Origin of the sequence: Streptomyces sp. NPDC017448 (assembly GCF_044330565.1) — a bacterium.
GTDB lineage: Bacteria > Actinomycetota > Actinomycetes > Streptomycetales > Streptomycetaceae > Streptomyces.
Genome location: NZ_JBIRLM010000012.1, coordinates 141230 through 198371 on the forward strand (window position 1 = coordinate 141230; position 57142 = coordinate 198371).

Here is a 57142-nt window from a genome sequence, read left to right on the forward strand (position 1 = left end):
AGCGGGGCTCGTGATCGTCACGCTAGGTTCGGCACACACGGTCCGCAACGCGTCACGGTGCGTCAGACGTACCCCGCGTTGGGCCGTCCGGGTCGTTCTCCTCCTCCGGGCCCCCCTGGCCACCGGGATTCCCGCCCGACGCGCCGTCGTCGGGCCCCTCGTACTCCGGCAGGGTCAACCGGGCGAGCGCCCCGCCGCCCGGGGCGGCGGCGAACTCCAGCCGGGCGCCGATGACCTCGGCCTGGCCGAGGGCGATGGTCAGACCGAGGCCGTGCCCCTTCCCCGCCCCGTCCGTACGGAACCGCTGCGGCCCGTCCTGCAGCAGATACGCCGGGAAACCCGGGCCGTGGTCCCGCACCGAGACCACCGGGCCGTCCACGTCCACCACCACGGGAGGCGCCCCGTGCCGGTGGGCGTTGGCGACCAGATTGCCGATCACCCGCTCCAGCCGCCGCCGGTCGGTCTCGACCCGGGCCCCGCCGCGCACCCGCACCTCGGTCCGGGCGCCGGACGCCCGGACCACCCGCTCCGCCACCGGCGCGAGATCGTGCACGGCGAGATCGACCCGCTCGGTACGCGCGTCGAGACGGGAGATCTCCAGCAGGTCCTCCGTCAGCGCCCGCAGCGCCTGGACCCGGTCGCGCACCAGCTCCGCCGGGCGGCTCGGCGGCAGCAGTTCGGCGGCGGCCGTCAGACCGGTCAGCGGGGTGCGCAGCTCGTGTGCCACGTCGGCGGTGAACCGCTGCTCGGCCTGGAGCTTGCGCTGGAGGGCCGAGGCCATGGCGTCGAGCGCCCCCGCCACGATCGCCACCTCGTCCTGGGCGCGGGCGGGGCGCGCCGTGCGGGGGTCGGCCACCCGGGCGTCGAGGTCGCCCGCGCCGATCCGGCGGGCCACCCGGGCGCTCTGGTGGAGTCTGCGGGTCACCCGGCCCACCGCGAACAGCCCGACGAGCAGGGTGGCGGCGATGGCCAGCAGCGAGGAGCCGATGATGGCCCGGTCGAGGCCGGCGATGGTGCGGGCGCTGTGGCGGTAGTCCGTCCAGGTCGCCAGCGCCCGCCCGTCCGCCGGACCCGCCGCCCACATCGCGGGCCCCCGCTCCCCGCCCCGGCCGCCCGGCGGACGCGGTCTCTCCGCGACGACGGTGCCCCGCTCGCCGCCCGCCGCCACCGTGCGCAGCGAACCGGGCAGGCCCGGCGGATCGATGTCGGACCCCGGGGGCAGCGGCTCCCCGGCCTCGTACGCCTCGGTGACCGCCGCCAGCTTGTCCAGCGTCTTCTCGCGGGCCTGCTCGACCACCTGCCGGGCGACCGCCGTGTGCACCAGGAAGCCGAGGAGGGCGGCGAGGGTGCAGCACATGGCGGTCAGGAAGACCGCCGACTTCCAGGTGAGGCTCGCGGTCCAGGAGGGCGCACGGAGACGGCGCCGCCTCACCGGGGCCCCCGGGAGGGAGCGGAGGTCGCGGTGGGCGTGGACGGCGGCTCCGGGGACGGCGTGCGACCCGGTCCCGGGGTCCCGCGGCGCTCGGGCGTCCGCAGGATCTCGTCCCGAGAGGGCAGCATCGCGCGCTGCCGGTCGTCCCAGGACCACGCGGTGCGGTACTCGTACCCCGGGATCACCGAGGGAGCCCGCATGATCACGTCCCGGCCCGCCAGCTCCACGCTGATCACGGCGTCGTGGGTGGCCATGATCCGGATCAGCCGGTCGCCGTCCGGCATGTAGACGCCCACGGCGAGCTGCCGGCCGGGCATCCGGATGCCGAGCACCAGTTCGTCCCGGCCGTCGCCGGTCAGGTCGCGGTAGTACGGAGGGAGGACCGGGCACGCGTCCGGCGCCGTCCGGCACGCCTCGATCCCGCGGACCGTGGCGTCCGGCAGCTCGCCCAGCCCGCTGTCCCGGTCCGTTTTCGCCCCGAGCCCCTTCTGCGCCACGGTCACCGGGTCCAGCCGCCGCACGTCGCCGCCGACCACCCGGACACCCGGGATGCGGGCCGTCTCGCCCTCGCCGTAGTCGTACGGGGCGGCGGAGGCGGGCGGCAGATCGGGCCACAGGCTCTGGGGCTCGACGGCCGACGGAGCCCGCCCCGCGCTCCTCAGCTCCCCGGCCGTGCCGCAGCCTGCCAGCAGGGCGAGCGCGGCGACGGCGCACACGGCGGTACGGCTCGCCGCCGGGACGCGGTGGGGGCGCACGGCTCGTCTCCTCGTCTCCTCTACGACGACACCGGTCTCACACCCTAAAGGGACGAAGGCGGACCATGCGGACTTCACGCCCCCCGAGGGGCGCCGGCGGCCGGGGCGGCCGTCACCGGCGGAAGGACCGCCGGGTCAGCGCTGGTACGGGTTCTGGCCGGGCGGCGTGAAGCCGGGCTGCTGCGGGGCCTGGCCGTAGGCGGTTCCGTCCTGCCCGGCCGCGGCCTGGGCGAGCAGCCGGTCGGCCTCCTCCTTCGGTATCTGCCGCTCCCCGCCGCAGAACGTGCACTGGGTGGCGTACTTCGTCGAGAACGGGAACAGCGGCACGAAGAACAGCGTGAACTTCGTGACCCGCCGGCGCAGGGTGTGCGCCGCCGGATTGCCGCACCAGCCGCACACCATCGTCAGGACGGCCAGTTGGTGGAGATAGCCCTTGGTACCGAAGATGATCATGTCGTACTCCCTTTCCCCGCCCCCCGAAGTGCCCGTCGGCACAGCGCCAGGAGCTTCTCGTCCTCATGGATGTCATGACTGCCGTACCCGCCGTCCATCGCGTTGTGACGGCGCACGGAGGCGAGTTCGCTCCGCAGGACGGGTGCCGCTGCGGCCCCTTCCGGGACCGGCCCCATCCCTACCAGGCATTCTGCCACCCGGACCCGGACATGGCGGCTGCGTTCCCAGGCGGCCAGCAGCGCCTCGACGGCCTCCCCGGCCCGGCCGGTCACCTGCCACAGGGCGACCGCCGCGTCCACCCGCAGCCACAGCTCCTCGTGCGCCAGCAGAGCGCGCAGCCGGGGCGCGACCACCGCCGCGCGCGGGCCGAGCGTTCCCAGCGCCACCGCCGCCGCCCGCCGGTCGTGCACCTGGTCCGACTGGAGGCCCTCGATCAGGACCGGCAGCACCGCCTCGGCCTCCCCGGCGATCGCCCACAGCGCCTCGGCGGCCTCCGTCGCGGACGCCGTCCCCGGGCGGCGCAGCAGCACCCGCAGCTCCGGAACGGCCTCCCGGGCGGCGGGCCCGAACGAACCCAGCGCCCGCAGCGCCGCCGTCCGCAGCCACTCGCCCCGGTACTCCGGCGCCCCGCGCAGCACCCGTAGCACCTCGGGGGCGGCCTCGCCCGCCCGCAGCCCGGTCAGCCCGGCCAGCAGCGGGCTCGCCCGGTCGTAGGCGCCCTCGTCCAGCTCCACCTCCGCCAGCCGGCGCCGCAGCGCCCCGGCGAGCGGCCGGGCCGCCGCCCCGAGGTGGACCACCGCGGCCCCCACGTCGTGCGGCACGCGCGGCAGCTCCAGCGCCGCCGTGAGCGCGGGCAGCGCACGGGCGTCGCCGAGCCGGGCCAGCGCCTTGACGGTGGAGCCGAGGCCCGGCGGGCCGCCGGCCCACGTCCGCACCCACCCCTCGGGGCCGGCGGCCAGCCGGGCGGCCAGGGCGTCGGCGGCGGGCGCGGCGAGGGAGAACAACTCCTCCAGGACATGCGACGCAGCCTCGGCCAGCCGGGGGTCGGGGTCGGCCAGCTGCTCGCCGACGAGCGCCACCAGCTCCTCGTAGGAGCCGCGCCAGGCCCGTATCAGCCCGCCGCTCATCCGGACGGCATCGATCCGCTGGCGGCGGTCGGGGCTGCGCAACTGGTCGGCGAGGAGCGCGGTGCGGTCGGCCACCCGGTCGTCCAGGCCGACGTGCAGGGTGCGCAGCAGGTCCGCGGCCCAGGGGGCGCCGCTGCCGGCGTTCTCCTGCGCGGCCAGGGCCCGTACCTGCCCCACCAGCGTCGGAGCGGCGATCTGCTCGCCCCGGTGCGTCACCGGCTCCGCCTCCGCCGCGGGGGCCTCGACCACTTCGGCGGCGACCGCGTCGGCGTCCGCCGGCTCGACGCCCGCCCCCTGCGGCGGCTCCGCGTCGACCGCCTCCGCGCCCGGAGCCCCGTCGTCCGGCGCCTCGGAGTCCTCCGCTCGCGCGCCCCGGACCCCGGCGGGAGCCGTCCCGGCGGACCCGCCCCGCCCGGCGTCCTGCCCGGCGCCGGCCTCCCGGTCCGGCGCGGCGCGCATCTCGCGCAGCAGCCCCGAGACCACCGGCACCACGTCCCCGGGCAGTCCGTCGGGCGAACAGCGCGCCAGCTGGGCCAGGGCCGCGAGCCGCAGCCCCGGCGAATCCGCCCGCTCCGCCAGCCGGCCCAGCCACCGCCCGACCCGCTCCGCCAGCGGCCGGTGCCGCAGGGCGACCCGCCCGGCCGCCTCCACGAGGGCGAGCCGTACCTCCTCGGCGGGCTCCACCGGCAGCCGTTCCCGCAGCAGCGCGAGCACCCGTACGGGATGGCGGTGCAGTGTGGCGAGCGCCAGCGGGGCCGCGAGCCGCACCCCGGGGTCCTCGTCGGCGACCAGCTCGAAGAACACGTCCGCGCCCGCGGTGACCGCGGCCGCGGCCATCGCGTAGTTCGCGGCGCCCTCGATCTCGTCCTCGTCGATCTCCGCCTCGTCGTCCTCGTCGAGGTCGAAGCCGCCGATGCTGGTGAGCAGTTCGACCACGCTGCCCCGGTCCTGCACCCCCGGGTCCACCACCAGCTCGAACAGGTACGGGATGCACGCGAGCGTGCACGCGTACACATCGCCCTGGTGGTGGACCGCGCCGTACATGCCGTCGAGCGCCGCCTCCCGTTCCGCCGGGTCGTCGGACGCCAGCCCGCGCAGCAGGTGGGGCACGTCGTCGGCAGGCCCGTAGGCATGCTCCATCGACGCCCAGTCGACCTCGTCGATTCCCGAGAACACGCCATCCCCTCCCCGCGATCACGGCAGCGCCCGGACCGGCGCGCCCCGTGGCGGCGTCCTGTCCGTCGCACCCCTCCCGGCGCCCTGGAGAAAGCGCCTGCGCAGAGTGTGCACCACCGGTCCGACAATCCACCCGCCACTTGTGGCCTTTCCTCGCGTCGTAACGAGGTCATGACCGTGTCAAGACGATGCGGCTGTGCGACCCCGGTGCGGTGGTACGGGCGGCCTCCCGGAGGGACCGGGAAGAACGGAGTGCGCCACCGGGCTGCGCGAGGGGCCCGGAGCGGGGTCCGGGCAGGCCCGGGGACGTCGTCCGGGCAGGCCCCGAGGTGTCGTCCGGGCGGGCCGGGGACGTCGTCCGCGCGGCGGGGAGCGCCACCGGGGCGGCGGACGCGCCGGTTCCGGGGCGTTCGGCGGGGCGGGCGGACCACCGGCCACCGCGGGAGCCGGTCGACGCCACGGAGAACCACGCGGTCCGCTTCCGGCGGGTCCACCGCGCCGACGGTGGCCGGATCCGGTGCCGCGAGGCCGGCGCACCGGACGAGGAAGAGGTCTCCGGGCCCTCTGCTCCGGCCCCGCCGGGCCCCCGCCCCCGGCCCGCCCCGGCATCGTCCGGTTCCCGCCCCCGGCCCGGTGACCCGCTGCCGCACGCCCCCGTACGCTACGGCCCATGAGCCAAGAGGCCCCCGTGGGACGGGTGATCGACGGCCGCTTCACCCTGGGGGAGCGGCTCGGCAGTGGTGGCATGGGCATGGTCTGGCGGGCCCGCGACGAGGCGCTCCACCGCGACGTCGCGCTCAAGGAGGTACGGCCCCCCGACCCGGCTCTCGCGGAGTACGACCCCGAGGGCGCCCGCACCCTGCGCGCCCGGGTGCTGCGCGAGGCCCGCGCCCTGGCCCGGGTCGACCACCCCAACGTGGTGACCGTCCATCACATCGTCGACCCCGGCGAGGACGGCTACCCGTGGATCGTGATGGAGCTGGTGGCCGGCGCCTCCCTGCACGACCGGCTCGCCGCCGGGCCCATGGAGCCCGCCGAGGCCGCCGACATGGGGCGCGGCATTCTCTCCGCCCTCCGTGCCGCCCACGCCTGCGGTATCCAGCACCGCGACGTCAAGCCCGCCAACGTCCTGCTCCGCCCCGACGGCCGCCCCGTCCTCACCGACTTCGGCATCGCCGCCATCCGCGAGGCGACCAGCCTCACCCTGACGGGCGCCCTCGTCGGTTCGCCCGACTACATAGCCCCCGAACGCATCCGGGGCGCCGAGGGCGACCCGGCCTCCGACCTCTGGTCGCTCGGCATGCTGCTGTACGTCGCCGTCGAGGGGCACCACCCGCTGCGCCGGGCCTCCACCCTCGCCACGCTGGCCGCCGTGCTCGACGAGGAGATCCCGCCGCCGGTACGGGCCGGGGCCCTCGCCCCGGTGCTGAACGCCCTGCTCACCCGGGACGTCCCGGCCCGCCCGGACGCCGAAGCCCTCGACCGGCTGCTGGCCGAGGCCGCCCGGGGCGGCGCGGGCACGGCCCCGACGCCCACGGAGCCCGTACGGGAGCGGCCCGCGTCCGCCGGGTCCGCGCACGGCGGTTCCGGGCACAGCGCGCCCACCCGGCCGCCCGCACCGGCGCCCCCGCCGCACCACCCCGCGTCGCCCGTGTCCGGTCCCTCCGCGTCGCCCGCGCCGGAGCCCTCCGGGCCCGACCGGGAGCCCCCGGGGCCCACCCCGCCCGGCGGGCCCGTCCGGTCGGACGGCCTGCAGGACCGCGTCGCGACTGGCCACGGCTCCCCGCCCACCGGCGCTTCGGCCCCCTTCTCCCCCCGCCCCCCGCAGCAGTCTTCCGCCCACCCCTCCGCGGCCCCGCACGCTCCCGGCCGCCGCGTCGAGCGCCGGGCGTGGAGGATCAGCGCGGCCTCGTCCGTCGTCTCGGCCGTGGTGATCGCCGGCGCGATCCTCTGGACGGCCGACCCGTTCTCCTCCCGCGGCTCCGAGGACGACAACCGCCCCCGCGACCGGGCGAGCGCCCCGCGGACATCGGCTCCCGCGCCGGCCCCGGCGGCCGGGGACGCCGGGGCCGCCGGGGACACCGGGGGCGAGGACGTGCCGGAGACCGTGGACCTGCTGACCCCCCAGGGGGCGCGGACCGCGATCAAGGCGTTGAAGCCGCTCATGGGCGGGACGAAGGTCACCGACTTCACCCTCTACGAGCACCACGCCTCCGCCCAGGCGCCGTTGAAGTCCAACGCCGCGCTGTACGACCGCTTCAGCTACCGCGACGGCCGGGCGAAGAACGACGGCATGGGCGGCACCCTGATGGCCCGGTCCACCACGATCGACCTGGACTCCGTCGACTGGGACGCGCTGCCGGCCCTGCTGAGGACGGCGGAGAAGACGCTCAACGTCGACGAACCGGAGAGCCGTTACGTGATCGTGGACCCCTCCTCGCCCTTCCACGGCGACCGCCCGGTGCTGCGCGTGCACGTCTCCGACTCGCACGGCGGCGCCTTCCTCACCGCCGGGCTGGACGGCCGGGTCATCGAGAAGAGCCCGCGCCCCCAGGGCTGAGCGCCGGCCGGATCGGGTCCGGGAGCTGCGGCAGGTCCAGATCGAACGGGCTCCGCTCGATGACGTACGTGCAACTGGTGTACGTGTAGCCCGGCTGGACCTTCGTCCCGGAGGAGTAGCTGTCCACGCGGGCGGTCGCGCCCGTGCCGTGCTTGTAGAGGAAGTGGTACTCCCCGGCGGGGAGCCGGAGCCGGGCCTTCGGATAGTTCCTGCCGCTCGCCCGGCAGGCCCGCCGCGAGCCCTCGGAGGCGCTGTACCGCTCGCAGCCGGCGCACGTCTTGAGGCTGACGGTGCCGGTGACCGGGCCGGTGTAGAGCACCTCGACCGTGTTGGGCGCGTCGTTGCTGATGACCAGCTCCATCCGGGGACCGCCGGGCCGCTTCGACGGTGGCAGCCGCTTGCCCGCGGCCGGCCGGTCGTCGGCTATCTCGGCGGCTATCGCGATGTTCCGCGCCTGCCGCACCCGCCCGTCGCCCTTGTACGTCCGCGCGAAATCGGTCAGCGTGGTGCGGGCGGCGCCGAACTCCCCGTCCTCGAACTGGTCGATCCCGCAGGCGTACACCCCGTCCACGACGCCCTTGTCGGCAGCGGCGCGCAGCTTCCTCACGCCGTCGTCGGGAAGCTGGGAAACGGTGGCGCCGAGGCCGCGCAGGACCTCGGTGGCCGCACACGGCTCGGCCCCCTTCACCGCCGCCGCCTGGGCCGTGATCCGCTCCTCGATCGCGGGCCCGACCTGCCGCGCGGAGGCGGAGTCGGGGAACGTGCGCAACAGCTCGCCCAGCTCCGTGCCGCCGCCGCCCACTCCGCCCAGGCGCGACACCCCGCACCCGTACAGCGACTCGGCGAGGGGCTCGTCGGGCCAGGAGGCCAGGTCGCCCAGCAGCTTCCGGCCCACCGAGTCCGGCAGCGTCCGCAGATGGGTCAACGGTGCGACGGCCGCGCAGTGCTGCTTCTCCGCGTACGGGGCGGAGACCGCGTCGTAGTACGCCTTCAGCCGGTCCGGCACGAGCTTCGCGGCCCGGGAACCGGGATGGTCCTGCGCGAGCGCCCGGTAGACGCCGAGCGCCCGCGCGTACTCGCCCTCAGCCGAACCGTACGGCTGCCGCGCGGCCGCGGCGACCCGCTCGTCCCCGCCCGCCAGCCTCTCCAGCAGCATCTGCTCCCGCGCCTCCTCGCGGGCGGAGCCGTACACCGCCGCCCCGCCCGCCGGCACGGCCAGCAGCACCACCCCGAGGCCGACCGCCACCACCGGCCGCCACGCCCCGCCCAGGGCCGAACGCCGGGCGATCCGGGCCCCGTCGGCGGCGGCGGCCACCAGCACCAGCAGATACCCGACGAGGACACCCCGGGGCACCCCGTCCGGATCGGCCGGCAGGGCCGCCCACACCAACAGCCCCGACGCCGCCCAGCAGACCGCGGCCCGCCCCCACCGCCCCAACAGGGCGTACCCGAGGCCGAGCCCGGTCAGGTTGAGCAGCGCGGCGGCGACCGCCCGTAACGACGCACCGGGCGGCGGCGGCCCGACCGACGGCGCGTGAGGGGGAGGCGGCGGCACGGCCGCGTCGCCCCCGTACCCCGAACCCCCGAAACGATCACCGGACTCCATCACGGTCCCCCCGCCGTCGAGCCGAAAAAGTCACCGGGAATCTGCCCGGCGGCGGGGCGCCTCACGCGCGAGGGGGCATGCGTCCTTCGCCCCCCGCCGAGCGCGGTGAACGGACCGGGGCCCGGGGCGCGGCCCCCACGCCGGTCCTTCCCGACGGGCCGGCCCGCGTACGTCTCCGCTTCCCCGCCCGGAAGGACGAAAGTCCGGCAGCCCGGCGCCGTGGCAGACCGGGGGGGGAGACCCCGCGCATCACGCACCGGCCCGGCCTCTTCACATGTTCTCCGCCCTCCCAACCGCCCTGTGTGGCACCGTGGATCGACTGGTGATCCGGGCGTCCGGACATCCGCTGAGGGGGACCTTGATGCGACTTCGTACCGCCGCGGCCTCGGCCGCACTCGTGCTGGGGGCCGTGACCGGCGCGTCGGCCTGCTCGTCCCCGCCGGCCGCCCCCGACCGTCCGGCCGCGCCCACCGCGGAGGCTCCCCCCAAGGGGGTGGAGGGGAAGATCGAGGCGGGCGAACGAGCCCCGGGCGCGCCCGAGTCGAAGGAACAGAGCGTGGCCGGCCCCGCGAAGTGCGCCACGTCCGCCGCCGAGATCCCGGCGGAATGCGCCCTCGCCCCCGCCTTCGCCGACTTCACCGAGGGGGAGCGGGCGGACGGACCGCCGTCCCGGCCCTGACCGGCCCGCCACGAGCAGGAGAAACAGGGGGCGGGCACACGACCGTGTGCCCGCCCCCTGTTTTCGTGTGTACGGCCCGCGTCACCGGAGGAAACCGGGAGCGCACCAGGCGCATCGTGAAGCACGGGCGTCACAGAAGCCCCTTCCCTCCGTCACAACGATCTCTTAGTCTCACACTCTGTTCACATTGGGTAAAAGACGATCTCGACACCGAGGTCAGGCGCGGGGGTAGTGGAGCATGCGTGGAAACCGGCGCTCGAAGTTGAGCGTTCTCGCCGGAGCGTCGGCGCTCGCCCTCTCGGCCGCCACCGCGACGCCGGCGCTCGCCCGCGACGCCGCCCGGGCCGCCGTGGAGGTGTCGATGCCCGCGGACATCGGCATCGTCGAAGGCGTCGCCACGGCGCCCGGCGCCGAACCGGGCACGGACACGCCCTTCCCGGCGGACGAGGACGAGACGGGAACGGCCGGAAAGGCGGAGGCGGTGGTGTCCGCCCAGGCCGCTCCGCCGTCGAGCACGTGCCTCGGCGGTACCGCCGCCTACGGCGCGAAGGGGTGCTTCCAGCACAACGGAGACATCGTCTGGGCCGGCGACACCCAGAAGGACGGCATGTCCGCGGCGGTCGGCGTCTACACCGACTACGGGCGCGCCGCGGAGGTCTGCGTCAACAAGCTCGGCGCGGCCACCTGGGCGACCTGCAACAAGGACTACCGCGAGAGCGGCGACATACGTCTGCGCGTCCTGCGGTACGACGGCGACACCGGCAAGTTCTACCAGCCCGAGGCGTGGTCGGGCTGGCTCCCGGTCGACGGGAAGTTCTGAGCGACCGCCCCCTGCTCGCGCAGCCGGGCCGGACCGTACTCCGCTCGCCCTCACACGGGTGCGGCCGGGGCGGGAACATGAAAAAACCGGACCAGTCTCCGCTGGTCCGGTTCTTCGATCCGGAAGTGCCCCCGGCAGGATTCGAACCTGCGCACCCGGCTCCGGAGGCCGATGCTCTATCCCCTGAGCTACGGGGGCGTATCGCGGTGTTGCTCTGCGACGGGTGAAACACTACCAGCTCCCACGGGGTGTCCGTGAACAGGTATTCCGCACGGGCCCGCGCGCCGGGTGCTCCCGGCCGGACGGCCCGGCCGGAGGGGAGGACCCGTCCGGGGCGGAAGTGGACAAAACCCGGACGCCGCCCCTTCGGCGGACCTACTCTCGAAGGGTGTCAGGGGCGTACGGCCGCGTGCTTGTTGTCGACGACAACAAGGTCATCCGGCAGCTGATCAGGGTCAACCTCGAGCTGGAGGGCTTCGAGGTCGTGACCGCGGCCGATGGTGTCGAATGCCTGGACCTGGTCGGAAGAGTCCGCCCCGACGTGATCACCCTCGACGTCGCGATGCCCCGGCTGGACGGCCTGCAGACCGCCACCCGGCTGCGTTCGGACCCCCGCACCAGCCGTCTTCCCATCGCCGTCGTCAGCGGCTGCACCCCCTACGAGGTCGACGCGGGCGTCGCGGCCGGGGTCGACGCGTTCCTGGCGAAGCCGTTCGAGCCGAGCGAGCTGGTGCGGATCGTGCGCCGGCTGGCGAACGGCGAGGAAGGGCCCTCGCCGGGCGGGCGGCGCGAGGCCGGGCGCGCGGGCAGCGCCACCGGCTGACCGGGGGCGGCGGGCCCGGTGCTCCGGTGGGCGGGCGTGCGGACGGCCCCGCCGGTGAACCCCCGCCGTGGAGCCGGGCCGCCGGGAGCCGGACGCGGTCCGGCCGACCGCATGGCGAAACCGGGTCGCGGAGTGCCCCCCTCTCTCACCTACGCTTGACCCGTGACCCCCGCCGACCTCTCCCGGACCGTGCTGCACGCCGTGCGCCGTGCGGTCGACGAGGAAGCGCTGCACGCGCCCGTGCCCGCGCACGTGCGGGTGGAACGGACCCGGCCCGGCGGGAGCGGCGACTACGCCTGCGCCGTCGCGCTCCAGCTCGCCGGCCCCGCCGCACTGCCCGCCCTGGAGGTCGCGCGCATCCTGCGGGACCGCGTCGCCGCCGAACCCGGCGTCGGGCGGGTCGAGATCACCGGCCCCGGGTTCCTGAGCTTCACCCTGGCCGCCCCCGCCGAGGGGGACCGGGCCGTGCTCGCCTCCGTACGGGAACAGGGGCCCGCGTACGGGCACGGGGACGCGCTCCGGGGCGAGGCCCCGCACCTCCGCCACGGGCGGGAGGCGCGCGCCGCCGTCACCGCCGACGCCGTGCGCCGGCTCCTCGCCGCCCAGGGCGCCCGGGTCCGGGTCAGCAGCCCGGAGCCGCCCGACCCGGACTGGCCCCGCCTCGGCGTCGCCCTCGACGCGCCGCCCGCCCCGGGCCCGGCCCGTACCGCCGACGCGCCGCCCGCCCCGGGTCCGGCCGGGCCCCTCGGCGACGAGCCGCACAGCGGGCGCGGGCCGCACCGCCCGGACCGATCGCGCACCGGCGTGCGCGCTCCGCACCCCCGGCGCCCCGTACCGGCCACCGAGATCCGCCCCGTCCCCGCCGGGGCCACCGCGGGAGAACTGCTGGAGCGGCTCGGCCCCGACGCGGCCCGCTGGGGGCTGCTGCGGGCCGCCGGGCACGACCGCGCCGCCCTCGGCCCCGAACTGCTCGTGCAGGGGGAGGCCAATCCGCTCTTCCTGGTCCGTTACGCCCACGCCAGGGCCCGCGCCCTCACCCGGGGGGCCGCCCTCCTCGGCTTCACCTCCGAGCCCGCGGGGCCCGCCGCGCCCGGCCGGGGGGCCGGACCCGCCGTGCGGAACCGGGACGCCGGTCCCGCCGCGCACCTCGTGCACGACGCCGCCGCCCGGCCCCTCCTCGACCTCATCGCCGACCACCCCGGTGTCCTGCTCGCCGGGGCCCGTCACCGCGCGCCCGACCGGGTCGCCCGGCAGCTGGAAGCCGTCGCGCACGCGTTCTTCGACTTCCACGACTCCTGCCCGCCCCTGCCCGCCGGTGACGAGAAACCCTCGGCCGCCCACCGCGCCCGGCTGGCCCTCGCCGAAGCCGCCGGGACGGTGCTGGCAGGCGGCCTGTCCCTGCTCGGCATCCGCGCGCCCGAACATCTCTGACGAGATCAGAAGAGACCCGAGAGAACACCACGATGAGCCGCTCCGCACACCCCGCAGGCCCCCGCCACGCCGACGTCCTCCCCGAGGGCCACTACTCCGCGCCCCCCGCCGACCTCAACGCCCTCGACGAGAAGGTCTGGTCGCGCACCGTCACCCGCGACGCGGACGGGGCCCTCACCGTCGGCGGGATCGCCGTCGCCCGGCTCGCGGAGGAGTTCGGCACCCCGGCCTACTTCCTCGACGAGAGCGACTTCCGCGCCCGCTGCCGGGCCTGGGTCGACGCCTTCGGGCCGGACGCCGACGTCTTCTACGCCGGGAAGGCGTTCCTCTCCCGCGCCGTCGTGCGCTGGCTCACGGAGGAGGGGCTGAACCTCGACGTCTGCTCCGGCGGCGAGCTGACCACCGCCCTCGACGCGGGCATGCCCGCCGAGCGCATCGCCTTCCACGGCAACAACAAGACCGTCGCCGAGATCGAGCGGGCCGTCGGGGCCGGCGTCGGGCGGATCGTGCTCGACTCCTTCCAGGAGATCGTGCGCGTCGCCCACATCGCCCAGCGCCACGGCATCCGCCAGCGGGTGCAGATCCGCGTCACCGTCGGCGTCGAGGCCCACACCCACGAGTTCATCGCCACCGCCCACGAGGACCAGAAGTTCGGCATCGCGCTCGCCGGCGGACAGGCCGCCGAAGCGGTGCGCCGGGCCCTCTCCCTCGACGGGCTCGACCTCATCGGCGTCCACTCGCACATCGGCTCGCAGATCTTCGACATGGCCGGCTTCGAGGTCTCCGCCCGACGTGTCGTACAGCTGCTCGCCGAGATCCGCGACGAGCACGGCGTCGAACTGCCCGAGATCGACCTCGGCGGCGGCCTCGGCATCGCGTACACCTCCGACGACGACCCTCGTGAGCCGCACGAGATCGCCAAGGCGCTCAGCGACATCGTCACCCGCGAGTGCGAGGCCGCGAAGCTGCGCACCCCGCGCATCTCCGTCGAGCCCGGCCGCGCCATCGTCGGACCCACCGCGTTCACGCTGTACGAAGTGGGCACGATCAAGCCCCTGGAGGGGCTGCGGACGTACGTCAGCGTCGACGGCGGCATGTCGGACAACATCCGTACCGCGCTGTACGACGCCGAGTACAGCGTCGCCCTCGTCTCCCGCACCTCGGACGCCGAGCCGATGCTCGTCCGGGTCGTCGGCAAGCACTGCGAGAGCGGCGACATCGTGGTCAAGGACGCGTTCCTCCCCGCCGACCTGGCCCCCGGCGACCTGATCGCCGTCCCCGCCACCGGCGCGTACTGCCGCTCCATGGCGAGCAACTACAACCACGCCCTGCGTCCGCCCGTCGTCGCGGTCCGCGACGGAGAGGCGCGCGTCATCGTCCGACGCGAGACGGAGGAGGATCTCCTGCGTCTCGATGTCGGCTGATGAAATAGTCGTCTCAGGATCCGGACGGGGGTCAGAAACCCCCGTCCGGTGAGTGAGACTGGTTCCCGATGAGCATGTATGAGAAACGAGGTCGGATGATGCGTACGCGTCCGCTGAAAGTGGCGCTGCTGGGCTGTGGTGTGGTCGGCTCAGAGGTGGCGCGCATCATGACGACGCACGCCGACGACCTCGCGGCGCGCATCGGCGCGCCCGTCGAGCTCGCCGGCGTGGCCGTCCGCCGGCCCTCGAAGGTGCGCGAGGGCATCGACCCCGACCTGATCACCACCGACGCGACCGCCCTCGTGCGGCGCGGCGACATCGACGTCGTGGTCGAGGTCATCGGCGGCATCGAGCCCGCCCGGACGCTCATCACCACGGCGTTCGAGAACGGCGCGAGCGTCGTCTCCGCCAACAAGGCGCTGCTCGCCGAGGACGGCGCCGCCCTGCACGCCGCCGCCGAGAAGTACGGCCGCGACCTCTACTACGAGGCCGCCGTCGCCGGGGCCATCCCGCTGGTGAGGCCGCTGCGCGAGTCGCTCGCCGGGGACAAGGTCAACCGGGTGCTCGGCATCGTCAACGGCACCACCAACTTCATCCTCGACAAGATGGACACCAGCGGCGCCGGCTACTCCGAGGCGCTCGACGAGGCCACCGCCCTCGGGTACGCCGAGGCCGACCCCACCGCCGACGTCGAGGGCTTCGACGCCGCCGCGAAGGCCGCGATCCTCGCCGGTATCGCCTTCCACACCCGCGTGCGGATCGGCGACGTGCACCGCGAGGGCATCACCGAGGTCACCGCCGCCGACATCGCCTCCGCCCGCCGGATGGGCTGCACCGTCAAACTGCTCGCCATCTGCGAGCGCGCCGCCGACGGGGCCTCCGTCACCGCCCGCGTCCACCCCGCGATGATCCCGCTCAGCCACCCGCTGGCCTCGGTCCGCGAGGCGTACAACGCGGTGTTCGTCGAGGCGGAGGCCGCCGGACAGCTCATGTTCTACGGCCCCGGCGCCGGCGGCTCCCCGACCGCCTCCGCCGTCCTCGGCGACCTCGTCGCGGTCTGCCGCAACAAACTGGGCGAGGCCACCGGGCCCGGCGAGTCCGCCTACACGCGCCTGCCGGTCAGCCCCATGGGCGAGGTCGTCACGCGCTACCACATCAGCCTCGACGTGGCCGACAAGCCGGGCGTGCTCGCCCAGGTCGCGACGGTCTTCGCCGAGCAGGGCGTATCCATCGATACGGTGCGCCAGCAGGGAAAGGACGGCGAGGCGTCCCTCGTCGTCGTCACCCACCGCGCGCCCGACGCCGCCCTCTCCGGGACCGTCGAAGCGCTGCGCAAGCTCGACACCGTGCGCGGTGTCGCCAGCATCATGCGTGTTGAAGGGGAGTAAAGGACCCATGACCAGCAAGGGCACCCACCAGTGGCGCGGCATCATCGAGGAGTACCGGGACCGCCTTCCGGTCACGGCGACGACGCCGGTCGTCACGCTTCGTGAGGGCGGTACGCCGCTCGTACCGGCGCAGGTCCTCTCCGAGCGCACGGGCTGCGAGGTGCACCTCAAGGTCGAGGGCGCCAACCCCACCGGTTCGTTCAAGGACCGCGGCATGACCATGGCCATCACCCGGGCCAAGGAGGAGGGGGCGAAGGCCGTCATCTGCGCCTCCACCGGCAACACCTCGGCCTCCGCCGCCGCGTACGCCGTGCGCGCGGGGATGGTCTGCGCCGTCCTCGTACCGCAGGGCAAGATCGCGCTCGGCAAGATGGGCCAGGCGCTCGTGCACGGCGCCAAGATCCTCCAGGTCGACGGCAACTTCGACGACTGCCTGACCCTGGCGCGCTCGCTCTCGGACAACTACCCGGTGGCGCTGGTCAATTCGGTCAACCCGGTCCGTATCGAGGGCCAGAAGACCGCCGCGTTCGAGATCGTCGACGCGCTGGGCGACGCCCCCGACGTCCACGTCCTGCCGGTGGGCAACGCGGGCAACATCACCGCGTACTGGAAGGGGTACACCGAGTACGCCGGCGACGGCGTGGCGACCCGCTCCCCGCGCATGTGGGGCTTCCAGGCGTCCGGTTCCGCGCCCATCGTGCGCGGCGAGATCGTCAAGGACCCGTCCACCGTCGCCACCGCGATCCGCATCGGGAACCCGGCCTCCTGGAGCTACGCGCTCGCCGCGCGCGACGAGTCGGGCGGCTTCATCGACGAGGTGACGGACCGGCAGATCCTCTCCGCGTACCGTCTGCTCGCCTCCCAGGAGGGCGTCTTCGTGGAGCCCGCGTCGGCCGCCTCCGTCGCCGGTCTGCTCAAGGCCGCGGAGGAGGGCAAGGTCGACCCCGGTCAGCGCATCGTCTGCACGGTCACCGGCAACGGCCTCAAGGACCCCGACTGGGCCGTCGCGGGCGCCCCGCAGCCGGTCACCGTCCCGGTCGACGCGGCCACCGCCGCCGAACGGCTCGGGCTCGTCTGACCCCGGCCCCCGGTAGGCCGCGGCGGGCACCGCGGCCTACCGGGGCAACCACGACAACCCGGCTCAACCGCCCTCTTTCCGGGGCGGAGAGCGCATAGGAGGCGGGCGACACGCATCGTGCGCCTCCTGTGCGCCCTATGTCGCGACAGAACCTTCCTTCGATAAGCTGTACCCCATCCGCCCGACACCCGCCCGACGGCCCGCTGCGGTACGGCAGCCGTCGTGGGCGAACACGCACCGGGCCACCGGATCCCCGTCCGCCCCGGTGCGCACGGTGCACCGCCCCCGCCCCCAGCCGATCCCGCCGCCGCAGATCCACCGCACTGCATCCCCGCCGCCTTACAAGGAGTGGTCCGACCGATGGCCGGTCCCGCGTTCCGAGCCGCCGCCGTCAGGGTGCGCGTCCCCGCCACCAGCGCCAATCTGGGCCCGGGCTTCGACGCCCTCGGCCTCTCGCTGGGTCTGTACGACGACGTCGTCGTCCGGGTCGCCGACTCCGGGCTGCACATCGACATCGCGGGCGAGGGCGGCGACACGCTGCCCCGTGACGAGAGCCACCTGCTCGTACGCTCCCTGCGCACCGCGTTCGACCTGCTCGGCGGCCAGCCCCGCGGCCTGGAGATCGTCTGCGCCAACCGGATCCCGCACGGCCGGGGCCTCGGCTCCTCCTCCGCCGCCATCTGCGCCGGGATCGTCGCGGCCCGTGCCGTGACGACCGGCGGCGACGCCCGTCTCGACGACGCGGCCCTGCTGGAGCTGGCGACCGAGATCGAGGGGCACCCCGACAACGTCGCGGCCTGTCTGCTCGGCGGATTCACCCTCGCCTGGATGGACGGCGGCGCGGCGCGGGCGATCCGGATGGAGCCCGCCGCGTCCGTCGTCCCCGTCGTCTTCGTCCCCGGACGCCCGGTGCTCACCGAGACGGCGCGCGGCCTGCTCCCGCGCACCGTCCCGCACGTCGACGCGGCCCTCAACGCCGGCCGCGCGGCCCTGCTCGTCGAGGCCCTGACCCGCCGCCCCGAGCTGCTGCTCGCGGCCACCGAGGACCGGATCCACCAGGAGTACCGGGGCCCGGCGATGCCCGACAGCGTGGAGCTGGTGCACCGGCTGCGCGCCGAGGGCGTGCCCGCGGTCATCTCCGGCGCGGGGCCCACGGTCCTCGCGCTGACCGAGGACGGCGCGGCCGACAAGGTCGCCCGGCTGGCGGGGGAGGGCTGGGCGGCCAACCGGCTGGCCCTCGACGCGACGGGCGCCGGCGTGCTGCCGCTGGCCGCGTAAACGCATGTGATTACCGGTGAGCGAGAGGGGGAATGTTTGTTGGAGCCGGTAGTGTTAACCTCAAGTCTGCAACCGACGTCTTCAAGGCGCGTTGCTTCGTGTCCCCCTCCGGGACCACCATTCTTCCGGGAGCCTCCCCAACTGCCTGAGCAGCCTGCCTGAGCAGTTTCGAGCACGCTCCGGAACCGGCACGACACCCCTCGCTCGTCCAGGAGTGGGCCGAGCAGGGGGATCTCGCGCCGGACCCCGCACGTTCATCTCTCCGCCGTACCCGGCGGACCACCGCCCCGGCACGGTCCGCGATCCAGCAAGATCGACAGACCGCAGTCGGACAGCACAACCGGTCGCCGAGCCAGAAGGCCGACGTCCGCTCCAGGGAAGGACCCTTCGTGAGCGACACCACCGATCTGATGGGCGTGACTGCCGACAAGAACGTCGACAGCGCCGCGCCCGCCGAAGGTGCTGCCTCTGGCACCACCGCACGGCGCCGCCGCTCCGGCACCGGCCTCGACGGCATGGTCCTGGCCGAGCTGCAGCAGGTCGCGTCCGGCCTCGGCATCAGGGGCACCGCGCGCATGCGCAAGAGCCAGCTGATCGAGGTCATCAAGGAGGCGCAGGCGGGTGGCGGATCCGCCGCCCCCAAGACCGCCTCCTCCAAGGCCGCCGAGGCCCCCGCCGCGGCGGAGACCAAGCCCAAGCGCCGCGCGACCTCGAAGGCGCGCACCGGGGACGAGGCGCCCGCCGCCGAGAAGGACGCGGGCCAGCAGCAGATCGACATCCCCGGTCAGCCGGCCAGCGACGACCAGCCCGCGGGCGAGCGCCGTCGCCGCCGCGCGACGGCCCAGGCGGGCAGCCCCGACACCAAGACCGACGTGAAGACCGACGTGAAGACCGAGGTCAGGACCGAGGCGGAGCCCCGGGCCGAGCAGAAGTCCGAGGAGCGCGCCGAGCCGAAGGGCGAGGCCAGGGCCGAGGCCGCCGCCGACACGGCCGAGGGCCGTCGCGGCGACCGCCAGGGCCGGGACCGCGGCGACCGCGAAGGCCGCGACCGCGGCGACCGTGAGGGCCGCCGGGAGCGTCAGCGCGACCGCCGCGGCAAGGGCGACGACCAGGGCCAGCAGGGCGGCGGCGGGCAGCGCCCGCAGCGCCAGGGCCAGGGCCAGGGTCAGAGCCAGGGCCAGGGGCAGGGCCAGCAGAACCGTGACCACGGTCCGCAGGACGACTTCGACGACGAGGCGGGCGGCCGTCGCGGCCGTCGTGGCCGCTACCGCGACCGCCGCGGCCGTCGCGGGCGCGACGACTTCGCCGGCGATGTGCAGGTGGCCGACGACGACGTCCTGATCCCCGTCGCAGGCATCCTGGACATCCTCGACAACTACGCGTTCATCCGGACCTCCGGCTACCTGCCCGGCCCGAACGACGTGTACGTCTCGCTCGCCCAGGTCCGCAAGAACGGCCTGCGCAAGGGCGACCACGTCACCGGCGCGGTGCGCCAGCCCAAGGACGGCGAGCGGCGCGAGAAGTTCAACGCGCTGGTCCGCCTCGACTCGGTCAACGGCATGGCCCCCGAGTCGGGCCGCGGCCGCCCCGAGTTCCAGAAGCTGACCCCGCTCTACCCGCAGGACCGGCTCCGTCTGGAGACCGACTCCAACATCCTGACCACGCGGATCATCGACCTGGTCGCCCCGATCGGCAAGGGGCAGCGCGGGCTCATCGTGGCCCCGCCGAAGACCGGCAAGACCATGATCCTCCAGGCCATCGCCAACGCGATCACGGTCAACAGCCCCGAGTGCCACCTGATGGTCGTCCTGGTCGACGAGCGTCCGGAAGAGGTCACCGACATGCAGCGGTCGGTGAAGGGCGAGGTCATCTCCTCGACCTTCGACCGTCCCGCCGAGGACCACACCACCGTCGCCGAGCTGGCCATCGAGCGCGCCAAGCGCCTCGTCGAGCTGGGTCACGACGTGGTCGTCCTGCTCGACTCGATCACCCGCCTGGGCCGCGCGTACAACCTCGCGGCGCCGGCCTCCGGCCGCATCCTCTCCGGTGGTGTCGACTCGACCGCGCTCTACCCCCCGAAGCGCTTCTTCGGCGCCGCGCGCAACATCGAGGACGGCGGCTCGCTGACCATCCTGGCCACCGCGCTCGTCGAGACCGGCTCGCGCATGGACGAGGTGATCTTCGAGGAGTTCAAGGGCACCGGCAACATGGAGCTCAAGCTCGACCGGAAGCTCTCGGACAAGCGCATCTTCCCGGCGGTGGACGTCGACGCGTCCTCCACCCGCAAGGAAGAGATCCTGCTCGGCACCGACGAGCTGGCGGTCGTGTGGAAGCTGCGCCGGGTGCTGCACGCACTCGACCAGCAGCAGGCGATCGAGCTCCTGCTGGACCGGATGAAGAAGACCCAGTCCAACGCGGAGTTCCTGCTCCAGATCCAGAAGACGACGCCCGGCAGCGGCAACGGCAACGACTGACCGGTCGTCGGGGCGGCCCGTTCTCCGCGCCCGCCGGCAGGCAAGGGCTCCGCCCCCTCACTTCGGTGAGGGGGCGGAGCCCTTTTCCGTCACCGGCGTTCCCTTTTCTTCTTCTTTTCCCTCCCCGCACATGTCCCTCCTGTTGTCACTCCCGTAATATCCGGTCCAGTTGAGGTGGGGGGCCATCGAGGCGGAGCAGCAGGGGCAGGAGCCCTGCGGCGATCCGCCCTGCGCTGCGGACCGTTCACGCCCCCGCCGTTTTCCGACCGGCGGGGCCCTTTCGCGCTGCCGGTTCCTACCCGAAGGATCACGCGTGCACATACGCACCACGGGGGGCCGGCACGCGCGCCGGCTCGGCCTCGCCGTTCCGGCGGCGGCCGTCACCGTCCTCGCTCTCGTCGGCACCGTGCTGACGACGTCCACCTCCCAGGCCGAGGAGCCGGCGGCCCCGTTGCCGATGGCGGCATCCGAACGGCCTGCCGCCCCGGGGGAGTCGGAGCTGCGCGAGCGGGTGGCCGACGCCGCGGCGGCGGACCGCGCGGTGCTCCCGCCGGCCGAGTTCGCCGGGGACGGCCCCGGCGCTCCCGCCCCGATGGTCATCGGCGGAACGCAGACCCCGATCTCCAACGCCCCCTGGATGGCGCAGCTCTGGTACTACGACGACCGGGGCACCCCGGCCGACGAGAGCGACGACACCGGCTTCTTCTGCGGCGGCGTCGTCATCGCGCCCACGAAGATCGCCACGGCCGCCCACTGCGTCAAGGGCCACGCCTGGAAACGGAACGGTGCGGTCGTCACCGGCAGCACCTCCACCGAGCCGAACAGCAGCGGCACCGTCTCCTGGCCCTACCGCCAGTGGCACAGCCCGGTCTACAAGGACGTGCAGGGAGCGGCCGACAACGACGTCGCGGTCCTCACCCTCAGCGAGCCGGTCGCGGCCAAGCCCCTCCCGGTGGCGGCCAAGACCGACACCGGCCTCTACGCCGCGGGCGCCCAGGCCAAGATCTACGGATGGGGCCGCACCAGCTCCACCAGCGACGAGATCTCCACCACCCTGCGCTCGGCGTCCCTCCCGATCGTCTCGGACTCGGCGTGCCGTGCCTCGTACGGCGGTTACTTCGTCGCGGGCCACATGGTCTGCGCCGGCAGGACCGGCGCGAGCGACGCGGAGACCGTCGGGGCGTGCAACGGCGACTCCGGCGGCCCGCTGGTCATCGGCGGCAAGCTGGCCGGCATCGTCTCCTGGGGTATCGAGGACTGCGTCGGGGAGGGCGCGTACAGCGTCTTCGCGAAGGTGACCACCTATGCGTCCGCCATCAACGCGCGGGCCTACGACACCAACATGACGTGGGACCACCGTGCGGACCTGATGGCCCGCCACGCCTCCAACAAGGCGATGTACCGGTTCGAGTCGACCGGCACGGGCATGACGAAGGAGGCGTACAGCAGCGGCTGGGGCGACATCGACATCCTGCTCCAGACGGACCTGAACCGGGACGACAACCAGGACCTGCTGGTGCGGGGCACGGACGGCAACCTGTACTGGAAGTGGTACAGCATCGCGGCCGAGGCGTGGCAGACCACGCGGCTGGCCACCGGCTGGGGCAGCCGCAAGCAGATCCTGGCCCCCGGCGACCTGACGAGCGACGGCCACCCGGACATCCTCTCGACCGACTCCTCCGGCGGCTTCTGGCTGTACCCGGGCAAGGGCAACGGCACCTTCGCCGCCCGGGTCAAGATCGGCGGCGGCGGCCTGAACTACACCATGGTGCGCGGCAGCGGAGACTTCACCGACGACGGCAGGGCCGACATCATCGCCCGCGGCAGCGGCGGCAAGATGTACCTCTTCAAGGGCACCGGCAAGGCGAGCGCCCCGTTCGCGCCCAAGGTCCTCGTCCGCACCTGGGACGTGGCCACGGCCCTGGCCACCACCGGTGACTTCACCGGCGACGGCCACGCGGACGTCATCGTCCGGGTGAAGAGCGGAGAGCTGTACCTCTACCCGGGCACCGGCAGGTCCGACAGCGGCGTCTTCGGCGCCCGCAAGCTGTTGGGCACCGGGGCCAACAACTACAACCTCTTCGGCTGACCTCGGCCCGCCCGAGACCTTGGCCACACCGGCCGCGGTCCCGGGCCGGTCCGCCACTTCGCTGTATCGGGCACGAAACCCCAGGTGAACGCAGTCTCACGGCCCGTACGCCCGTAAGACCCGTGGCCCCCGGCACCCGCCGGGGGCCACAGGCGCGTGTGCAACCCTTCTTGGTGCTTCGGCCGCCCTCCGGGGAAAGGCCGACCGCGCGTGGACCACCACGGCAGGGGGCGGACGGGCACAGCAGCAGTGACGAGGGAGACGCGTGAGCGAGCAGAACAGGAGCGCGGGCCGTATGCGCGGTACCGGCACCCGACGCAGGAAGCCGTCCCGCCGCCACCGCGCCAAGGTCGTCGCGGCCTGGTCGGCGGCGGGGGCCGTGGTCCTCGGCGGGGCCGGACTCGGATACGCCTACGTCGCGCTCGACGGCAACCTCTCCAGCGTCGACATCGACGCCGCGCTCGGCGCCGACCGCCCCGACGACGTGGACGACGGATCGCAGGACATCCTGGTGCTGGGCTCCGACTCGCGCTCCGGCGACAACGGGAAGTACGGCCGGGACGAGGGCGCGGCCCGCGCGGACACGGCGATGGTCGTGCACGTCGCCGAGGGCCACCGGTCCGCGAGCGTCGTCTCCATACCGCGCGACACCCTGATGGAGCGCCCCGCCTGCGAGAGCGACACCACCGGCGCCCCGGTCCCCGCCGAGCACCGGGCGATGTTCAACACCGCCTACGAGGTCGGCGGACCCGCCTGCGCGGTCAAGACCGTCGAGTCGATGTCCGGCATCCGCATGGACCACTACCTCGAAGTCGACTTCACCGGCTTCAAGAAGCTCGTCGACCAACTCGGCGGGGTCGAGATCACCACGAGGACCGCGATCGACGACGCCAAGAGCCACCTGCACCTGGAGCCCGGCGCCCACACCCTCGACGGTGAGCAGTCCCTCGGCCTCGTGCGGACCCGCAAGAGCGTCGGGGACGGCAGCGACCTGGGACGCATCCAGCTCCAACAGGCGTTCGTCAAGGCGCTGATGGACCGGACGAAGAGCGTCGGGGTGTTCTCCAGCCCCAAGAAGCTCTACGGCCTCGCGGACGCCGCCACCAAGGCCGTCACCACCGACTCCGGGCTCGGTTCGGTCAAGAAGCTCACCGGCTTCGCCAACGGCCTCGAGGGGCTGAACGCGAAGAACGTCCACATGGTGACCCTGCCCGTCGAGTACGACCCGGCCGACCCGAACCGGGTGCTGCCGCAGGAGAAGGCGGCCCGGCAGCTCTGGGCCGCGCTCAAGCGGGACCGGCCGATCCCGGCGTCCGCCACCGAGGATTCCGCGGGCGACAAGGGCGACGCGTCGAAGGTCGTCCGGTAGCCCATCCGTCACCGGGGGTGTGCGGCCGGTACCGGGAATACCTGGCGTCCGCCCCCGGTTTTGGGAGATACGGCCGGTCCTGGCAGACTGGTACGTCGGCCCCGGTTCACGCCCGCGCAATCCGCGCGGACGACCCGGCGCCCTCCCGAAACTAGGAGACACCTTGAAGCGCGACATCCACCCCGAGTACGTCGAGACGCAGGTCAGCTGCACCTGCGGTGCGTCGTTCACCACCCGGAGCACCATCGACAACGGCACCATCCGTGCCGACGTCTGCTCCGAGTGCCACCCGTTCTACACGGGCAAGCAGAAGATCCTCGACACCGGCGGCCGCGTGGCCCGCTTCGAGGCCCGCTTCGGCAAGGCTGCCGGCTCCGCCAGCAAGTAGCGAGCCACTGCGCCGGTTCCCGGCGCCCTCTTCCCGGGGGCGTCGGAACCGGCGTTTTTGCCGGTCGGGAGCCCAGGGGAGCCCTGCCGGGACGCCCCACCGGGCCGTACGACCTCCAGCAGGCCCAGCCGCGAGACCAACCAGGAGCCCCCGCATGTTCGAGGCGGTCGAGGAACTGATCGGCGAGCACGCCGATCTCGAGAAGAAGCTCGCCGACCCGTCGGTCCACGCCGACCAGGCCAACGCGCGCAAGCTGAACAAGCGCTACGCGGAGCTGACCCCGATCGTCTCCACGTACCGGGCCTGGAAGCAGACGGGCGAGGACATCGTGACCGCGCGCGAGTTCGCCGCGGACGACCCCGACTTCGCCGCCGAGGTCAAGGTGCTGGAGAAGCAGCGCGAGGAGGTCACGGAGAAGCTCCGCCTCCTCCTCGTCCCGCGCGACCCCAGCGACGACAAGGACGTGCTCCTGGAGATCAAGGCGGGCGCCGGCGGCGACGAGTCCGCCCTGTTCGCGGGCGACCTGCTGCGCATGTACCTGCGCTACGCCGAGCGCGTCGGCTGGAAGACCGAGATCATCGACTCCACCGAGTCCGAGCTCGGCGGCTACAAGGACGTCCAGGTCGCCGTGAAGACCAAGGGCGGCAACGGCGCCACCGAGCCCGGCCAGGGCGTCTGGGCCCGGATGAAGTACGAGGGCGGCGTGCACCGCGTGCAGCGCGTGCCCTCCACCGAGTCCCAGGGCCGCATCCACACCTCCGCCGCGGGCGTGCTCGTCACCCCCGAGGCCGAGGAGGTCGACGTCGAGATCCACGCCAACGACCTGCGCATCGACGTCTACCGCTCCTCCGGCCCCGGCGGCCAGTCCGTGAACACGACCGACTCCGCGGTCCGCATCACCCACCTGCCGACCGGCGTCGTCGCCTCCTGCCAGAACGAGAAGAGCCAGCTCCAGAACAAGGAGCAGGCCATGCGCATCCTGCGCTCCCGGCTGCTCGCCGCCGCCCAGGAGGCCGCGGAGCAGGAAGCCTCCGACGTCCGCCGCAGCCAGGTCCGCACCGTCGACCGCTCCGAGAAGATCCGGACGTACAACTACCCGGAGAACCGCATCTCGGACCACCGCGTCGGCTTCAAGGCGTACAACTTGGACCAGGTGCTCGACGGAGACCTCGACGCCGTCATCCAGGCGTGCGTCGACGCCGACTCCGCCGCCAAGCTCGCCAACGCGTAAGCGACCCGCCCGCCCCGCACACCCGGTAACCGTACGGAGAACCGCGATGAACCTGCTGCTCGCCGAGGTGGCCCAGGCCACCCAGCGGCTGGCCGACGCCGGTGTCCCCTCACCGCGATTCGACGCCGAGGAGCTCGCGGCCTTCGTCCACGGGGTGAAGCGGGGCGCGCTGCACACGGTGCCCGACTCCGACTTCGACGCCCGGTACTGGGAGACGATCGCCCGCCGCGAGGCCCGCGAGCCCCTCCAGCACATCACCGGCCGCGCCTTCTTCCGCTACCTGGAGCTCCAGGTCGGACCCGGCGTCTTCGTGCCCCGGCCCGAGACCGAGTCGGTCGTCGGCTGGGCCATAGACGCGGTGCGCGCGATGGACGTCGTCGAGCCCGTCGTCGTCGACCTGTGCACCGGATCGGGCGCCATCGCGCTCGCCATGGCGCAGGAGGTCCCCCGCTCCCGGGTGCACGCCGTGGAGCTGTCCGAGGACGCCCTCAGGTGGACGCGGAAGAACGCCGAGGGGTCCCGGGTCACCGTCCACAAGGGAGACGCCCTGAGCGCCCTCCCCGAGCTCGACGGCCAGGTCGACCTGGTCATCTCCAACCCGCCGTACATCCCGCTCACCGAATGGGAGTACGTCGCCCCCGAGGCCCGCGACCACGACCCGGAGATGGCCCTCTTCTCCGGCGAGGACGGCCTCGACACCATCCGCGGGATCGAACGCACCGCCCACCGCCTGCTGCGGCCCGGCGGCCTCGTCGTCATCGAGCACGCCGACACCCAGGGCGGCCAGGTCCCGTGGATCTTCACCGAGGAGCGGGGCTGGGCGGACGCCGCCGACCACCCCGACCTGAACAACCGCCCCCGGTTCGCCACCGCCCGCAAGGCCATGCCGTGACCGGCCCCCGGCACCACCACCCGTACCCGCACCCGCTCCAGGAGGCCGGCTGATGGCTCGGCGATACGACTGCAACGACGCCACCGACCGGACCACGGGGCTGCGCGAGGCCGCGTCGGCCGTCCGCCGGGGCGAACTGGTCGTGCTGCCCACCGACACCGTCTACGGGATCGGTGCGGACGCCTTCACCCCGGAGGCCGTCGCGGACCTGCTGGACGCCAAGGGGCGGGGCCGCAACATGCCCACCCCCGTCCTCATCGGCTCCCCGAACACCCTGCACGGCCTGGTCACCGACTTCTCCGAGGAGGCGTGGGAGCTGGTCGACGCCTTCTGGCCCGGCGCCCTCACCCTCGTCGCCAAGCACCAGCCCTCCCTCCAGTGGGACCTCGGCGACACCCGGGGCACCGTCGCCATCCGGATGCCGCTGCACCCGGTCGCCATCGAGCTGCTGACCGAGGTCGGGCCGATGGCCGTCTCCAGCGCCAACCTCACCGGGCACCCCTCGCCGGAGGACTGCGACGCCGCCCAGGCCATGCTCGGCGACTCCGTCTCCGTTTACCTCGACGGCGGCCCCACACCCGGCATCGTGCCGTCCTCGATCGTCGACGTCACCGGCGCCGTCCCGGTCCTGCTGCGCGCCGGCGCCCTCTCCGCGGAGGAGCTGCGCAAGGTGGTCCCCGACCTCGAGGTGGCCAATTGACCGCCCCCGAGGGGCGTGGCATAGCGGGGCGGACCGACACCTTCCGCATCCTCCACGTCAGCACCGGCAACGTCTGCCGCTCGCCCATCACCGAGCGGCTGACCCGCCACGCCCTGGTGGACCGCCTCGGCGACCCGCTCAGCGGCGGCCTCATCGTGGAGAGCGCGGGCACCTGGGGCCACGAGGGCGCCCCCATGGAGGCCAACGCCGAGATCGTCCTCGCCGACTTCGGCGCGGACGCCACCGGCTTCGTCGGCCGGGAGCTGCTGGACGAGCACGTCATCCGCGCCGACCTGGTCCTCACCGCCACCCGCGACCACCGCGCCCAGGTCATCTCCATGGGCCACTCCGCGGGCCTGCGCACCTTCACGCTCAAGGAGTTCACCCGGCTGGTACGGGCGATAGACCCGGCCACCCTGCCCGACCCCCGCGACGAGGGCGTCGTCGAGCGCGCCCGCGCCCTGGTGCGCGCCGCCGCCGCGCTGCGCGGCTGGCTGCTGGCCCCGACCGCCGAGGCGGACGAGGTCTACGACCCCTACGGCGCCCCCATCACCTTCTTCCGCTCCATCGGCGACGAGATCAACCAGGCGCTCGACCCGGTCGTCACGGCGCTCACCGGCGTACACGCCCCGCACTGACCGGCGTACGCGCCGGGCCCGCGTGCGCGCCGGTGCGCCGACCGGCGTACGGAACCCCGCCACAGCGGGCGCCCCGCCCCGCCCCGGCCTACATTGGAGCTGAGCCGGCACCCTTCCCCGGCGCACCCGTCTCCAGGCCCGGAGCCGCACCATGCCGGTCACCTCTCCCGCCGCCCCCGCCGCCGTGCCGCCCGCGCCCGGCCGCCCCGACGCGCTGCCCCAGGACTTCGCCGCCCTGCTCCGCGAGGACCCGGAGATCGCCGGGGTGCTGCTCGCGGAGCGGGACCGGCAGGCGGGCGCCCTCCAGCTGATCGCCGCCGAGAACTTCGCCTCGCCCGCCGTCCTGGCGGCCCTCGGCTCCCCGCTCGTCAACAAGTACGCCGAGGGGTACCCGGGCGCCCGCCACCACGGCGGCTGCGAGTACGCGGACGCCGCCGAACGCGTCGCCGTGCGCCGGGCCACCGCCCTCTTCGGCGCCGAACACGCCAACGTCCAGCCGCACTCCGGCTCCTCCGCCGTCCTCGCCGCCTACGCCGCGCTGCTGCGCCCCGGCGACACCGTGCTCGCGATGGGGCTCCCGTACGGGGGACACCTCACCCACGGGTCGCCGGGCAACTTCTCCGGCCGCTGGTTCGACTTCGCCGGCTACGGGGTGGACCCGGACACCGGGCTCGTCGACTACGCCCGGCTGCGCGCGCTGGCCCGCGCCCGCCGCCCCAAGGCCATCGTCTGCGGCTCCATCTCCTACCCCCGCCACCTCGACTACGCGCTGTTCCGGGAGATCGCCGACGAGGTCGGGGCGTACCTGATCGCGGACGCGGCCCATCCGATGGGGCTGATCGCCGGGGGAGCGGCGCCGAACCCGGTCCCGTACGCCGACGTGGTCTGCGCCACCACGCACAAGGTGTTGCGCGGACCGCGCGGCGGCATGATCCTGTGCGGCGCGGAGCTGGCCGGGCGGATCGACCGGGCGGTGTTCCCGTTCACCCAGGGCGGCGCGCAGATGCACACGGTGGCGGCGAAGGCGGTCGCGTTCGGGGAGGCGGCCACCCCCGCGTACACGCGCTACGCCCACCGGGTCGTCGCCCACGCCCGGGTGCTCGCCGCCGGCTTGGAGGCGGAGGGGTTCGCGGTGGCCACCGGCGGCACGGACACCCACATCGTCGTCGCGGACCCGGCCCCGCTCGGCGTCGACGGCCGTACCGCGCGGGAGCGGCTGGCGGCGGCCGGTGTGGTCCTGGACACCTGCGCCCTGCCCCACGGGGAGGGCCGGGGGGTCCGGCTGGGCACGGCGGCCGTCACCACGCAGGGGATGGACGAGGGGGACATGGCCCGGATCGCGGCCCTCTTCGGGGCGGCCGTGCGGCGCTCCGGCGACGCGGAGGCGATCGCGGCGGAGGTCCGGGAGCTGGTCGCCCGCCATCCGCCCTACCCGGGGTAGGGGCCCGGCGCCCCGGAGCGGAGGACTCCGCCGTGTCGGGGGCCGGCGGAGGCTGTGCAACCATCACCCGTGACGTGAAGTCCTTGTACCAGAGACTAGGGTGTGGGTTGTGGATGGCCGGCGAGTTCTGTGGGGCAGCCTGTGCGTGATTACCTGCTGACGCTCTGTGTCACGGCGGCCGTGACCTATCTGCTGACCGGTCCGGTGCGCAAGTTCGCCATCGCGGTCGGGGCGATGCCCGCGATCCGCGCGCGCGACGTCCACCGGGAGCCGACGCCCCGGCTCGGCGGGATCGCGATGTTCGGCGGCCTGTGCGCGGGGCTGATCGTCGCGGACCACCTCTTCAACCTGAAGAGCGTCTTCGAACTCTCCGACGAACCACGGGCGTTGCTCTCCGGGGCCGCCCTGATCTGGCTGATCGGGGTCCTCGACGACAAGTTCGAGATCGACGCCCTGATCAAGCTCGGCGGCCAGATGATCGCCGCCGCCGTCATGGTGATCCAGGGGCTCACGATCCTGTGGCTGCCGATCCCGGGCGTCGGCACGGTCGCCCTCACCCAGTGGCAGGGCACGCTGCTCACGGTGGCGCTGGTCGTCATCACCATCAACGCGGTCAACTTCGTCGACGGCCTGGACGGGCTCGCGGCGGGCATGGTGTGCATCGCCTCGGCCGCGTTCTTCCTGTACGCCTACCGCCTCTGGTACGGGTACGGCATCGAGGCGGCCGCCCCGGCCACGCTGTTCGCGGCGATCCTGATGGGCATGTGCCTGGGCTTCCTGCCGCACAACATGCACCCCGCGCGGATCTTCATGGGCGACTCGGGCTCGATGCTGATCGGCCTGGTGCTGGCGGCGGGCGCGATCTCGATCACCGGCCAGGTCGACCCGGACAACCTGAAGATCTTCTTCGAGGGCAGCGAGCGCGGGGCGACCCACGCGATGTTCCCGGTCTTCATCCCGCTGGTGCTGCCGCTGACGATCATCGCGATCCCGGCCGCCGACCTGGTGCTCGCCATCGTCCGGCGCACCTGGAACGGCCAGTCGCCGTTCGCCGCCGACCGGGGCCACCTGCACCACCGGCTGCTGGAGATCGGCCACTCGCACAGCCGGTCCGTGCTGATCATGTACTTCTGGTCGGCGCTGATCGCCTTCGGCACCGTCGGCTACTCGGTGCACGCCGCCTCCTCGTGGATCGTGTTCGTGATCATGGCGGCCAGCGCGGCGGGCCTGATCCTGCTGCTGATGCCCCGGTTCACCCCGCGCGCCCCGCACTGGGCCAACCGCTTCGTGCCGCCGCGCTACCGCCGGCCGCAGGAGGAGGTTTCCGCCCCCGCGTACGAGGAGGAGCCGCCGGCCGAGGGCTCCGGGGACCGACAGGGTTCCCAGGACGCCCGGACGGGCGAGGAGGGCGCCGAACGGGCCCCGGTGGCGGTCGGCGTGGCCGGCGTCAACGGCGCTACCGCGATCGGCCCCCGTTCGCGCCTCTCCGATCGACGGTCCCTCGACTCCTCCCCGTGACGTTCCGGAAGTACGCGTGCTTTACCAGGCGTTGCACCGAGGTGACGTGCACACACGCGCGGGTTAACTCTCATGTGTGACAGTTGGCACACCTTTGAGGTAAAGACCTCATCAAATAGTTTGTGATACCGTTCACGAGACCCGGTGACGGAGCCGAAGGACCCTGGTAGGACGGTCCCTTGGCCCGAAAATCCGCTTCGCGGACCGGGCCTACGCTCGTCCATGACGACGCCCCATTCCTCCCCTCAGACCAGTGGAGCTGCCGCCATGCAGTCCGACATGCGCGAAGTACTGCGCATCGCCACACCCCCCGCCGCGGTGGGAGCCCTCGCCACGCTCGTCGGCGGGCTCGTCGTCGGCGGCAAGGGGGCGATCGGCGCCGTCGTGGGCTGCGTGGTGGTCATCCTCTTCATGGCCCTCGGACAGCTCGCGCTGCAGTGGGTCGCCAAGTCGATGCCGCACCTCTTCCAGGGCATGGGGCTGCTGGTCTACTCGGTCCAGCTGGTGGTCCTGCTCGGCCTCATCATGGCCATCAGGGACACCACCCTCTTCGACCTCCAGGTCTTCGCCCTCACGCTGGTCGTCTCGGTGATCGCATGGATCGTCACGCAGACCGTCCTGCACGCCAGGAGCAAGACCCTGTACGTCGATCCGGAGGCGGACGGCGAAGACGTCCCGCGCGGAACCGAGGGGAAGCATGACCAGTAGGGCCGGGATAAAGCCCTGTTCGACATGCTGCTATCGTCCGGTCTCGGTTGCGGTACTGCGGGCGCGGACAACACGGCTGTCGCCTGATACATCGCGAGGCTTCGGGCCCGGCCGCCGCCTCCTCACCGTAAGAACCAGTCCGGTGCCGACCTGCGGCTGCCAGCCGCTCCGATACAACGAGGTAGCCGTATCCATGCGCCATGCAGAAGGAGCTCCTGGTGACTGCTGACGCCCAGACGCTCGCCTTCGAGGTTGACTGCCACCTGTTCCAGGGCTCGTGCGGATTCCCAGCCCCGAGCGCGTGGTCGTTCATCTTCGACCCGATCTTCTCGATCGGTCCGGTCGAGTTCAACAAGCCGATGCTGCTCGCGATCATCGGGACGTTCGCCATCCTGGCGCTGTTCTGGGCCGGCTTCTCCAAGCCCAAGGTCGTTCCCGGCAAGCTGCAGATGATCGCCGAGACGCTCTACGACTTCGTCCACCGGGGCATCGCCAAGGAGATCATCGGCAAGAAGGGCGAGCCCTTCGTCCCGCTGCTGGTGTCGCTGTTCTTCTTCGTCTGGATGCTGAACCTCTGGGCGATCATCCCGATCGCGCAGTTCCCGGTGAGCTCGCTCATCGCGTACCCGGTCGGACTGGCCCTGCTCGTCTGGGCCGTCTACATGACGGTGACCTTCCGCAGCAACGGCTTCGTCGGCGGCATCCGCAACCTGTGCGTACCGAGCGGCCTGCCCAAGCCGATCTACGTGATCCTGACGCCGATCGAGTTCGTCTCGAACATCTTCGTGCGCCCCTTCACGCTGGCGGTCCGGCTCTTCGCGAACATGTTCGCCGGTCACATCCTGATCCTGGTCTTCACGATCGCGACCTGGTACATGCTCGGCACCGTGCTCGGCACCGTCTACGCCACCGCGTCGTTCGCCGTGACGCTGGCCCTGACCGTCTTCGAGATGTTCATCCAGGCGCTCCAGGCCTACGTGTTCACCGTGCTGACCGCCACGTACTTGTCCCAGGCGCTCGAAGAAGCGCACTGAGGACACCCGGGCCACCACCCGGACACCCCCTAGAACGTCCGGTGGACGCACTCTCCACCGGCCAATCAAGAGAAGGAATCACAGATCCATGTCTGAGACTCTCGCAGCCGTTGTGGGCAACGTCGGCACCATCGGTTACGGCCTCGCCGCGATCGGCCCCGGCGTCGGTATCGGCATCATCTTCGGTAACGGTGTGCAGGCCATCGCCCGTCAGCCCGAGGCCGCCGGCCTGATCCGCCAGAACATGCTTCTCGGCTTCGCGGTCATCGAGGCCCTGGCCCTGATCGGCTTCGTCGCCCCCTTCATCTACCCGAAGTAGTCCAGGCGACCTGACGATACGTTTTCGACGAAAGGTCCACCATGTTGCACTTGGCAGCTGAGGAGCCGCAGTCACCGCTGCTGCCGGTCTGGCCCGAGATTGTCATCGGCCTGATCTGCTTCAGCATTGTCTTCTTCGTCTTCTACAAGAAGCTCCTCCCGGCCATCAACAAGGCCCTGGACGAGCGTCGCGAGGCGATCGAAGGCGGTATCGAGAAGGCGGAAGCGGCTCAGACCGAGGCGCAGAGCGTTCTTGAGCAGTACAAGGCCCAGCTGGCGGAGGCCCGTCACGAGGCCGCCCGTCTGCGCCAGGAGGCGCAGGAGCAGGGCGCCGTCATCATCCAGGAGATGAAGGCGGAGGGTCAGCGGCAGCGCGAGGAGATCATCGCCGCGGGCCACACCCAGATCGAGGCCGACCGCAAGGCCGCTGCCTCGGCGCTGCGCCAGGACGTGGGCAAGCTCGCCACCGACCTGGCCGGCAAGCTCGTCGGCGAGTCCCTCCAGGACCACGCCCGGCAGAGCGGCACCGTCGACCGGTTCCTCGACGAGCTCGAGGCGAAGGCCGAGGCGGCCCGATGAACGGCGCGAGCCGCGAAGCACTGGCCGCCGCACGCGAGCGTCTCGACGCGCTGACCGACAACACGTCGGTCGACGCGGCGAAGCTCGCCGAGGAGCTGGCGTCGGTCACCGCGCTGCTCGACCGCGAAGTATCCCTGCGCCGGGTCCTCACCGACCCGGCCCAGAGCGGCGAGAGCAAGGTCGAACTGGCCGCGCGGCTGCTCGCCGGACAGGTCGGCGGCGAGACCGTCGACCTGGTCTCCGGACTCGTCCGGTCCCGCTGGTCGCGCTCCCGCGACCTGGTGGACTCGGTCGAGGAGCTGGCCGACACGGCCGACCTCACCGCCGCCCAGCGCGGCGGACGCCTCGACGACGTCGAGGACGAGCTGTTCCGGTTCGCCCGGATCGTCGGCTCCGACACGGAGCTGCGCTCCGCGCTGACCAGCCGTACGGCCACGGCCTCGGCCAAGAGCGGGCTGCTGCGCGGCCTGCTCGGCGGCAAGGCGCAGCCGGTCACCGAGCGGATCATCGTCCGCCTCGTGACCCAGCCGCGTGGACGTAGCCTGGAGGCGGGGCTGGACGCGCTGTCCAAGCTCGCCGCGGAGCGCCGGGACCGCACGGTCGCCGTCGTCACCTCGGCGGTGCCGCTCAGCGACCGGCAGAAGCAGCGCCTCGGCGCCGCCCTGGCGAAGCTGTACGGCCGGGAGATGCACCTGAACCTGGACGTGGACCCCTCGGTCCTCGGCGGGGTCTCGGTGCGCGTCGGCGACGAGGTCATCAACGGCACCGTCGCGGAGCGTCTCGAAGAGGCGACCCGGCGCATGGCCGGCTGACCCAGCTCGGCGCAGAAGAACAAGCAAGACCAGCGGCCCGGTTGGGCCGTGCAGAAACTGCAGAAGATTCCTGGGGGTCGGCCCCCAGACCCCCTTAAGAAACTTCGGGCCCAACAAGGAGAGCAGGGAACCCAGATGGCGGAGCTCACGATCCGGCCGGAGGAGATCCGGGACGCACTGGATAACTTTGTCCAGTCGTACCAGCCGGACGCGGCCTCGCGCGAGGAGGTCGGTACGGTCAGCGTTGCCGGCGACGGCATCGCGAAGGTGGAGGGTCTCCCCTCCGCCATGGCGAACGAGCTGCTGAAGTTCGAGGACGGCACCCTCGGTCTCGCCCTCAACCTCGAGGAGCGCGAGATCGGTGCGATCGTCCTCGGCGAGTTCAGCGGCATCGAGGAGGGCCAGCCGGTGCAGCGCACCGGTGAGGTGCTCTCCGTCGGCGTCGGCGAGGGGTACCTCGGCCGCGTCGTCGACCCGCTCGGCAACCCGATCGACGGTCTCGGCGAGATCGCGACCGACAGCCGTCGCGCCCTCGAGCTGCAGGCCCCTGGCGTCATGGTCCGCAAGTCGGTGCACGAGCCGATGCAGACCGGCTACAAGGCCGTCGACGCCATGGTGCCGATCGGCCGCGGCCAGCGTCAGCTGATCATCGGCGACCGCCAGACGGGTAAGACCGCGCTGGCCGTCGACACGATCATCAACCAGCGCGACAACTGGCGCTCGGGCGACGTGAACAAGCAGGTGCGCTGCATCTACGTCGCCATCGGTCAGAAGGGTTCCACCATCGCCTCCGTGCGTGGTGCGCTCGAAGAGGCCGGTGCGCTGGAGTACACGACCATCGTCGCCGCCCCGGCGTCCGACCCGGCCGGCTTCAAGTACCTGGCGCCGTACACCGGTTCGGCCATCGGCCAGCACTGGATGTACCAGGGCAAGCATGTCCTGATCATCTTCGACGACCTCTCGAAGCAGGCCGACGCCTACCGCGCCGTGTCCCTGCTGCTGCGCCGCCCGCCGGGCCGTGAGGCCTACCCGGGCGACGTCTTCTACCTGCACTCGCGTCTGCTGGAGCGCTGCGCCAAGCTCTCCGACGACATGGGCGCCGGTTCGATGACGGGCCTCCCGATCGTCGAGACCAAGGCGAACGACGTGTCGGCGTTCATCCCGACCAACGTCATCTCCATCACCGACGGCCAGTGCTTCCTGGAGTCCGACCTGTTCAACGCGGGTCAGCGTCCGGCGCTCAACGTCGGTATCTCGGTCTCCCGCGTCGGTGGCTCCGCCCAGCACAAGGCCATGAAGCAGGTCTCCGGCCGGCTTCGCGTGGACCTCGCCCAGTACCGCGAGCTGGAGGCGTTCGCCGCCTTCGGTTCCGACCTGGACGCGGCCTCGAAGGCGTCGCTGGAGCGCGGCAAGCGCATGGTCGAGCTGCTGAAGCAGCCGCAGTACGCCCCGTTCCCGATGGAGGAGCAGGTCGTCTCGGTCTGGGCCGGCACCACGGGCAAGATGGACGACGTCCCGGTCGAGGACATCCGTCGCTTCGAGGCCGAGCTGCTGGAGTTCCTGCGCCGCGAGCGCAAGGACCTCCTGACCAGCATCGCCGAGGGCGGCAAGATGTCCGACGACACGCTGCAGTCGATCGCCGACGCGATCGCCGCCTTCAAGCAGCAGTTCGAGACCTCGGACGGCAAGCTCCTGGGCGAGGGCTGATCGATGGGCGCTCAGCTTCGCGTTTACAAGCGCCGCATCCAAGCCGTCACCGCGACCAAGAAGATCACCAAGGCGATGGAGATGATCGCCGCCTCGCGCATCGTCAAGGCGCAGCGCAAGGTGGCGGCGTCCCAGCCGTACGCGACCGAGCTCACCCGCGCGGTGACCGCGGTCGCGACGGGGTCCGACGCCAACCACCCGCTCACCACCGAGGTCGAGAGCCCGACCCGGGCCGCGGTCCTGCTCGTCACGAGCGACCGCGGTCTGGCCGGCGGCTACTCCTCCAACGCCATCAAGGCCGCGGAGCGACTCCGGGAGCGCCTCGCCTCCGAGGGCAAGGAGGTCGACACGTACATCGTCGGCCGCAAGGGTGTCGCGTACTACGGCTTCCGTGAGCGCAAGGTCGCCGAGTCCTGGACCGGCTTCACCGACAACCCGGCGTACTCCGATGCCAAGCGCATCGCCGCCCCGTTGATCGCGGCCATCCAGAAGGACGCGGCCGAGGGCGGCGTCGACGAGCTGCACATCGTCTTCACCGAGTTCGTGTCGATGATGACGCAGAACGCGGTCGACGCCCGGATGCTGCCGCTCTCGCTCGACGAGGTGGCCGAGGAGAGCACCCGCAAGGGTGAGATCCTTCCGCTGTTCGACTTCGAGCCGTCGGCCGAGGACGTCCTCGACGCCCTTCTGCCGCGCTACGTCGAGAGCCGTATCTACAACGCACTGCTGCAGGCCGCCGCTTCCGAGCACGCAGCCCGCCGCCGCGCGATGAAGTCGGCCACCGACAACGCCGGGGACCTCATCAAGAGCCTGTCCCGGCTTGCCAACGCGGCCCGCCAGGCCGAAATCACCCAGGAAATCAGCGAGATCGTCGGCGGTGCCAGTGCTCTGGCCGACGCGACCGCGGGGAGTGACAAGTAATGACGACGACAGTTGAGACGGCCGCTGCCACGGGCCGCGTCGCCCGGGTCATCGGCCCGGTCGTCGACGTGGAGTTCCCCGTCGACGCGATGCCGGAGATCTACAACGCCCTCCACGTCGAGGTCGCCGACCCGGCCGAGGACGGCGCCCGCAAGACGCTGACCCTGGAAGTGGCCCAGCACCTGGGCGACGGCGTGGTCCGCGCGATCTCGATGCAGCCCACCGACGGCCTGGTCCGCCAGGCCGCGGTGACCGACACGGGCGCGGGCATCACCGTCCCCGTCGGTGACATCACCAAGGGCAAGGTGTTCAACACCCTCGGTCAGATCCTGAACGAGCCGGAGGCCGAGGCGCAGATCACCGAGCGCTGGCCGATCCACCGCAAGGCCCCGGCCTTCGACCAGCTCGAGTCGAAGACCGAGATGTTCGAGACCGGCCTGAAGGTCGTCGACCTGCTGACCCCGTACGTCAAGGGCGGCAAGATCGGTCTGTTCGGTGGTGCGGGCGTCGGCAAGACGGTCCTCATCCAGGAAATGATCATGCGTGTGGCGAAGCTGCACGACGGTGTGTCGGTGTTCGCCGGTGTCGGTGAGCGCACCCGTGAGGGCAACGACCTCATCGACGAGATGACCGAGTCGGGCGTTCTGGACAAGACCGCGCTCGTCTTCGGCCAGATGGACGAGCCGCCGGGGACGCGTCTGCGCGTGGCCCTGTCCGCCCTGACCATGGCGGAGTACTTCCGCGATGTGCAGAAGCAGGACGTGCTGCTCTTCATCGACAACATCTTCCGCTTCACGCAGGCCGGCTCCGAGGTCTCCACGCTGCTCGGCCGCATGCCGTCCGCGGTGGGTTACCAGCCGACCCTGGCCGACGAGATGGGTGTGCTCCAGGAGCGCATCACCTCGACGCGCGGTCACTCGATCACCTCGATGCAGGCGATCTACGTCCCCGCGGACGACCTGACCGACCCGGCCCCGGCCACCACGTTCGCCCACCTCGACGCGACGACGGTGCTCTCCCGTCCGATCTCGGAGAAGGGCATCTACCCGGCCGTGGACCCGCTGGACTCCACGTCCCGCATCCTGGACCCGCGCTACATCTCCCAGGACCACTACGCCGCGGCCAGCCGCGTCAAGGGGATCCTGCAGAAGTACAAGGACCTCCAGGACATCATCGCGATCCTCGGCATCGACGAACTGGGCGAGGAGGACAAGCTCGTCGTCCACCGTGCCCGCCGCGTCGAGCGCTTCCTGTCGCAGAACACCCACGCCGCCAAGCAGTTCACCGGCCTGGACGGTTCGGACGTTCCGCTCGACGAGTCGATCGCCGCGTTCAACGCGATCTGCGACGGGGACTACGACCACTTCCCCGAGCAGGCGTTCTTCATGTGCGGTGGCCTGGACGACCTCAAGGCCAAGGCCAAGGAGCTCGGCGTCTCCTGAGCCTCCGGCTCACCGAGGGGGGCGGGTGTGTCCCGCCCCCCTCACCCCGCCCCGTAGAATTGACCCAACACCCGGCCGGTCGGCCGGGTGGTGACCCGAGGAGCCACCCTTGGCTGCTGAGCTGCATGTCGAGCTGGTCGCCGCGGACCGAAGTGTCTGGTCCGGCGAGGCCACCCTGGTCGTCGCGCGCACCACGTCCGGCGACATCGGCGTCATGCCCGGTCACCAGCCGCTTCTGGGTGTGCTGGAATCGGGCCCGGTGACGATCCGTACGAGCGAGGGCGGCACCGTGATCGCCGCCGTGCACGGTGGATTCATCTCGTTCGCGGACGACAAGCTGTCGCTGCTGGCCGAGATCGCCGAGCTGGCCGACGAGATCGATGTCGAGCGGGCCCAGCGCGCGCTGGAGCTCGCGAAGTCGGACGCGGACGCCGCCGCCCAGCGGCGCGCCGACGTGCGACTGCGTGCGGTGGCGGTGCGCTAGCACCCCCGCCGACAGATGTCTTTACTCAGCCGCGGCCCGAGCTGGAGCGATCCAGCCGAGTCGCGGCTGAGGCGATGCAGGTGCCATACGGTTGCGGTGTTCGTTACTCGACGATGCGAGGAGGTCGGTGGAGATGGTCCTCGCGTTGTGGGTGGGCTTGTCCGTCGTGGTCCTGATCCTGCTGGGGCTGTTCGTCTTCGGCCTGCGCCGACGGCTGATCCAGCGGTCCGGAGGAACCTTCGACTGCAGTCTGCGCTGGGACGTGTCCGAGGAACCGGACGCCCTCGGCAAAGGCTGGGTGTACGGGGTCGCGCGCTACAGCGGTGACCGCGTCGACTGGTTCCGCGTCTTCTCCTACGCTCCTCGCCCCCGCCGGGGCCTGGAGCGTTCTGCTGTCGAGGTGGTCGGCCGCCGGCTTCCCGAGGGCGAGGAGGAGCTGGCGCTCCTGTCCGACTCCGTCGTGCTCGTCTGCCTCCACCGGGGGACGCGCCTGGAGCTGGCGATGAGCGAGGACGCCCTGACCGGCTTCCTGGCCTGGCTGGAGGCGGCGCCGCCCGGCCAGCGGGTCAACGTGGCCTGAGAGGCGGCTCCGCTGGAAGGGGCCCCGGGGCCGGGTGAACGGGGCGTGGCGGAGCGCGTACCCGGGCCGTAGGCGCCCGGAGGGCCGGCGCACGTAGGTTGGGCCGCTGCCGCGGGAGAGCCGTGCGTATACGGCCGTGCACAGCGAAAAGCCGGGGAGACGGGGGGCGGACCCGTCTCCCCGGCGCTTTTCCGGGGTGGTGCGGTACTGCTGCTACGGCGTGGGGATTACTGGAGGCCGCTGTCCATCGCGCTCACCAGTTCGCCGTTGGCGGTGTCGCCCGAGAACTCCCAGAAGAACGCGCCGCCCAGCCCCTGGTTCTTCGCCCAGGTCATCTTCGAGCCGATGGTGGCCGGGGTGTCGTAGCTCCACCAGTTGGTGCCGCAGTGGGCGTACGCGGTGCCGGCGACGGTGCCGGTCGTCGGGCAGGAGTTCTTGAGGACCTTGTAGTCCTCGATGCCCGCCTCGTACGTGCCCGGAGCCGCGCCGGTCGCCGTGCCGCCGGGGGCGGCCTGGGTGACGCCGGTCCAGCCGCGGCCGTAGAAGCCGATGCCGAGGAGCAGCTTGGAGGCCGGGACGCCCTGGGCCTTCAGCTTGGCGATGGCGTCGGCGGAGGTGAAGCCCTGCTGCGGGATGCCGGCGTAGGAGGTCAGCGGCGAGTGCGGGGCCGTCGGGCCCTTGGCCGCCCAGGCGCCGAAGAAGTCGTACGTCATCACGTTGTACCAGTCCATGGACTGGGCCGCGCCCGCGTAGTCGGTGGCGTCGATCTTGCCGCCGGCCGAGGCGTCGGCGGTGATGGCCGCGGTGACCAGGTTCTTCGAGCCGAACTTCGCGCGGGTGGCGTCGGAGAGCTTCTTCAGCGCGCCCGGGCCGCTGGTGTCACAGGTCAGACCGCAGGCGTTGGGGTACTCCCAGTCGAGGTCGATGCCGTCGAAGACATCGGCCCAGCGGGGGTCCTCCACCAGGTCGTAGCAGGACTGGGCGAAGGCGGCGGGGTTCTGCGCGGCCTGGGGGAAGCCGCCCGACCAGGTCCAGCCGCCGAACGACCAGAGGACCTTGATGTGCGGGTACTTGGCCTTGAGCTTGCGCAGCTGGTTGAAGTTGCCGCGCAGCGGCTGGTCCCAGGTGTCGGCGACGCCGTCGACGGACTGGTCGGCGGTGTACGCCTTGTCGTAGTCGGCGTACGAGTCGCCGATGGTGCACTTGCCGTTCTGCACGTTGCCGAAGGCGTAGTTGATGTGCGTGATCTTCGCGGCGGAGCCCGACGTCACCAGGTTCTTGACGTGGTAGTTGCGCCCGTAGACGCCCCAGTTGGTGAAGTAGCCCAGGTTGATCTTGTCGCCGCCGGGCTGCTCGCCGCCGCCGCCGGTGGTGCGCACGGAGACGGAGCCGGAGACCGGGCCGGTCTGGTCGGCGGTGTCCCGGGCCTGCACGGCGTAGGAGTAGTCGGTGCCCGCGGTCAGGCCGGTGTTGGTGTAGGTGGTGCCGGTGACCGTGGCGACCTTCGCGCCGTCGCGCAGCACGTCGTAGTTCTTGACGCCCTTGTCGTCGGTGGCCGCGCTCCAGCTGAGCTTCACCGAGGTGTCGGTGACACCGCTGGTGGTCGGGGTGCCGGGGGCCGAGGGCGGGTTGTCACCGGGGACGTTGGGGCCGCCGTCACAGGAGGCGCCGTTCAGCTTGCAGCCCGTGGGGGAGCCGGAGCCGGTGCCGTTGAACCCGAAGCTGACGCTGGCGCCGGGCGCCACGGTCCCGTTCCAGGAGAGGTTCTTGGCGGTGTAGTGATCGCCGCTCTTGGTGAGGTTGGCGTCCCAGGCGGAGCCCGCCGCGGTGCCGGAGGGGAAGTCCCACTCGATGGTCCAGGAGGAGAGCGCGGTGGTGCCGGTGTTCTTCACCGTCCACTGGCCCTCGAAGCCGCTGCCCCAGTCGGACTTCTTGGTGTACGTGGCGGTGGCCGACGCGGCCGCCGACGCGGGGGAGGCGAGCCCCACCATCGCGGCCAGCGGCACGACCAGCGCGGTCAGGCCCGCCACGACCTTGGACCTGCCGCTGCGGACAGGTATCCATCTGAGTCGGGAACGGCGTTGGGGGGATTCAGTGCTCAACGGTGCTCCTCGGGTGAGGTCCAGCAAACGGGGGTGATTCGTGGACTGCAAACCCTGCGCCGCCCTGAGTACGGTTGCCCTCGTACTCACCGCAGTGTGTGACGAGGACAGTAGGAAGGTCTGGACCAATCGTCAAGAGGTCTGGACCAACGATCGGGCCTCCGCTCAGATCCCCAACTCCCGCGCCAGAACCGCCGCCTGGACCCGGCTCCGCAGCCCCAGCTTGCCCAGCAACCTGCTGACGTGCGTTTTCACCGTGGCCTCGGCCATCGAGAGGCGCACCGCGATCTCCGCGTTCGACAGCCCTTCGCCCAGGCACCCCAGCACTTCGCGTTCCCGTCGGGTGAGCGCGTCCAGCACCGCCGGATCGGCCGGACTCCGCTCGCGTACGGCTCCCGCTCCGGCTCCCGTTCCGGCGAACTCCGCGATCAGCCGGCGGGTCACGGCCGGGGCGATCAGCCCCTCCCCGCGCGCCACCGTCCGCACTGCCTCCAGCAGATCGCGGGCGTCGGTGTTCTTCAGCAGGAAGCCGGAGGCGCCCGCGCGCAACGCCCCGAAGACGTACTCGTCCAGATCGAACGTGGTCAGTACGAGGACGTCCGCGAGCTGCTCCGCGACCACCTGCCGGGTCGCCGACACCCCGTCCAGGCGCGGCATCTGCACATCCATCAGCACCAGGTCCGGGCGGAGCGCGCGGGCGAGCCGCACCGCCTCCTCCCCGTCCCCGGCCTCGCCCACGACCTCGATGTCCGGCGCGCTGGAGAGGATCAGCACCAACCCCGCGCGCACCGCCGACTGGTCCTCCGCGACCAGTACCCGGATCGTCATCCCGCCGTCGTCCTCTCCGGCACGGGCAGCTCGGCCCGCACCCGCCAGATCTTCATCCCGCCGCCGCCCGGCCCGGCCCCCGCGGCGATCGTCCCGCCGAGCAGCGCCACCCGTTCCCGCATCCCCACCAGCCCCGCCCCCGAACCGGGCGCCGTGGGCCCGGTCCGGCTGCCGAACACACTGGTCACCTCGACGGTCAGCAGCCCCCCGGCCCGGTCGAGCCGCACCGTCACCGGCCCCGGCGCGGCGTGTTTGAGGGCATTGGTCAGGGACTCCTGCACGATCCGGTACGCGGCCAGCTCGACCGGCGTGGGCAGCGGGTCCGCCCGCGGGTCACGGTCGTCCTCCAGGACGCAGACCAGCCCGCCGGAGGCCCCGTTGGCGTTCGTCTGCTCCACCAGCACGTCCAGGGCCGCCAGGGTCGGGGCCGCCGCCGGGACGTCGTCCTCGCTCTCCTCCCGCAGCAGCCCGATCAGCCGGCGCATCTCCGCGAGCCCCTCGACGCTGTTCTCCCGGATGACCTCGAGCGCGCTGCGGGAGGTCTCCGGGTCGTCGATGGACAGCGCAGCGGTGGAGTGGATCGCCACGGCGGAGAGGTGGTTGGCGACCATGTCGTGGAGCTCCCGGGCCATCCGGGCCCGCTCGGCGGCCACCGCCTGCGTCCGGTCCATCTCGGCGAGCCGCGCGGTCTGGGCGGCGGCCAGCCGGGCGGCCTCGGCGGCGGTGCGATGGCTGCGCACGCTGACCCCGGTGAGGGCGGGGACGAAGGAGACCAGCCCGACGACCAGGCCGATCAGCAGCGCCTCGGGTCTGCGGAACCAGGCCAGGAAGCCGATGGTGGACGCGACGGTGATCAGGAGCGTGGCCACCGGGAGGCGGCGGGCGGCGGCCGGGGCCCCGTACAGCACGGCCGCGTACATGACGTCCGTGAACATCAGGGCGGTGGCGAGGCTGCCCCGGGTGAACTGGTCCGCGACCAGCGCGAGCACGCCGAGCGTCAGGGCCGTGCGCGGGGCGGTACGGCGCAGCAGTTCGGCCGAGGCCATGACGGTCAGCGGCAGCAGGGTCGCCCAGGGGGCGGAGAAGGGGTGGCCGCCCTGGGTGTGCAGGCCGAGCAGCCACAGGAGCACCCCGCCGAGCAGCCCGGAGGCGGCGAGGGCCACCGCGTCGCGGTCGGGACGGATCGAGGGGGGCACCCCTCCATCCAACACGCCCCGCCGCCGCCGGACCTCCGCTCCGCGGCCGATGCCCCACTACATCGAAGGATGCAGTCCCGTTTCGTCACTGCCGACGACGTATCCGCGCCCGGCGGGCGGGAGGCTGGGGTGAACGGGAGGAGAGAGTCGTGATCGCCCTGCTGGTCGTGGCCTGCGAGGTCGCATTCTGGGTTCTGCTGGCCGCCGGACTGGCCCTGCGGTACGCCGCGAGGAAGCCGAGGCTCGGCGCGGCCGTGCTGCTGTGCGAGCCGGTGCTGGAGGTCGTGCTGCTGGTGGTGACGGCCATCGACCTGAAGAACGGGGCCGAGCCGGACTGGAAGCACGGCCTGGCCGCCGTCTACATCGGCTTCACGGTCGGCCTCGGCCACCACACCGTCAAGAAGGTGGACGCCTGGGTAGCCCACCGCTGGTTCGGCGGCCCGCCGCCGGTGAAGCCGCCGAAGTACGGCACGGCCCGGGCGATCCACGAGTGGCGCACCGCCGCCCGCTGGATCGTCGCCGCGGCGATCGCCCTGGGCCTGCTCCAGGCGGCGGTCTGGTACGTCGGCCCGGACGGGGCGGTCGGCTCGCTGCGCTCCTGGCAGCAGAAGATGGGCCTCCTGATCGGGCTCAACCTGATCATCGCCGGGGGCTACACCCTGTTCCCCAAGCGGGCCCCCGGGAAAGAGGCGGCGGAACGCGAGCCGGCCGACCGGCCGTAGCCGCCCTAGCGTTCGCCGCCCGGCACCCACAGCACGTCCCCGACCTCCTTGTTCGCGCTCCGCGCCAGGATGAACAGGAGGTCGGAGAGGCGGTTGAGGTAGGTGGCGGTCAGGGCGTTCATCGACTCCCCGTGCACCTCCAGCGCCGCCCAGGTGGACCGCTCGGCGCGCCGCACCACCGTGCACGCCTGGTGGAGCAGGGCCGCGCCGGGGGTTCCGCCCGGGAGGATGAAGCTGCGCAGCTTCTCCAACTCCTCCAGGAAGCGGTCGCAGTCCGCCTCCAGCTTGTCGATGTAGGACTGCTCGACCCGCAGCGGCGGGTACTCAGGGTCCTCGACCACCGGGGTGGACAGGTCCGCGCCCACGTCGAAGAGGTCGTTCTGGACGCGGACGAGGACCTTCACCAGCTCGTCGGGGAGCCGGCCCAGCGCGATGGCGGTCCCGATCACCGCGTTGGCCTCGTTGGCGTCCGCGTACGCCGAGATCCGCAGATCGGTCTTGGCGGTGCGGCTCATGTCGCCGAGGGCCGTCGTGCCCCGGTCGCCGGTGCGGGTGTAGATGCGCGTCAGATTGACCATGGGGCCAGCGTAGTTAGGCTCCGGCCCGTCGGAAGACCCGTGTGCCCACCGTCACGGCCGCGGCGGCGGAGCCCGCGGCCGCCGGGCCCCGTCCAGCAGGCGGCCGGAGGCGCGGGAGCGGGTGCGGGCGTCCCGTACCGTCTCCGCCGGACAGCGGGGCCGCCCGGCGGCCGGGCCCTCAACTGCGCCCGGCGCGGAGCCGAATGACGCGCCCCGGTGTGATGTCCGTCATCTGAGACGTGACGCGCATCTCTTCACCGCCCCAGCGTGCCCGCCGGGTACTAACCTCCGCCGGAGAGTTATGTGAACCGCCGTGAACCCAAGCGCACGGCGAACAGAAACCAAGGGGTGCCAACGTGGCCAGGAAGCTCGCCGTCATCGGAGCCGGACTCATGGGGTCCGGGATCGCGCAGGTCTCCGCCCAGGCGGGCTGGGACGTCGTGCTGCGGGACGTCACCGACGCCGCGCTGACCCGGGGCCGCGACGGCATCAGGGCCTCGTACGACAAGTTCGTCTCCAAGGGCAAGCTGGAGGCGGCCGACGCCGAGGCGGCGCTCGCCCGCATCACCACGACCACCGACCTCGACGCCGTGGCCGAGGCGGACATCGTCGTGGAGGCCGTCTTCGAGAAGCTGGAGGTGAAGCACGAGATCTTCCGCGCCCTCGACAAGGTCGTCGGGGAGCACACGGTCCTCGCCTCCAACACCTCCGCCATCCCGATCACCAAGATCGCGGCGGTGACGGAGCGCCCGGAGCGCGTCGTCGGGGTGCACTTCTTCTCGCCGGTCCCGATGATGCAGCTCTGCGAGCTGGTACGCGGCTACAAGACGAGCGACGAAACCCTCGCCACCGCCCGGGAGTTCGCCGAGTCGGTCGGCAAGACCTGCATCGTGGTCAACCGCGACGTGGCGGGCTTCGTCACCACCCGGCTGATCTCGGCGCTCGTCGTCGAGGCCGCCAAGCTCTACGAGTCCGGCGTCGCGACCGCCGAGGACATCGACACCGCCTGCAAGCTCGGGTTCGGCCACGCCATGGGACCGCTCGCCACCGCGGACCTGACCGGCGTCGACATCCTGCTGCACGCCACGGGCAACATCTACACGGAGTCGCAGGACGAGAAGTTCGCCGCCCCGGAGCTGATGCGCCGGATGGTCGACGCAGGTGACATCGGCCGCAAGAGCGGGCAGGGCTTCTACACCTACTGACCGCGGCCGCCCCCCCGGCCCGCCGCCCCCACCCGGCCCGGGCCGGGGGAGCCGGGGATTTTATCCCGCGACGACCGGTCGCCTGCCAGTCGAAGTCACCCTCCAGAGTGAATTCGGTATCGGTTCGCTTACAGACGGCAACTTCCCTGTCGTCGCGGCAGTCAGTGGGGGAAGAGACAGAGCCGGACGATCGAACAGACAGACGGACCTACTACGGAGCATCACCGGGGAGCGCATATGCACATCAGGGGCGACCACGCCGAGCTGGTCGTCGGGGGCCGCCTCGACGTCCGAAGCGCGGCGGACGCCCGTACGGTTCTGCACTCGGCCGTGGACGACGGCGTCGGCGACCTCGTGCTGGACCTGACCGAGCTGGATTCCTGGGACGCCACCGGACTCGGCGTCATCATGGGGGCCCACCGCCGGGCCGGGCGGGCCGGCCGCCGCCTCGTGCTGCGCGGTGTGCCGCCCCAGATGCAGCGCCTCCTGGTGGCGACCCGGCTGCACCGCATCCTGGCCATCGAGGGCGGCATCGCCGCGGAGTCGCTGCCGCGCGTCTGAGGACGTCCGGCGGGGGCCCGCCGAGGGCTTCCGTCCCCGGGGCCGCCCCGCGGGCGACCCCCGCCGGGGTCGGGAACAGGGGCGCGGCCGGGGCCGTACGCGGCGGAAGAAGTCACGCAATCCTCACCGGAACGTGACGTCCTGGACGGCGTGGCACCCCGGCGGCTCGGGGATACTGGGTCAAGGTCTAGGGTTCGGCCGTCCGCCGAATGACATCGAACCCATGGGCGGACACCGGACCGGAAGCGACAGCGGGGCGCGTGTGAGGCCGGGAGGGGCGACCGCGCACGACGCGTCTGGGGGACTTTGCGATGGACCCGACACACCGGGAGACCGAGGAGCGCGGGCAGGGCCACGACGGCCCGAACGGCGAGGGCGGCCACCGCCGGCCGTCCCGCGACTCCGGCGGACCCGACTTCGGCCCGGGCACTCCGCAGCAGGTCCGCGTCGTCCAGCTGACCGCGGGCGACCTGCTGCTCACGGTCAACCCCGTCGACGGCAGCGAGGTCGAGGCGGTCCCGCCCGGCTCCGGACCCGCCGCCCCCGTCCGCCGCACCCCCGCCGAGCGCGCCGACCACGAACGCGCCGGCGCACCCCCCGTGCCCCCGGGGCCGCCCGCCCCGCAGCCGCCCCTCCTGGAGCGCGAGGAGGAGCGCGAGCGCCTGGTCCGCCTCCTGGCCCGCGGCCGCAGCGTCCGCCTGACCGGCCAGCCCGGCTCCGGCCGCACCGCGCTGCTGGACGCCGTCGCCGCCGACTGCGCGGACCTCGCCCCCGACGGAGTGGTCCGCCTCAACGGTCGCGGCCGCACCGCCGGAGACCTGCTGCACGCCCTCTTCTCCACCGTCTACGCGGCCCCGGCCCACCGCCCCGACCGCGACGAACTCCTCGCGCACGTCCGGACCATCGGCGCCGTCGTCACCATCGACGACCTGGAGATCGGCGGGGCCGCCCTCGACGAACTGCTCGCCGCCACCCCCGAGTGCGCCTTCCTGCTCGCCGCCGCCTCCGACGCCGCCACCCCCGGCGTCGACGCCCACCTGGAGGAGGTGCTCCTCGCCGGGCTCGGCCGCGGCGCCTCCCTCGCCCTGCTGGAGAAGGTCGTCGAGCGCCCCCTCACCGAGGAGGAGCGGAACTGGGCGGGCGACCTCTGGTTCGAGTCCGAGGGCCTGCCGCTCCGCTTCGTCCAGGCCGGTTCCCTCCTCGTCCAGCGCGACCGGCTGCGCGCCGCCCCCGAAACACTCGACGACGCCGATTACTTCCAGCCACGCCCGGACGGCGCGCCGCCGGTCCCCGTCCCGCCCCCCGCGGAGGGCGCCGAGCTCCCCCTGCCGAGCCTCGGCGAGGGCGCCGCCCCCGCCCTGCTGCTCGCCTCCCGGCTCAGCGAGGCGGCCCGCGCCACCCTGCGCTTCGCGGTCGCCCTCGGCGGCGAGGTGCCCCACCAGGCCCATCTGCCGGCGCTCGTGGGCGACACCCACGCGGACGCCGCGCTCGGTGAACTCGCGACCTGCGGCCTGCTCTCCCCGGCCGGCCCCCGCTACCGCCTCGCCGCCGGAATCCTCGCCCAGCTGGAGGCGGGCGGTTACGAGGACGACGCCGTCGCCCACGCCCGCACCGCCGCCCAGCACTACGCCTGGTGGACCTCGCACCCCTCGGTCACCCCGCAGCGGGCCGTCGCGGAGGCCGACGCGATCGTGGCCGCACTGGCGCGACTGGTCCCGGCCGAGGAGGCGGGAGCGGCCAGCGCGGCCGTCCTGCTGGCCCGCAGCGCCTCCCCGGCCTTCGCCGCGGGCCTGGGCTGGGGCGCCTGGGAGCGGGCCCTCAGGATGGGCCAGGAGGCCGCCAGGATCGCGGGGGAGGTCGCGGAGGAGGCGTACTTCCACCACGAGTTGGGCGTCCTCGCGCTCTGCACCGGCAACCCCGACCGGGCCCGGGCCGAGCTGGAGACCTCGATCGGGATGCGCGGGGTGCTCGCCGACAGGTCGGGGGCCGTGGCCGGGCGCCGCGCGCTCGCCCTGGTCGCGGACCGCTCCGGCGACTTCGCCCCGCCGGCCCGCCCCGCCGCGGGCGACGAGGCGCCCGTCGTCCGCCAGGAGGCGCCGGGCACGCCTCCCGCCGGAGTCGCCGCTGTGCCGTCGTTCCTCCGGAACGCCGCCGAGGAGCGGCCCACCGTCGTCTCCCCGCAGCCGGCGGCGGCACCCGCCGCGCGCAAGCGGGCCGGCGGGACCGTCCTGGGCGGCGCGCGGCGCAACCTGGCCGCCGCGGGCGCGGGCGCGCTGCTCATCGCCGTGCTCGGCACCGTCGTCACGCTCGGCGTCACCGCGGACGGCGGCGACGAGCCGGGCAGCCGCAACGTCACCACCGAGCAGACCGCCCCCGAGGACCCCGCCGACGACGGGCTGCCCGCCGATGAGCCGGCGGAAGGCCCCGCACCGGCCGGGGAGACCACCGGCGGCGAGACGTCCGCGGCCCCGAGCGCCTCGGAGTCCGCGACGCCGAGCGCCTCGGGCTCGCCCTCCCCGAGCGCCTCCGCCTCGGACGGGACGACGCCGGGGACGGACGAACCGACGGACGGCGGGAGCAGCTCCCCGGCCGAGCCCACGCCGACCGGGACCTCGCCCCGGCCGACCGATACCGGGAGCGGGAGCCCGAGCCCCGCGCCGTCCGATTCGGAGAGCGAGTCGCCGGACCCGACGCCCACCGACGACACCCCGCCCCCGCCCCCGCCCCAGAACTCCTCGTCCGCCGCGGGGCCCGTGGAGTCGGCCGGTGCGAGCGCCGACGTTCCGGCGGAGAGCGGCGGCCCCGACGAGGCCGCCGCCTGACACACGGAAGCCGGGTGCCCCGCGGGGCACCCGGCTTCCGTCGTCCGAAGGGGAGGACGGGTCAGAACAGCCGCAGCTTGTCGTCCTCGATGCCGCGCATCGCGTCGTAGTCCAGGACCACGCAGCCGATCCCGCGGTCCGTCGCCAGGACCCGGGCCTGCGGCTTGATCTCCTGCGCGGCGAAGACGCCCCGCACCGGCGCGAGGTGCGGGTCGCGGTTCAGCAGCTCCAGGTAGCGCGTCAGCTGCTCCACGCCGTCGATGTCGCCCCGCCGCTTCAACTCCACCGCCACCGTCCGCCCGTCGGCGTCCCGGCAGAGGATGTCCACCGGCCCGATCGCGGTGGGGTACTCGCGACGGATCAGGGTGTGGCCCTCCCCGAGGATCTCGATCCGGTCCGCGAGCAGCTCCTGGAGGTGGGCTTCCACGCCGTCCTTGATGAGCCCGGGGTCGACGCCCAGCTCGTACGAGGAGTCGTGGAGGACTTCCTCCATCGTGATGATCAGTTTTTCGCCCGCCTTGTTCACCACGGTCCAGACGCTCTTCCCCTCGTCGGCTCCCTCCTTCAGGGTGCACGGCGGGGACATCCAGTTGAGCGGTTTGTACGCCCGGTCGTCGGCGTGGATGGAGACGCTTCCGTCCGCCTTCACCAGGATCAGGCGGGGCGCGGAGGGCAGGTGTGCTGTGAGCCGGCCCGCGTAGTCCACGGAGCAACGGGCGATGACGAGACGCATGGTCGGCAACGCTACTCGACTACGGGGGCCCGGCGCGATCTCCCCACCCGTCGCCCCTGTCACGCGGGCCCCGGCGCGCGGCGGCGGAGCGGGCTTGCCCCTCTTTGCGCCCCTTCGTTATTGGCCGGTTGTGTTCCCGTTCTCCTGGTGCGGCCCCGACTGCGCGCTTACCGTGGAAGCCGGAGGTCGCCGCCCGTGCACGCTGCGTCGTCGCCCCCCTTCCCTGCCCGTAGGGCCCCGGTCACCGTCCGGGGTCGCGAGAGGAGAACCCATGTCGCTCGACGTCTCACCGGCTCTGTTGGAACAGGCCGAGCGAGGCGAGGTCGACGAAGCCGACTTCGTCGACTGCGTCCGGACCTCCCTGCCCTTCGCATGGGAGATGATCAGCTCGCTGGTGGCACAGCTGAAGGTCGACGGCGGAGAGTTCGCCGACAACCAGACGCCGCCGCCGGACGAGCAGGCTCGTGGTCAGCTGCTGCGCGCGCTCGCGAGTGATGCGATACGCGGCGCGCTGCAGCGGCACTTCGGAGTGCGCCTCGCATTCCAGAACTGCCACCGCGTCGCGGTGTTCCCGCTGGACGCCTCGGTCGACGACCGACTGGCCAAGTTCACCTCGGTGAGGGGCCAGTTGCTCAACCAGTCGCCCGAACTACGGGACTGCTGAACGCTTCCGCTGCCGTCCCGGGCCACGGGAGGTGCAACTGGCTTCGGGGCGGCAGCTCCTGTACCACCGCACCACATGTCCCACAGGCGTCCCCGGCCCCCGGCCGGCAGGCGCGGGTCAGGTGAGCAACGGCAGCACGTCGGCGCCCAGCCGCCGGACGTTCTCCTCGGTCGCCGTGAGATCGCCCGACCCTTCCACCAGGAGGGCGAAGCGCGTGATCCCGGTCCGCTCGGCGGTGGCCGCGAGCCGGTCGGCGGCCAGCCGCGGCGGGCCCACCGGGTGCAGCCCGCACAGCAGTTCCGTGTATGCGACCGGATCCCGCATCACGCGGTGCCTGCCGTCCACCGTGACATGGGCGTCCAGCCCCTGCCGCAGCCAGCCGGGCATCGCCTTCACCAGCGTCTCCGTGGCCGCCTCCGCGTCGTCCGCGATCTGGGCCACCCCGGCGGACACATGTGCGGCCCCCGCCACCACCTCGGGCGGATGGCCCGCCTCGCGCGCCGCCGTACGCCACAGGGCGACCATCTCCGCCTTCTCCTCGTCCCCGCAGTGCATGCCCAGCAGCATCGGGAGCGCCTGCCCGGCCGCCAGCCGCACGGTCTTCGGCGAGGTGCACGCCACCACGACCTCGGGCCCCGGCGCCCCCGGCCCCGCCGTAGCCGTCCCCGGCCCCTCCAGCAGCTCGTCCGCGCGCGGCACCACCGCCACCTCCCGGAAGCCGAACCGCTCGCCGCGCCCCGCGACGCGCGGCTTCCGCAGCCAGTCGAGCACCAGGCCCAACGCCTCGGGGAAGCCGTTCTCGTACGCGTCGAGGCCGCCGCCGAACACCTCCAGGTCCACCCACGGACCGCCCCGGCCCACCCCGAGCGAGAAGCGTCCGCCGCTGGTCAGGTGCAGCAGCGCCGCCTGCTCGGCGAGGGCGACCGGGTGGTGGTTGGGCAGCACGCTGACCGCCGTGCCGACCCGGATTCTGCGGGTGCGGCCCAGCAGCAGCGCGGCCAGCGTCGTGGCGGAGGGGCAGACCCCGTACGGCACGAAGTGGTGCTCGGCCAGCCAGACCGAGTCGAGCCCGCTCTCCTCCGCGGCCTCGGTGGACCGGACGGCCCGGTGCAGGGCTTCGGCGGGCCCCTGCCCCGGGAACTGGGCTGCCAGAACGAACGTTCCGATGCGCATCGCCTATTGCCTCCTCGCGGCCGACGCGTTGCTCCCCCCACGGGCAACAACGTCTGACACGTGCCAAAGGCACGGTCCCGCGCGAAGTTGTTGCGATTTTCCGCTAACCCACCCCGCTGCCGGGCGCGGCCGGGCCGCACCGCTCCCGCCGCCCGGCGTACGGCCCCGTCGCCAGGCTCTAGGCTGGTACCACCCGTGCCCGATCCGCCCCGTGAGGTGTCCTGTGTCCCCGCGCCGCAACCGCCCCCGTGGCGGAGAGAAGCCCGACGAGCATCCCGGCGCGGCGCCCGGCAGGTACGGCGGCGGAGGGGCCACCGAGAGCTGGCGGGGCGAGGAGTGGTCGGTCCGCCCGGTCAGCGGGGCGAGCGCCCAAGGCAAGCGGTACCGCTGCCCCGGCTGCGACCAGGAGATCCCCTCCGGCGTCCCGCATGTGGTGAGCTGGCCCGAGTACGGCGGCATCGAGGACCGCCGGCACTGGCACAAGGCCTGCTGGAACGCGAAGGACCGCCGCACCACCAGGGTGCAGCGGTCCCGGAACGCCCCGCGCCACTGAGGGCGCCGGTCCGCCTCTCAGACGTCGCGCCGGTTCAGTACGGCGACGGCCCCGCCCAGGACCACCGCCGCCAGCCCCAGCATCAGCAGCACCGGCTCCCAGCCGGTCGGGCCGCTGTCGGTCATCGTCGTGCCGTACAGCCCGCCGAGCTGGTTGGGGATCGAGTAGTCGATCAGGAAGTGCTGGAGGCCCCGCAGGTCTTTGGCGAACATGAACAGCGCGAGGACCAGGGGGAGCAGCACCACACCGATCATGATCGTGATCGCGCCCGCCGAGTGGCGCACGATCGCGCCGACCCCGAGCGCCAGCAGTCCGAGAGCCGCGAGGTAGAGCCCGACGCCGACCGTGGCGAGCGTCCACTCCCCGGCCGACGCCCCGGCGCCGGGGAGGATCACGGTCTGGGCGACCGCCACCACCGCGACCGTCACCGTCGTGACGGCGAAGACCAGCGAGGCGAAGACGATCGCCTTGGCCGCGAGCACCCGGCCCCGGCTCGGGCAGGCGGTCAGCGTCGTGCGGATCATGCCGGTGCTGTACTCGGAGCCGATGGTCAGCACCCCGAGCGTGATCACGCAGATCGAGCCCAGCAGCACCCCGAAGAGCCCGAGCGTCAGGACCGGCTCGCTCTGCACGCCGTTCTGCCGGTCGGCCGCGAGCAGCAGCGCGACGCCCGGCCCGACCGTCAGCATCAGCGCGACCATCACACCGAGCGTCCAGGCCGTGGCCCGTACGGAACGGATCTTGGTCCACTCCGAGGCGATCGCGTCGCCCAGGGTGGCGGGCCGGATCGGGATCGGCGACTCGTAGGGGGCCGGCAGGCCGGCGTCCGGCGTCTGCGGGGCGGCCGGGGCGGTCATCGGGAATCCTTGCTGGTCTGCTCTCCGGCCGGGGCGGCGGAAGAGGTCTCGACGGCGGGGGCGGCGGTGACGGAGACCCCCGCGGAGGCCCCGTCGGCGGCGGGGGAGGGGGTGGCGGAGGTCCGGTCGACGGCGGGGGTGGGGCTGGCCGCCGGGGCCGCCTGGGGGGAGGGGGCGGACAGGGCGGGAGCCGGGCGCGGGCCGGGCGGCGGCGGGGCGAACCAGCCCTCCTGCACCACCTCCACCGGCTCGACGGGCTCCCCGGCGGGATACCCGTACGGGTCCGAGGGCTGCGGCTGAGCGAGGCCCTCCTTGGCGTCGTCCGTCGAGCGGTAGTCCACCAGCCCCTGCGTCAGCCGCATGTACGCCTCCTCCAGCGACGCCTGGTGCGGCGACAGCTCCCAGAGCCGTACGCCGCAGCCGTGGGCCAGCTCGCTGATCCTCGGCAGCGGCAGCCCGGTGATCCGCAGCGCCCCGCCGGGCTCGGAGAGGACCCGGCCGCCCGCCCCGATCAGCGCGGCCGTCAGCTTCTGCCGGTCCTGGGGCCCGTCCCCGGGCACCCGGACCCGGGCGAAGTCGGCGGAGTTGGCCGAGATGAAGTCCTTGACGCTCATGTCGGAGAGGAGCCGGCCGCGCCCGATCACGATCAGGTGGTCGGCGGTCAGCGCCATCTCGCTCATCAGGTGGGACGAGACGAAGACGGTCCGGCCCTCGGCGGCCAGCATCTTCATCAGGTTGCGGACCCAGTGGATGCCCTCCGGGTCGAGCCCGTTGACCGGCTCGTCGAACAGCAGCACCTGGGGATCGCCGAGCAGCGCCGCCGCGATTCCGAGCCGCTGCCCCATGCCGAGGGAGAAACCGCTGGTACGCCGCTTGGCGACGTCCCTCAGCCCCACGACGCCCAGGACCTCGTCCACCCGGGGCGCCGGGATGCCGGCCAGCTGGGCCAGGGAGAGCAGGTGGTTGCGGGCGGTGCGGCCGCCGTGCACGCCCTTGGCGTCCAGCAGCGCGCCCACCAGGCGCGGGGCGTTCGGGAGGCTGCGGTAGGGGTGGCCGTTGATCGTGACGTGGCCCGCGGTGGGGCGGTCCAGGCCGAGGATCATGCGCATGGTCGTGGACTTGCCCGACCCGTTGGGACCGAGGAAGCCGGTGACGGCGCCGGGCCGCACCTGGAAGGAAAGGTCGTCCACGGCCGTCTTCGCGCCGAAACGCTTGGTCAGCCCGACTGCCTCGATCATGCTCCAGCCCCATCGACTCACTCCGGCGTGCGGGGCTCGGGCCGCCTGGCCGCACACCCCCGTAAGAGTTAGGAGGATAACCAGGCGCTGACGGTTCCGGCCACGTCGCACACGGTCCGCGACCGGGCGGTCACCGGCTTGCGGGCGGCGGCGCGGGGCGCGTGCTCAGGCGTCCCGGCTCCGCAGGACCAGGAAGCCGCCGAGGACCGCCGCCACCACCCACAGCACCATGATCCCGAGCCCGCCCCAGGGGCCGTACGGGGCCGGGTCGCTGTTCATCGCGTCGGGGACGACCTGCATGATCCTCATCCCGGCCTTGTCGGGGAAGTACCGGATCACGTCCTTGGCGTACGGCACCAGGCTCAGGATGTTCGAGATCAGGAGGAAGAGCGTCACCAGGATGCAGATCGACAGCACGGAGCTCCGCAGCATCGCCGCGACGCCCATGGAGAAGAGCGCGATCAGCCCCATGTAGAGCCCCGCCCCGACGACCGCCCGCAGGACGTTCTCCTCCCCGAGGTCGATGCCCCGGTTGCCCAGCAGGGCCTGGGTGAGGAAAAACGACACGAAGCTGGTGAGCAGACCGGCCAGCAGGGCCAGCGCTCCGGCCACGGTGATCTTGCCGAACAGGAAGGTGGCGCGTTGGGGCACGGCCGCCAGCGAGGTGCGGATCATGCCGGAGCTGTACTCCGTGCTGACCACGAGCACGCCGAAGACGATCATGGCGAGCTGGCCGAAGGACGTGCCGGTGAAGCTGACGAGGGTGGGATCGAAGGTGGCGCGCTCGATCTCGGAAAGATCGTCGAACGTGGCGTTCACCAGGGCGCCGGCGGCCGCGCCCAGGGCGACCGTGACGACGAAGGCGGCGATGAGCGTCCAAACGGTCGAGGAGACCGACCGGATCTTGGTCCATTCCGAGGTGAGGACCGCGGGTACCGAAGCCATCTCCGTCACGCCTCCTTGCCGTCGGTGGAGCCGGGCTTGTTCCAGCTCTCGCCCCAGCCCGCGCCCACGGCCGGCGGTCCGGCCGCCGCGTCCCGTTCGGAGTGGGCGTGGTACTCCACCGAACCGGCCGTCATCTGCATGAACGCCTCCTCCAGCGAGGCCCGCTGGGAACTCAGTTCGTGCAGCACCAGCTGGTGACGGGCCGCCAGCTCGCCCAGCTCCTCGGTCGAGGCGCCGTCGACCTCCAGGACGCCGCCCGCCGTCTCGACGGCGGTGAGCCCCTCCTGGTGCAGGAGGTCGCGCAGCCGTTCCCACTGCGGGGAGCGCAGCCGCGTGTAGCTGCGGGAGTTCTCCTGGATGAAGGCGGCCATCGAGGTGTCGGCGAGCAGCCTGCCCTGGCCGATCACGATCAAGTGGTCGGCGGTCAGCGCCATTTCGCTCATCAGGTGCGAGGAGACGAAGATCGTGCGGCCCTCCGAGGCGAGCGCCTTCATCAGGTTGCGGATCCAGTGGATGCCCTCGGGGTCCAGTCCGTTGACCGGCTCGTCGAACATCAGGATCTCGGGGTCGCCCAGCAGGGCGGAGGCGATGCCGAGCCGCTGGCCCATGCCGAGCGAGAACCCCTTGGACTTCTTCTTCGCCACCGCCGTGAGGCCGACCATGTCGAGCACCTCGTCGACCCGGCCGCGCGGGATGCGGTTGCTCTGCGCCAGGCACAGCAGGTTGTTGTACGCGCTGCGGCCGCCGTGCATCGCCTTGGCGTCGAGGAGCGCCCCGATGTACTTCAGCGGCTCCTCCAGCTCGCGGTAGTGCTTGCCGTCGATGCGCACCGTGCCGCCGGTCGGGTTGTCGAGGTCGAGCATCATCCGCATCGTGGTGGACTTGCCCGCCCCGTTCGGGCCGAGGAAGCCCGTCACCATGCCCGGCCTGACCTGGAACGACAGCTGATCGACGGCGACCTTGCCGCCGAATCGCTTGGTGAGCCCCTCGACCTCGATCATGCGTTCACGCTAGAACGCCAGAGCGCCCGGCGCCACCACAAGGGCGGGACCGGGCGCACACGGGGGTACTCCGCGCGGCGGGGCTCAGCGGGTCTGCTGGGCCGGGACGCCGCGGTTGGCGGGCTCGTCCTCCACCGGGGAGCCGGCGGCGGCCACGGCGGCGCCGGTCAGCGTCGCCAGCATCTCGCGGACGTTGGTCAGCTGCGCGTTGATCGAGTCGCGGCGGTTGGTGAGCGCCGCCAGCTCGCGCTCCGATTCGCTGCGGATGCGGTCGGCCTTGGCGTTGGCGTCGGCGACGATGTCCTCGGCCTGGCGCTGGGCGGTCTCCACCGTCTGGCGGGCCCGGCGCTCGGCGTCCGTGCGGAGCTTCTCGGCCTCCAGGCGGAGCTGCTCGGCGCGGTGCTCGATCTCGGCGAGACGCTTCTCCGCCTTGGCCTGCCGGGACGCGAGGTCGCGCTCCGACTGCTCACGGCGCTTGGCGAGGTTGGTCTCGAAGTCGGCCGCGGCCTGGGCGGCCTTGGCGCGGGTCTCCTCGAAGAGGGCCTCGGCCTCCTCACGCTTCTGCTGGGCGTCCCTCTGGGCGTCGGAGCGCAGGGTGTTCGCCTCGCC

51 protein-coding genes and 1 tRNA gene (1 of these 52 only partly in view) are annotated in these 57142 nt (G+C 72.9%); 35 read left to right on the plus strand and 17 right to left on the minus strand.

The features are described 5' to 3' along the window. Positions 1 to 52: 52 nt before the first annotated feature. From ACH4K1_RS20995 to ACH4K1_RS21010, 4 genes are all read right to left on the minus strand, one after another. Positions 53 to 1432 carry an ATP-binding protein gene (locus ACH4K1_RS20995; protein ID WP_398090786.1) on the minus strand — a complete coding sequence of 460 codons (1380 nt, stop codon included), beginning with the start codon at positions 1430 to 1432 and terminating at the stop codon, positions 53 to 55. Then, positions 1429 to 2187, minus strand: coding sequence for a hypothetical protein (locus ACH4K1_RS21000; protein WP_398090787.1), 759 nt, complete (start codon positions 2185 to 2187; stop codon positions 1429 to 1431). The genes ACH4K1_RS20995 and ACH4K1_RS21000 overlap by 4 nt, the downstream gene beginning before the upstream one ends. A 135-nt stretch (positions 2188 to 2322) precedes the next feature. Further along, positions 2323 to 2640, minus strand: coding sequence for a zinc-ribbon domain-containing protein (locus ACH4K1_RS21005; RefSeq protein WP_398090788.1), 318 nt, complete (start codon positions 2638 to 2640; stop codon positions 2323 to 2325). Beyond that, a complete protein-coding gene (locus ACH4K1_RS21010; RefSeq protein ID WP_398090789.1) occupies positions 2637 to 4943 on the minus strand; it encodes a HEAT repeat domain-containing protein in 2307 nt (768 codons plus the stop codon). Before ACH4K1_RS21010 ends, ACH4K1_RS21005 begins: the two co-directional genes overlap by 4 nt. A 670-nt stretch (positions 4944 to 5613) precedes the next feature. On the opposite strand from ACH4K1_RS21010, the gene ACH4K1_RS21015 reads away from it, so the two are divergent. Continuing rightward, positions 5614 to 7503 (plus strand): protein kinase, encoded by a 1890-nt coding sequence (locus ACH4K1_RS21015; protein ID WP_398090790.1) that lies wholly within the window; start codon positions 5614 to 5616, stop codon positions 7501 to 7503. On the opposite strand, the gene ACH4K1_RS21020 is transcribed toward ACH4K1_RS21015, so the two are convergent. After that, positions 7472 to 9109 carry a hypothetical protein gene (locus ACH4K1_RS21020; RefSeq protein ID WP_398090791.1) on the minus strand — a complete coding sequence of 546 codons (1638 nt, stop codon included), beginning with the start codon at positions 9107 to 9109 and terminating at the stop codon, positions 7472 to 7474. The genes ACH4K1_RS21015 and ACH4K1_RS21020 overlap by 32 nt on opposite strands. A 361-nt stretch (positions 9110 to 9470) precedes the next feature. On the opposite strand from ACH4K1_RS21020, the gene ACH4K1_RS21025 reads away from it, so the two are divergent. Next, positions 9471 to 9788: a hypothetical protein gene (locus tag ACH4K1_RS21025; RefSeq protein ID WP_398090792.1), complete on the plus strand. Its 318-nt coding sequence runs from the start codon at positions 9471 to 9473 to the stop codon at positions 9786 to 9788. A gap of 238 nt (positions 9789 to 10026) precedes the next feature. Continuing rightward, positions 10027 to 10608, plus strand: coding sequence for a hypothetical protein (locus tag ACH4K1_RS21030; protein WP_398090793.1), 582 nt, complete (start codon positions 10027 to 10029; stop codon positions 10606 to 10608). A 126-nt stretch (positions 10609 to 10734) separates the two neighbouring features. Here the strand turns inward: ACH4K1_RS21030 and ACH4K1_RS21035 are convergent. Then, positions 10735 to 10806: transfer RNA gene (locus ACH4K1_RS21035), tRNA-Arg, on the minus strand. Positions 10807 to 11017: 211 nt separating this feature from the next. Between ACH4K1_RS21035 and ACH4K1_RS21040 the strand changes: the two genes are divergently transcribed. The 26 genes from ACH4K1_RS21040 (at position 11018) to ACH4K1_RS21165 (ending at position 39355) form a co-directional block, all read left to right on the plus strand. Next, positions 11018 to 11431: a PleD family two-component system response regulator gene (locus tag ACH4K1_RS21040; protein WP_398090794.1), complete on the plus strand. Its 414-nt coding sequence runs from the start codon at positions 11018 to 11020 to the stop codon at positions 11429 to 11431. Between the two features lie 162 nt (positions 11432 to 11593). Further along, a complete protein-coding gene (gene nrtL / locus ACH4K1_RS21045) occupies positions 11594 to 12862 on the plus strand; it encodes an ArgS-related anticodon-binding protein NrtL (RefSeq protein WP_398090795.1) in 1269 nt (422 codons plus the stop codon). 32 nt (positions 12863 to 12894) lie between these two features. After that, the gene (gene lysA, locus ACH4K1_RS21050; RefSeq protein ID WP_398090796.1) at positions 12895 to 14286 is read left to right on the plus strand and encodes a diaminopimelate decarboxylase; all 1392 of its coding nucleotides are present in this window, start codon (positions 12895 to 12897) and stop codon (positions 14284 to 14286) included. Positions 14287 to 14384: 98 nt separating this feature from the next. Further along, a complete protein-coding gene (locus ACH4K1_RS21055; RefSeq protein ID WP_398090841.1) occupies positions 14385 to 15674 on the plus strand; it encodes a homoserine dehydrogenase in 1290 nt (429 codons plus the stop codon). A 7-nt stretch (positions 15675 to 15681) separates the two neighbouring features. Next, entirely contained in the window at positions 15682 to 16752 is a 1071-nt protein-coding gene (thrC, locus tag ACH4K1_RS21060) for a threonine synthase (protein ID WP_398090797.1), read from the plus strand. A 360-nt stretch (positions 16753 to 17112) separates the two neighbouring features. After that, entirely contained in the window at positions 17113 to 18030 is a 918-nt protein-coding gene (thrB, locus tag ACH4K1_RS21065; RefSeq protein WP_398090798.1) for a homoserine kinase, read from the plus strand. A 389-nt stretch (positions 18031 to 18419) separates the two neighbouring features. Further along, positions 18420 to 20504 carry a transcription termination factor Rho gene (rho, locus tag ACH4K1_RS21070; RefSeq protein WP_398090799.1) on the plus strand — a complete coding sequence of 695 codons (2085 nt, stop codon included), beginning with the start codon at positions 18420 to 18422 and terminating at the stop codon, positions 20502 to 20504. A 313-nt stretch (positions 20505 to 20817) separates the two neighbouring features. Next, a complete protein-coding gene (locus ACH4K1_RS21075; protein WP_398090800.1) occupies positions 20818 to 22593 on the plus strand; it encodes a trypsin-like serine protease in 1776 nt (591 codons plus the stop codon). Positions 22594 to 22858: 265 nt separating this feature from the next. Next, positions 22859 to 23962, plus strand: coding sequence for an LCP family protein (locus tag ACH4K1_RS21080; protein ID WP_398090801.1), 1104 nt, complete (start codon positions 22859 to 22861; stop codon positions 23960 to 23962). 163 nt (positions 23963 to 24125) lie between these two features. Further along, complete coding sequence (gene rpmE, locus ACH4K1_RS21085; protein ID WP_003966263.1) at positions 24126 to 24350, plus strand: 50S ribosomal protein L31; 225 nt, start codon at positions 24126 to 24128, stop codon at positions 24348 to 24350. Between the two features lie 154 nt (positions 24351 to 24504). Beyond that, on the plus strand, positions 24505 to 25581 hold the full coding sequence (gene prfA / locus ACH4K1_RS21090) for a peptide chain release factor 1 (protein ID WP_398090802.1): 1077 nt from the start codon (positions 24505 to 24507) through the stop codon (positions 25579 to 25581). 46 nt (positions 25582 to 25627) lie between these two features. Further along, positions 25628 to 26473: a peptide chain release factor N(5)-glutamine methyltransferase gene (prmC, locus tag ACH4K1_RS21095; protein WP_307669881.1), complete on the plus strand. Its 846-nt coding sequence runs from the start codon at positions 25628 to 25630 to the stop codon at positions 26471 to 26473. Between the two features lie 52 nt (positions 26474 to 26525). Further along, positions 26526 to 27173, plus strand: a complete 648-nt coding sequence (locus tag ACH4K1_RS21100) for an L-threonylcarbamoyladenylate synthase (protein WP_398090803.1) — start codon at positions 26526 to 26528, stop codon at positions 27171 to 27173. After that, complete coding sequence (locus tag ACH4K1_RS21105) at positions 27170 to 27811, plus strand: protein-tyrosine-phosphatase (protein WP_398090804.1); 642 nt, start codon at positions 27170 to 27172, stop codon at positions 27809 to 27811. The genes ACH4K1_RS21100 and ACH4K1_RS21105 overlap by 4 nt, the downstream gene beginning before the upstream one ends. A 151-nt stretch (positions 27812 to 27962) precedes the next feature. Then, a complete protein-coding gene (gene glyA / locus ACH4K1_RS21110; protein ID WP_398090805.1) occupies positions 27963 to 29252 on the plus strand; it encodes a serine hydroxymethyltransferase in 1290 nt (429 codons plus the stop codon). A 129-nt stretch (positions 29253 to 29381) separates the two neighbouring features. Beyond that, complete coding sequence (locus tag ACH4K1_RS21115; protein ID WP_398090806.1) at positions 29382 to 30770, plus strand: MraY family glycosyltransferase; 1389 nt, start codon at positions 29382 to 29384, stop codon at positions 30768 to 30770. A gap of 267 nt (positions 30771 to 31037) precedes the next feature. Further along, a complete protein-coding gene (locus ACH4K1_RS21120) occupies positions 31038 to 31478 on the plus strand; it encodes a hypothetical protein (protein ID WP_398090842.1) in 441 nt (146 codons plus the stop codon). Between the two features lie 200 nt (positions 31479 to 31678). After that, complete coding sequence (gene atpB / locus ACH4K1_RS21125) at positions 31679 to 32512, plus strand: F0F1 ATP synthase subunit A (RefSeq protein ID WP_073763782.1); 834 nt, start codon at positions 31679 to 31681, stop codon at positions 32510 to 32512. Positions 32513 to 32600: 88 nt separating this feature from the next. Then, positions 32601 to 32831, plus strand: coding sequence for an ATP synthase F0 subunit C (atpE, locus tag ACH4K1_RS21130; RefSeq protein WP_006127588.1), 231 nt, complete (start codon positions 32601 to 32603; stop codon positions 32829 to 32831). Positions 32832 to 32872: 41 nt separating this feature from the next. Then, a complete protein-coding gene (locus ACH4K1_RS21135; RefSeq protein ID WP_006127589.1) occupies positions 32873 to 33409 on the plus strand; it encodes a F0F1 ATP synthase subunit B in 537 nt (178 codons plus the stop codon). Further along, positions 33406 to 34221: a F0F1 ATP synthase subunit delta gene (locus tag ACH4K1_RS21140; RefSeq protein WP_398090807.1), complete on the plus strand. Its 816-nt coding sequence runs from the start codon at positions 33406 to 33408 to the stop codon at positions 34219 to 34221. The genes ACH4K1_RS21135 and ACH4K1_RS21140 overlap by 4 nt, the downstream gene beginning before the upstream one ends. 135 nt (positions 34222 to 34356) lie before the next feature. Next, positions 34357 to 35928, plus strand: a complete 1572-nt coding sequence (gene atpA / locus ACH4K1_RS21145; protein ID WP_228990156.1) for a F0F1 ATP synthase subunit alpha — start codon at positions 34357 to 34359, stop codon at positions 35926 to 35928. Positions 35929 to 35931: 3 nt separating this feature from the next. Next, a complete protein-coding gene (locus ACH4K1_RS21150) occupies positions 35932 to 36849 on the plus strand; it encodes a F0F1 ATP synthase subunit gamma (protein WP_228990155.1) in 918 nt (305 codons plus the stop codon). Continuing rightward, on the plus strand, positions 36849 to 38291 hold the full coding sequence (gene atpD, locus ACH4K1_RS21155) for a F0F1 ATP synthase subunit beta (RefSeq protein ID WP_228990154.1): 1443 nt from the start codon (positions 36849 to 36851) through the stop codon (positions 38289 to 38291). Before ACH4K1_RS21150 ends, atpD begins: the two co-directional genes overlap by 1 nt. Positions 38292 to 38400: 109 nt before the next feature. Next, entirely contained in the window at positions 38401 to 38775 is a 375-nt protein-coding gene (locus ACH4K1_RS21160) for a F0F1 ATP synthase subunit epsilon (RefSeq protein ID WP_073763772.1), read from the plus strand. 133 nt (positions 38776 to 38908) lie between these two features. Then, a complete protein-coding gene (locus ACH4K1_RS21165) occupies positions 38909 to 39355 on the plus strand; it encodes a DUF2550 domain-containing protein (protein WP_073765551.1) in 447 nt (148 codons plus the stop codon). 227 nt (positions 39356 to 39582) lie between these two features. On the opposite strand, the gene ACH4K1_RS21170 is transcribed toward ACH4K1_RS21165, so the two are convergent. The 3 genes from ACH4K1_RS21170 to ACH4K1_RS21180 all read right to left on the minus strand — a co-directional run bounded on the left by ACH4K1_RS21170 (position 39583) and on the right by ACH4K1_RS21180 (position 43481). Then, entirely contained in the window at positions 39583 to 41457 is a 1875-nt protein-coding gene (locus ACH4K1_RS21170; RefSeq protein WP_398090808.1) for a glycosyl hydrolase family 18 protein, read from the minus strand. A gap of 165 nt (positions 41458 to 41622) precedes the next feature. Further along, positions 41623 to 42285: a response regulator gene (locus ACH4K1_RS21175; RefSeq protein ID WP_398090809.1), complete on the minus strand. Its 663-nt coding sequence runs from the start codon at positions 42283 to 42285 to the stop codon at positions 41623 to 41625. After that, a complete protein-coding gene (locus ACH4K1_RS21180; protein WP_398090810.1) occupies positions 42282 to 43481 on the minus strand; it encodes a sensor histidine kinase in 1200 nt (399 codons plus the stop codon). The genes ACH4K1_RS21175 and ACH4K1_RS21180 overlap by 4 nt, the downstream gene beginning before the upstream one ends. A 149-nt stretch (positions 43482 to 43630) precedes the next feature. Here ACH4K1_RS21180 and ACH4K1_RS21185 point away from each other — a divergent pair, with 149 nt between their 5' ends. Then, positions 43631 to 44203, plus strand: coding sequence for a hypothetical protein (locus ACH4K1_RS21185; protein WP_398090811.1), 573 nt, complete (start codon positions 43631 to 43633; stop codon positions 44201 to 44203). Between the two features lie 5 nt (positions 44204 to 44208). Here ACH4K1_RS21185 and ACH4K1_RS21190 read toward each other — a convergent pair whose 3' ends face one another. Further along, a complete protein-coding gene (locus ACH4K1_RS21190; protein WP_398090812.1) occupies positions 44209 to 44781 on the minus strand; it encodes a cob(I)yrinic acid a,c-diamide adenosyltransferase in 573 nt (190 codons plus the stop codon). Between the two features lie 356 nt (positions 44782 to 45137). On the opposite strand from ACH4K1_RS21190, the gene ACH4K1_RS21195 reads away from it, so the two are divergent. From ACH4K1_RS21195 to ACH4K1_RS21205, 3 genes are all read left to right on the plus strand, one after another. Then, positions 45138 to 45986: a 3-hydroxyacyl-CoA dehydrogenase family protein gene (locus ACH4K1_RS21195; RefSeq protein ID WP_398090813.1), complete on the plus strand. Its 849-nt coding sequence runs from the start codon at positions 45138 to 45140 to the stop codon at positions 45984 to 45986. A gap of 237 nt (positions 45987 to 46223) precedes the next feature. Continuing rightward, a complete protein-coding gene (locus tag ACH4K1_RS21200) occupies positions 46224 to 46547 on the plus strand; it encodes an STAS domain-containing protein (RefSeq protein WP_003966237.1) in 324 nt (107 codons plus the stop codon). 311 nt (positions 46548 to 46858) lie between these two features. Continuing rightward, positions 46859 to 49369, plus strand: coding sequence for an ATP-binding protein (locus ACH4K1_RS21205; RefSeq protein WP_398090814.1), 2511 nt, complete (start codon positions 46859 to 46861; stop codon positions 49367 to 49369). 61 nt (positions 49370 to 49430) lie between these two features. Here ACH4K1_RS21205 and nucS read toward each other — a convergent pair whose 3' ends face one another. Further along, positions 49431 to 50102: an endonuclease NucS gene (gene nucS, locus ACH4K1_RS21210; protein ID WP_398090815.1), complete on the minus strand. Its 672-nt coding sequence runs from the start codon at positions 50100 to 50102 to the stop codon at positions 49431 to 49433. A 271-nt stretch (positions 50103 to 50373) separates the two neighbouring features. Here nucS and ACH4K1_RS21215 point away from each other — a divergent pair, with 271 nt between their 5' ends. Beyond that, complete coding sequence (locus tag ACH4K1_RS21215) at positions 50374 to 50766, plus strand: SCO5389 family protein (RefSeq protein WP_006127608.1); 393 nt, start codon at positions 50374 to 50376, stop codon at positions 50764 to 50766. A 117-nt stretch (positions 50767 to 50883) separates the two neighbouring features. Here the strand turns inward: ACH4K1_RS21215 and ACH4K1_RS21220 are convergent, their stop codons facing one another. Further along, positions 50884 to 51939 carry an LLM class flavin-dependent oxidoreductase gene (locus tag ACH4K1_RS21220; RefSeq protein WP_398090816.1) on the minus strand — a complete coding sequence of 352 codons (1056 nt, stop codon included), beginning with the start codon at positions 51937 to 51939 and terminating at the stop codon, positions 50884 to 50886. Positions 51940 to 52162: 223 nt separating this feature from the next. Here ACH4K1_RS21220 and ACH4K1_RS21225 point away from each other — a divergent pair, with 223 nt between their 5' ends. After that, positions 52163 to 52492, plus strand: a complete 330-nt coding sequence (locus tag ACH4K1_RS21225; protein WP_398090817.1) for an ATP/GTP-binding protein — start codon at positions 52163 to 52165, stop codon at positions 52490 to 52492. 17 nt (positions 52493 to 52509) lie between these two features. On the opposite strand, the gene ACH4K1_RS21230 is transcribed toward ACH4K1_RS21225, so the two are convergent. From ACH4K1_RS21230 to ACH4K1_RS21250, 5 genes are all read right to left on the minus strand, one after another. Then, a complete protein-coding gene (locus ACH4K1_RS21230; protein WP_398090818.1) occupies positions 52510 to 53349 on the minus strand; it encodes an ABC transporter permease in 840 nt (279 codons plus the stop codon). Then, on the minus strand, positions 53346 to 54587 hold the full coding sequence (locus tag ACH4K1_RS21235) for an ABC transporter ATP-binding protein (RefSeq protein WP_398090819.1): 1242 nt from the start codon (positions 54585 to 54587) through the stop codon (positions 53346 to 53348). The genes ACH4K1_RS21230 and ACH4K1_RS21235 overlap by 4 nt, the downstream gene beginning before the upstream one ends. A gap of 165 nt (positions 54588 to 54752) precedes the next feature. Continuing rightward, entirely contained in the window at positions 54753 to 55532 is a 780-nt protein-coding gene (locus ACH4K1_RS21240; protein WP_398090820.1) for an ABC transporter permease, read from the minus strand. A 5-nt stretch (positions 55533 to 55537) separates the two neighbouring features. Next, positions 55538 to 56533 (minus strand): ABC transporter ATP-binding protein, encoded by a 996-nt coding sequence (locus ACH4K1_RS21245; RefSeq protein ID WP_398090821.1) that lies wholly within the window; start codon positions 56531 to 56533, stop codon positions 55538 to 55540. Positions 56534 to 56617: 84 nt separating this feature from the next. Further along, a protein-coding gene (locus ACH4K1_RS21250; protein ID WP_398090822.1) for a cellulose-binding protein crosses the window boundary here: on the minus strand, positions 56618 to 57142 show its 3' portion. 414 nt of this gene lie beyond the right edge of the window; the window shows 525 of its 939 coding nt (coding positions 415–939); its start codon lies beyond the right edge, outside the window; it ends in the stop codon at positions 56618 to 56620.

Coding starts and splice junctions, on each gene's coding strand:
- ACH4K1_RS21005 (WP_398090788.1), bottom strand. CDS start 2,640: ATGATCATCTTCGGTACCAAGGGCTATCTCCACCAACTGGCCGTCCTG.
- ACH4K1_RS21015 (WP_398090790.1), top strand. CDS start 5,614: ATGAGCCAAGAGGCCCCCGTGGGACGGGTGATCGACGGCCGCTTCACC.
- ACH4K1_RS21020 (WP_398090791.1), bottom strand. CDS start 9,109: ATGGAGTCCGGTGATCGTTTCGGGGGTTCGGGGTACGGGGGCGACGCG.
- ACH4K1_RS21025 (WP_398090792.1), top strand. CDS start 9,471: ATGCGACTTCGTACCGCCGCGGCCTCGGCCGCACTCGTGCTGGGGGCC.
- ACH4K1_RS21030 (WP_398090793.1), top strand. CDS start 10,027: ATGCGTGGAAACCGGCGCTCGAAGTTGAGCGTTCTCGCCGGAGCGTCG.
- lysA (WP_398090796.1), top strand. CDS start 12,895: ATGAGCCGCTCCGCACACCCCGCAGGCCCCCGCCACGCCGACGTCCTC.
- ACH4K1_RS21055 (WP_398090841.1), top strand. CDS start 14,385: ATGCGTACGCGTCCGCTGAAAGTGGCGCTGCTGGGCTGTGGTGTGGTC.
- thrC (WP_398090797.1), top strand. CDS start 15,682: ATGACCAGCAAGGGCACCCACCAGTGGCGCGGCATCATCGAGGAGTAC.
- thrB (WP_398090798.1), top strand. CDS start 17,113: ATGGCCGGTCCCGCGTTCCGAGCCGCCGCCGTCAGGGTGCGCGTCCCC.
- prfA (WP_398090802.1), top strand. CDS start 24,505: ATGTTCGAGGCGGTCGAGGAACTGATCGGCGAGCACGCCGATCTCGAG.
- prmC (WP_307669881.1), top strand. CDS start 25,628: ATGAACCTGCTGCTCGCCGAGGTGGCCCAGGCCACCCAGCGGCTGGCC.
- ACH4K1_RS21100 (WP_398090803.1), top strand. CDS start 26,526: ATGGCTCGGCGATACGACTGCAACGACGCCACCGACCGGACCACGGGG.
- glyA (WP_398090805.1), top strand. CDS start 27,963: ATGCCGGTCACCTCTCCCGCCGCCCCCGCCGCCGTGCCGCCCGCGCCC.
- ACH4K1_RS21120 (WP_398090842.1), top strand. CDS start 31,038: ATGCAGTCCGACATGCGCGAAGTACTGCGCATCGCCACACCCCCCGCC.
- atpB (WP_073763782.1), top strand. CDS start 31,679: ATGCAGAAGGAGCTCCTGGTGACTGCTGACGCCCAGACGCTCGCCTTC.
- atpE (WP_006127588.1), top strand. CDS start 32,601: ATGTCTGAGACTCTCGCAGCCGTTGTGGGCAACGTCGGCACCATCGGT.
- ACH4K1_RS21135 (WP_006127589.1), top strand. CDS start 32,873: ATGTTGCACTTGGCAGCTGAGGAGCCGCAGTCACCGCTGCTGCCGGTC.
- ACH4K1_RS21140 (WP_398090807.1), top strand. CDS start 33,406: ATGAACGGCGCGAGCCGCGAAGCACTGGCCGCCGCACGCGAGCGTCTC.
- atpA (WP_228990156.1), top strand. CDS start 34,357: ATGGCGGAGCTCACGATCCGGCCGGAGGAGATCCGGGACGCACTGGAT.
- ACH4K1_RS21150 (WP_228990155.1), top strand. CDS start 35,932: ATGGGCGCTCAGCTTCGCGTTTACAAGCGCCGCATCCAAGCCGTCACC.
- atpD (WP_228990154.1), top strand. CDS start 36,849: ATGACGACGACAGTTGAGACGGCCGCTGCCACGGGCCGCGTCGCCCGG.
- ACH4K1_RS21165 (WP_073765551.1), top strand. CDS start 38,909: ATGGTCCTCGCGTTGTGGGTGGGCTTGTCCGTCGTGGTCCTGATCCTG.
- ACH4K1_RS21175 (WP_398090809.1), bottom strand. CDS start 42,285: ATGACGATCCGGGTACTGGTCGCGGAGGACCAGTCGGCGGTGCGCGCG.
- ACH4K1_RS21190 (WP_398090812.1), bottom strand. CDS start 44,781: ATGGTCAATCTGACGCGCATCTACACCCGCACCGGCGACCGGGGCACG.
- ACH4K1_RS21200 (WP_003966237.1), top strand. CDS start 46,224: ATGCACATCAGGGGCGACCACGCCGAGCTGGTCGTCGGGGGCCGCCTC.
- ACH4K1_RS21205 (WP_398090814.1), top strand. CDS start 46,859: ATGGACCCGACACACCGGGAGACCGAGGAGCGCGGGCAGGGCCACGAC.
- nucS (WP_398090815.1), bottom strand. CDS start 50,102: ATGCGTCTCGTCATCGCCCGTTGCTCCGTGGACTACGCGGGCCGGCTC.
- ACH4K1_RS21215 (WP_006127608.1), top strand. CDS start 50,374: ATGTCGCTCGACGTCTCACCGGCTCTGTTGGAACAGGCCGAGCGAGGC.
- ACH4K1_RS21220 (WP_398090816.1), bottom strand. CDS start 51,939: ATGCGCATCGGAACGTTCGTTCTGGCAGCCCAGTTCCCGGGGCAGGGG.
- ACH4K1_RS21230 (WP_398090818.1), bottom strand. CDS start 53,349: ATGACCGCCCCGGCCGCCCCGCAGACGCCGGACGCCGGCCTGCCGGCC.
- ACH4K1_RS21235 (WP_398090819.1), bottom strand. CDS start 54,587: ATGATCGAGGCAGTCGGGCTGACCAAGCGTTTCGGCGCGAAGACGGCC.
- ACH4K1_RS21240 (WP_398090820.1), bottom strand. CDS start 55,532: ATGGCTTCGGTACCCGCGGTCCTCACCTCGGAATGGACCAAGATCCGG.
- ACH4K1_RS21245 (WP_398090821.1), bottom strand. CDS start 56,533: ATGATCGAGGTCGAGGGGCTCACCAAGCGATTCGGCGGCAAGGTCGCC.